At 71.5% G+C, this 57671-nt stretch carries 45 protein-coding genes and 1 pseudogene (1 of these 46 running past the window's edge); 28 read left to right on the top strand and 18 right to left on the bottom strand.

Features of this window, described 5'->3' with window-relative positions; genetic code table 11:
* Window positions 1-680 carry the 5' portion of a UDP-glucose dehydrogenase family protein gene (locus ACFFIA_RS09910; RefSeq protein WP_377248921.1) on the bottom strand. The gene continues 748 nt to the left of window position 1, outside the view, so only the first 680 of its 1428 coding nucleotides appear in the window; it begins with the start codon at window positions 678-680; its stop codon lies off the left edge, out of view.
* A gap of 223 nt (window positions 681-903) precedes the next feature.
* Between ACFFIA_RS09910 and ACFFIA_RS09905 the strand changes: the two genes are divergently transcribed.
* The gene (locus ACFFIA_RS09905; protein ID WP_377248918.1) at window positions 904-2070 is read left to right on the top strand and encodes an acyl-CoA dehydrogenase family protein; all 1167 of its coding nucleotides are present in this window, start codon (window positions 904-906) and stop codon (window positions 2068-2070) included.
* Here the strand turns inward: ACFFIA_RS09905 and ACFFIA_RS09900 are convergent, their stop codons facing one another.
* Entirely contained in the window at window positions 2071-3225 is a 1155-nt protein-coding gene (locus ACFFIA_RS09900; RefSeq protein ID WP_377248915.1) for a hypothetical protein, read from the bottom strand.
* Between the two features lie 60 nt (window positions 3226-3285).
* Window positions 3286-3933 carry a hypothetical protein gene (locus ACFFIA_RS09895; RefSeq protein WP_377248912.1) on the bottom strand — a complete coding sequence of 216 codons (648 nt, stop codon included), beginning with the start codon at window positions 3931-3933 and terminating at the stop codon, window positions 3286-3288.
* A gap of 53 nt (window positions 3934-3986) precedes the next feature.
* Between ACFFIA_RS09895 and ACFFIA_RS09890 the strand changes: the two genes are divergently transcribed.
* Together ACFFIA_RS09890 and ACFFIA_RS09885 are read left to right on the top strand one after the other, a co-directional pair.
* The gene (locus ACFFIA_RS09890; RefSeq protein WP_377248909.1) at window positions 3987-5963 is read left to right on the top strand and encodes an acetoacetate--CoA ligase; all 1977 of its coding nucleotides are present in this window, start codon (window positions 3987-3989) and stop codon (window positions 5961-5963) included.
* Between the two features lie 47 nt (window positions 5964-6010).
* Entirely contained in the window at window positions 6011-6367 is a 357-nt protein-coding gene (locus ACFFIA_RS09885) for a hypothetical protein (RefSeq protein WP_377248906.1), read from the top strand.
* Here the strand turns inward: ACFFIA_RS09885 and ACFFIA_RS09880 are convergent.
* Window positions 6348-7052 (bottom strand): TIGR03089 family protein, encoded by a 705-nt coding sequence (locus ACFFIA_RS09880; protein ID WP_377249706.1) that lies wholly within the window; start codon window positions 7050-7052, stop codon window positions 6348-6350. The two genes, ACFFIA_RS09885 and ACFFIA_RS09880, sit on opposite strands and share 20 nt — an antisense overlap.
* 175 nt (window positions 7053-7227) lie before the next feature.
* On the opposite strand from ACFFIA_RS09880, the gene ACFFIA_RS09875 reads away from it, so the two are divergent.
* Genes ACFFIA_RS09875 through ACFFIA_RS09865 form a run of 3 tightly spaced genes read left to right on the top strand, consistent with a single transcriptional unit; the run spans window position 7228 to window position 10624 of the window.
* On the top strand, window positions 7228-8373 hold the full coding sequence (locus tag ACFFIA_RS09875) for a glycosyltransferase family 4 protein (RefSeq protein ID WP_377248903.1): 1146 nt from the start codon (window positions 7228-7230) through the stop codon (window positions 8371-8373).
* A 37-nt stretch (window positions 8374-8410) separates the two neighbouring features.
* Window positions 8411-9511, top strand: a complete 1101-nt coding sequence (locus ACFFIA_RS09870; protein WP_377248900.1) for a mannose-1-phosphate guanylyltransferase — start codon at window positions 8411-8413, stop codon at window positions 9509-9511.
* A gap of 3 nt (window positions 9512-9514) precedes the next feature.
* Complete coding sequence (locus ACFFIA_RS09865) at window positions 9515-10624, top strand: hypothetical protein (protein ID WP_377248897.1); 1110 nt, start codon at window positions 9515-9517, stop codon at window positions 10622-10624.
* Window positions 10625-10732: 108 nt separating this feature from the next.
* On the opposite strand, the gene ACFFIA_RS09860 is transcribed toward ACFFIA_RS09865, so the two are convergent.
* Together ACFFIA_RS09860 and cofD are read right to left on the bottom strand one after the other, a co-directional pair.
* Entirely contained in the window at window positions 10733-11752 is a 1020-nt protein-coding gene (locus ACFFIA_RS09860; RefSeq protein ID WP_377248894.1) for a coenzyme F420-0:L-glutamate ligase, read from the bottom strand.
* Window positions 11749-12726: a 2-phospho-L-lactate transferase gene (cofD, locus tag ACFFIA_RS09855; protein ID WP_377248891.1), complete on the bottom strand. Its 978-nt coding sequence runs from the start codon at window positions 12724-12726 to the stop codon at window positions 11749-11751. Before cofD ends, ACFFIA_RS09860 begins: the two co-directional genes overlap by 4 nt.
* Window positions 12727-12826: 100 nt before the next feature.
* Here cofD and ACFFIA_RS09850 point away from each other — a divergent pair, with 100 nt between their 5' ends.
* The 3 genes from ACFFIA_RS09850 (at window position 12827) to ACFFIA_RS09840 (ending at window position 16881) form a co-directional block, all read left to right on the top strand.
* Complete coding sequence (locus tag ACFFIA_RS09850; protein ID WP_377248888.1) at window positions 12827-13711, top strand: hypothetical protein; 885 nt, start codon at window positions 12827-12829, stop codon at window positions 13709-13711.
* A 99-nt stretch (window positions 13712-13810) separates the two neighbouring features.
* Window positions 13811-16312: a bifunctional FO biosynthesis protein CofGH gene (locus tag ACFFIA_RS09845; protein ID WP_377248885.1), complete on the top strand. Its 2502-nt coding sequence runs from the start codon at window positions 13811-13813 to the stop codon at window positions 16310-16312.
* 311 nt (window positions 16313-16623) lie between these two features.
* Window positions 16624-16881 (top strand): WhiB family transcriptional regulator, encoded by a 258-nt coding sequence (locus tag ACFFIA_RS09840; RefSeq protein ID WP_173039867.1) that lies wholly within the window; start codon window positions 16624-16626, stop codon window positions 16879-16881.
* Between the two features lie 268 nt (window positions 16882-17149).
* Here the strand turns inward: ACFFIA_RS09840 and ACFFIA_RS09835 are convergent, their stop codons facing one another.
* Complete coding sequence (locus ACFFIA_RS09835) at window positions 17150-17599, bottom strand: metallopeptidase family protein (RefSeq protein WP_173156568.1); 450 nt, start codon at window positions 17597-17599, stop codon at window positions 17150-17152.
* Window positions 17600-17736: 137 nt separating this feature from the next.
* On the opposite strand from ACFFIA_RS09835, the gene ACFFIA_RS09830 reads away from it, so the two are divergent.
* Window positions 17737-18099 carry a DUF3499 domain-containing protein gene (locus tag ACFFIA_RS09830; RefSeq protein ID WP_377248882.1) on the top strand — a complete coding sequence of 121 codons (363 nt, stop codon included), beginning with the start codon at window positions 17737-17739 and terminating at the stop codon, window positions 18097-18099.
* A gap of 555 nt (window positions 18100-18654) precedes the next feature.
* Here ACFFIA_RS09830 and ACFFIA_RS09825 read toward each other — a convergent pair.
* Complete coding sequence (locus ACFFIA_RS09825; RefSeq protein WP_377248879.1) at window positions 18655-19635, bottom strand: FecCD family ABC transporter permease; 981 nt, start codon at window positions 19633-19635, stop codon at window positions 18655-18657.
* A complete protein-coding gene (locus ACFFIA_RS09820; protein ID WP_377248876.1) occupies window positions 19632-20705 on the bottom strand; it encodes a FecCD family ABC transporter permease in 1074 nt (357 codons plus the stop codon). Before ACFFIA_RS09820 ends, ACFFIA_RS09825 begins: the two co-directional genes overlap by 4 nt.
* 54 nt (window positions 20706-20759) lie before the next feature.
* Here ACFFIA_RS09820 and ACFFIA_RS09815 point away from each other — a divergent pair, with 54 nt between their 5' ends.
* Together ACFFIA_RS09815 and ACFFIA_RS09810 are read left to right on the top strand one after the other, a co-directional pair.
* The gene (locus tag ACFFIA_RS09815) at window positions 20760-21749 is read left to right on the top strand and encodes an ABC transporter substrate-binding protein (RefSeq protein WP_377248873.1); all 990 of its coding nucleotides are present in this window, start codon (window positions 20760-20762) and stop codon (window positions 21747-21749) included.
* A 7-nt stretch (window positions 21750-21756) separates the two neighbouring features.
* Window positions 21757-22521 carry a hypothetical protein gene (locus tag ACFFIA_RS09810; protein WP_377248870.1) on the top strand — a complete coding sequence of 255 codons (765 nt, stop codon included), beginning with the start codon at window positions 21757-21759 and terminating at the stop codon, window positions 22519-22521.
* Here the strand turns inward: ACFFIA_RS09810 and ACFFIA_RS09805 are convergent.
* Window positions 22493-23818 carry an NAD(P)/FAD-dependent oxidoreductase gene (locus ACFFIA_RS09805; RefSeq protein ID WP_377248867.1) on the bottom strand — a complete coding sequence of 442 codons (1326 nt, stop codon included), beginning with the start codon at window positions 23816-23818 and terminating at the stop codon, window positions 22493-22495. The genes ACFFIA_RS09810 and ACFFIA_RS09805 overlap by 29 nt on opposite strands.
* The gene (locus tag ACFFIA_RS09800; RefSeq protein ID WP_377248864.1) at window positions 23803-25149 is read right to left on the bottom strand and encodes an aspartate aminotransferase family protein; all 1347 of its coding nucleotides are present in this window, start codon (window positions 25147-25149) and stop codon (window positions 23803-23805) included. The genes ACFFIA_RS09805 and ACFFIA_RS09800 overlap by 16 nt, the downstream gene beginning before the upstream one ends.
* Window positions 25150-25304: 155 nt before the next feature.
* On the opposite strand from ACFFIA_RS09800, the gene ACFFIA_RS09795 reads away from it, so the two are divergent.
* Window positions 25305-25907, top strand: a complete 603-nt coding sequence (locus ACFFIA_RS09795; protein WP_377248861.1) for a class I SAM-dependent methyltransferase — start codon at window positions 25305-25307, stop codon at window positions 25905-25907.
* Between the two features lie 51 nt (window positions 25908-25958).
* On the opposite strand, the gene ACFFIA_RS09790 is transcribed toward ACFFIA_RS09795, so the two are convergent.
* A complete protein-coding gene (locus ACFFIA_RS09790) occupies window positions 25959-26447 on the bottom strand; it encodes an Lrp/AsnC family transcriptional regulator (protein WP_377248858.1) in 489 nt (162 codons plus the stop codon).
* Between the two features lie 190 nt (window positions 26448-26637).
* Between ACFFIA_RS09790 and ACFFIA_RS09785 the strand changes: the two genes are divergently transcribed.
* The 11 genes from ACFFIA_RS09785 to ACFFIA_RS09735 all read left to right on the top strand — a co-directional run bounded on the left by ACFFIA_RS09785 (window position 26638) and on the right by ACFFIA_RS09735 (window position 42889).
* On the top strand, window positions 26638-27819 hold the full coding sequence (locus tag ACFFIA_RS09785) for a polyamine ABC transporter substrate-binding protein (protein ID WP_377248855.1): 1182 nt from the start codon (window positions 26638-26640) through the stop codon (window positions 27817-27819).
* Window positions 27820-28032: 213 nt separating this feature from the next.
* On the top strand, window positions 28033-29160 hold the full coding sequence (locus ACFFIA_RS09780; RefSeq protein WP_377248852.1) for an ABC transporter ATP-binding protein: 1128 nt from the start codon (window positions 28033-28035) through the stop codon (window positions 29158-29160).
* Window positions 29157-30068, top strand: coding sequence for an ABC transporter permease (locus tag ACFFIA_RS09775; RefSeq protein WP_377248849.1), 912 nt, complete (start codon window positions 29157-29159; stop codon window positions 30066-30068). The genes ACFFIA_RS09780 and ACFFIA_RS09775 overlap by 4 nt, the downstream gene beginning before the upstream one ends.
* Window positions 30068-30856 carry an ABC transporter permease gene (locus ACFFIA_RS09770; protein ID WP_377248846.1) on the top strand — a complete coding sequence of 263 codons (789 nt, stop codon included), beginning with the start codon at window positions 30068-30070 and terminating at the stop codon, window positions 30854-30856. Before ACFFIA_RS09775 ends, ACFFIA_RS09770 begins: the two co-directional genes overlap by 1 nt.
* Window positions 30856-32058, top strand: a complete 1203-nt coding sequence (locus ACFFIA_RS09765) for a saccharopine dehydrogenase family protein (protein ID WP_377248843.1) — start codon at window positions 30856-30858, stop codon at window positions 32056-32058. The genes ACFFIA_RS09770 and ACFFIA_RS09765 overlap by 1 nt, the downstream gene beginning before the upstream one ends.
* The gene (speB, locus tag ACFFIA_RS09760; protein WP_377248840.1) at window positions 32055-33062 is read left to right on the top strand and encodes an agmatinase; all 1008 of its coding nucleotides are present in this window, start codon (window positions 32055-32057) and stop codon (window positions 33060-33062) included. Before ACFFIA_RS09765 ends, speB begins: the two co-directional genes overlap by 4 nt.
* Window positions 33063-33161: 99 nt before the next feature.
* Entirely contained in the window at window positions 33162-33752 is a 591-nt protein-coding gene (locus tag ACFFIA_RS09755; protein ID WP_377248837.1) for a hypothetical protein, read from the top strand.
* Between the two features lie 14 nt (window positions 33753-33766).
* Window positions 33767-35836 carry a flotillin family protein gene (locus tag ACFFIA_RS09750; protein ID WP_377248834.1) on the top strand — a complete coding sequence of 690 codons (2070 nt, stop codon included), beginning with the start codon at window positions 33767-33769 and terminating at the stop codon, window positions 35834-35836.
* Window positions 35837-36114: 278 nt separating this feature from the next.
* Window positions 36115-41031: a DNA repair ATPase gene (locus ACFFIA_RS09745; protein ID WP_377248831.1), complete on the top strand. Its 4917-nt coding sequence runs from the start codon at window positions 36115-36117 to the stop codon at window positions 41029-41031.
* A gap of 116 nt (window positions 41032-41147) precedes the next feature.
* Window positions 41148-42314 (top strand): helix-turn-helix domain-containing protein, encoded by a 1167-nt coding sequence (locus tag ACFFIA_RS09740; protein ID WP_377248828.1) that lies wholly within the window; start codon window positions 41148-41150, stop codon window positions 42312-42314.
* A complete protein-coding gene (locus ACFFIA_RS09735; RefSeq protein ID WP_377248825.1) occupies window positions 42311-42889 on the top strand; it encodes a PIN domain-containing protein in 579 nt (192 codons plus the stop codon). Before ACFFIA_RS09740 ends, ACFFIA_RS09735 begins: the two co-directional genes overlap by 4 nt.
* A gap of 31 nt (window positions 42890-42920) precedes the next feature.
* Here ACFFIA_RS09735 and ACFFIA_RS09730 read toward each other — a convergent pair whose 3' ends face one another.
* The 3 genes from ACFFIA_RS09730 to ACFFIA_RS09720 form a co-directional block, all read right to left on the bottom strand.
* Window positions 42921-44393 carry a P-loop NTPase family protein gene (locus tag ACFFIA_RS09730; protein ID WP_377248822.1) on the bottom strand — a complete coding sequence of 491 codons (1473 nt, stop codon included), beginning with the start codon at window positions 44391-44393 and terminating at the stop codon, window positions 42921-42923.
* Window positions 44390-46207: a dynamin family protein gene (locus ACFFIA_RS09725; RefSeq protein WP_377249704.1), complete on the bottom strand. Its 1818-nt coding sequence runs from the start codon at window positions 46205-46207 to the stop codon at window positions 44390-44392. The genes ACFFIA_RS09730 and ACFFIA_RS09725 overlap by 4 nt, the downstream gene beginning before the upstream one ends.
* A gap of 134 nt (window positions 46208-46341) precedes the next feature.
* On the bottom strand, window positions 46342-47241 hold the full coding sequence (locus tag ACFFIA_RS09720) for an IniB N-terminal domain-containing protein (RefSeq protein WP_377248819.1): 900 nt from the start codon (window positions 47239-47241) through the stop codon (window positions 46342-46344).
* 160 nt (window positions 47242-47401) lie between these two features.
* Between ACFFIA_RS09720 and ACFFIA_RS09715 the strand changes: the two genes are divergently transcribed.
* From ACFFIA_RS09715 to ACFFIA_RS09705, 3 genes are read left to right on the top strand one after another with little or no spacing between them, the layout of a single operon-like run.
* Entirely contained in the window at window positions 47402-48661 is a 1260-nt protein-coding gene (locus ACFFIA_RS09715) for an Hsp70 family protein (RefSeq protein WP_377248816.1), read from the top strand.
* The gene (locus ACFFIA_RS09710; RefSeq protein ID WP_377248813.1) at window positions 48658-51201 is read left to right on the top strand and encodes a helix-turn-helix transcriptional regulator; all 2544 of its coding nucleotides are present in this window, start codon (window positions 48658-48660) and stop codon (window positions 51199-51201) included. Before ACFFIA_RS09715 ends, ACFFIA_RS09710 begins: the two co-directional genes overlap by 4 nt.
* 25 nt (window positions 51202-51226) lie before the next feature.
* On the top strand, window positions 51227-51640 hold the full coding sequence (locus ACFFIA_RS09705) for a roadblock/LC7 domain-containing protein (protein ID WP_377248810.1): 414 nt from the start codon (window positions 51227-51229) through the stop codon (window positions 51638-51640).
* Window positions 51641-51778: 138 nt separating this feature from the next.
* On the opposite strand, the gene ACFFIA_RS09700 is transcribed toward ACFFIA_RS09705, so the two are convergent.
* The 3 genes and pseudogenes from ACFFIA_RS09700 to ACFFIA_RS09690 form a co-directional block, all read right to left on the bottom strand.
* Window positions 51779-53053: a type II toxin-antitoxin system HipA family toxin gene (locus ACFFIA_RS09700; RefSeq protein ID WP_377248807.1), complete on the bottom strand. Its 1275-nt coding sequence runs from the start codon at window positions 53051-53053 to the stop codon at window positions 51779-51781.
* Window positions 53054-53121: 68 nt separating this feature from the next.
* Window positions 53122-54403: pseudogene (gene gabT / locus ACFFIA_RS09695) on the bottom strand (4-aminobutyrate--2-oxoglutarate transaminase).
* 2 nt (window positions 54404-54405) lie between these two features.
* Window positions 54406-55839, bottom strand: a complete 1434-nt coding sequence (locus ACFFIA_RS09690; RefSeq protein ID WP_377248804.1) for a gamma-aminobutyraldehyde dehydrogenase — start codon at window positions 55837-55839, stop codon at window positions 54406-54408.
* Between the two features lie 112 nt (window positions 55840-55951).
* On the opposite strand from ACFFIA_RS09690, the gene ACFFIA_RS09685 reads away from it, so the two are divergent.
* Complete coding sequence (locus ACFFIA_RS09685) at window positions 55952-57391, top strand: aldehyde dehydrogenase family protein (protein WP_377248801.1); 1440 nt, start codon at window positions 55952-55954, stop codon at window positions 57389-57391.
* Window positions 57392-57671 lie beyond the last annotated feature (280 nt).

Raw genomic sequence — 57671 nt, 5'->3', positions numbered from 1 at the left:
AGCGGCACCTCGCGGTCTTCGGTGGCGGCGAGGTCGAAGACGCCCTTGTGCGAGGCGTAGAGCATGGCGTTGGCCCACTCGCTCTTCACGCCGATGACGATCCGGTTGGGCCGCAACACGTCTTCGACCGCGAATCCCTCCTGGAGGAACTCGGGGCTCCACGCGACCTCGATGCCCAGGTCGGCCGGGGCGTGCTTGCCCACGAGCTGCTCGACCCACTCGGCCGTGCCCACCGGCACCGTCGACTTGCCCACGATCAGCGCCTTGCGGGTGAGGTGCTGGGCGAGGCCGGTGACGGCCGCCTCCACGTAGACGAGGTCGGCGCCCATCCCGTCGGCCCGCTGCGGAGTGCCCACGCAGATGAAGTGGACGTCGGCGAAGTCGGCCGTCTCTTTGTAATCGGTGGTGAAGCGGAGCCGGCCGGCCGCCAAATTGCGGCGCAGAAGCTCGTCGAGGCCGGGCTCGTGGAACGGCACCGCGCCGCCGGCCAGCTTGGCGATCTTGGCCTCGTCGACATCGAAACCGAGCACTTCGTATCCCAGCTCGGCAAAGCAGATCGCGTAGGTCGCGCCCAGGTAGCCGGTGCCGAGGAACGCCAGCCGAGGCCGGGCCGCGCCGGACGGCGGGGTGACCGCGCCGATCGCAGGGATGGGCTGGGTGCTCGGGTACGGGATCGTCACGCCTGTGTTCTCCGCTCGCACTTGGCGGCGCTTCGCGTCGCGGTTCGGGAGGGCCGCCCACGACGGCACCGATTACGGACTATTTGGGTCTATTGGGCAAACAGCTCGGCCTGCCTGGGTGTGCAGCCGACGATAGTGCGTGAGCCTACGCGGTCGGGAACGGCGCCTGAACGCTGGTCGGTATCCTCACATTCACGCACGAAGATCGCCAAGGGGAGGCGTTATGCCGACAGAATTGTTCGAAGCGTACCGGCTCCCTGAGGAGCACGAGGCCGTTCGCGAAACGGTTCGTGCGGTATGTGAAGCGAAGGTCGCGCCCCACGCCGCCGAGGCGGACGAGACCGGAGAGTTCCCCAAGGCGTCCTACGAGGCCCTGCGCGCGGCCGACTTCCACGCCCCGCACATCCCCGAGGAGTACGGCGGCGCCGGTGCCGACGCCCTCGCCACGGCGATCGTGATCGAGGAGGTCGCGCGGGCGTGCGCCTCCTCGTCGCTCATCCCCGCGGTCAACAAGCTCGGCACCATGCCGCTGCTGCTGGCTGGCTCGGATGAGCTCAAGCGCAAGTTCCTGCCGCCGGTGGCGAGCGGCGAGGCGATGTTCTCGTACTGCCTCTCCGAGCCAGAGGCGGGCAGCGACGCGGCCTCGATGACCACGCGGGCCGTCCGTGACGGCGACCACTGGGTACTCGACGGCGTGAAGCGCTGGATCACCAACGCCGGCGCGTCCCGCTTCTACACCGTGTTCGCGGTCACCGAGCCGGGCGTGGGAGCCAAGGGCATCTCCGCCTTCGTGGTCGACAAGTCCGACCCGGGAGTCAGCTTCGGCGCCCCGGAGAAGAAGCTCGGCATCAAGGGGTCGCCGACCCGCGAGGTCTATCTCGACGGCGTACGCATCCGGGCCGACCGCATGATCGGCGAGCCCGGCACCGGCTTCACCACCGCGATGCGCACGCTCGACCACACGCGCGTGACGATCGCCGCCCAGGCGCTCGGCATCGCGCAGGGCGCGCTCGACGTCGCCGCCCAGTACGTCACCGAGCGCAAGCAGTTCGGCAAGCCGGTCGCCGACTTCCAGGGCGTGCAGTTCATGCTCGCCGACATGGCGATGAAGCTCGAGGCGGCCCGGCAGCTCACGTACGCCGCGGCGGCCCGTTCCGAGCGCGGCGACGCCGACCTCACCTTCTTCGGCGCCGCCGCCAAGTGCTTCGCCTCCGACGCCGCCATGGAGATCACCACCGACGCGGTCCAGCTCCTCGGTGGATACGGCTACACGCGCGACTTCCCGGTCGAGCGCATGATGCGTGACGCCAAGATCACTCAGATCTACGAGGGCACCAACCAGGTCCAGCGCATCGTGATCGCGCGCCAGCTCCTCAAGAACTTCCGCTGATCAGCGGGAGGGCTGGGTCGCCTCCGGGTCGTCGAGGTCGTCGGGGTCGGTGCGGGCGCCCGGCGGCGTGATCGGCGGCGGTGTCGGGGCCGACCAGGCCGGCCGCGGATAGGCGTCGGGCGGCGGCGGACCCTTCAGCAGTTGGGTCGCCTCCGTGTCGCCGCGGTTGATCAGCGTCGTGGTCTGGTCGTCGACCGGCGGCGTGGGAGGCGCCTCGGGCGCGGGCGGGCTCGCCTCGGGCGGTGCGACCGCCGGCGAGGTCGGGATGCGGGTCGTGGCGTCGGTGGGCTCGGGCGCCGGCCGGAGGATCTGCGTGGTCTCCTGCTCGACCGGCGGGGGCGGCGTCTGGGTCGGGATCCGCTGCGTGGGCGTCGCCGGGGCGGGCGCCGGCGGCACAGAGGTAGGCGCGGGCGGCACAGAGGTGGGCGCCGGCGGGACCGGCATGTGCGGGCTCGCCGGGAAGGCCGTCGTCGGCGCGGTGTCCACGGGCTGGGCCGGCACCGGCGGCTGGGGCGCACCGGAGACCGGCGCGCCGGGCACCGGACCAGCCGGCACGGGCGCGCCCGGCATGCCCGGCGCCGGACCGCCGGGCATCGGAGGCGGGGCCAGGTAGCCGGGCGTCGCGGCGAAGGTGGGCGGGCCGGCGTACGGCGGACCGTACGGTGCACCAGGCGGGACGGCGCCCGGAGGCATGCCCCCGCCCGGCATCGGGTACGGCGGCGGGACGGCCGGCCTGGCCGGAGCCGCGTGCGCGTACCGCCGCCACCGCCGCGGGCTCACCAGTGTGGCGAGCAGGGGCACCGCGAGCAGCGCGGCGTATCCGAGCGCGGGGTACACGAGGGCGAAGTCACCGCCGCGCAGGTCGGTGGGCATCACGTCGAAGTACGAGCGCGGGTCGAAGGTCGCCCAGCCGGCGAGCCCCAGGAAGGTCAGCCCGACGAGGGCCGGCCCGATCGGGGAGAGGCGCGCCATGACCAGCACGGCGTACAGCGCGCCGGCGGCGAGGAGGGCGAGCATGCCGAGCACCAGCTCGAGCTCGAACCCGCCGGCGAACCGCACGCGGGCACGGTTGACCTCGGTGATGCCGTAGCCGGTCGAGACCCAGATCAGTGGCGCCAGAAACAGAGACAGCAGGAGTGATCCGGCATGGCGCATGTGCCCTCCCCATCATCGTCCGCAGGGCACGGTACCCCGCGGGGGCAAGCCCCTGAACTGCTACAACTCGCCGTTACCGCGCTTGGCGGCAGACGAGGGCGGTGCCGACCAAGGAGTGTCGCGGGGGCGGCTGGGGACGGTGGGCGTCTCGTCCGGATCGGCCAGCGGCCGCGTGTCGAACGTGAAGGGGGAGGTGGAGAGCGGCGTCGATGGCGTGAGCAGGTCGGGCAGCGTGTCCGGATCGTCCTTCGGCACGTACGGCTCGGGCGCGTAGCCGCTGGCCACCGGCCACCGCCGCCACCGCTGCACGCTGAACGCGGCCACCACGAGCAGCGCGCCGAGCAGCGGCAGCGTGCCGTTGTCGAGCGGTACGAGCAGCGGGATGTCGCGGTCGAGCACCGTCCAGCCCTCCGGTACGGCGTCGCGCACCGCCAGCGGGTTGGCGAAGAGCCCGGCGTACGGGGCGATGAGCAGCAGCCCGGCGAAGAGCGGGCCGAGCGGCGAGAAGCGGAGCGTACCGATCACGCCCAGCAGGATGCCGGCCACCGCCAGGTACGCGGCTGGCTCGATGAGGTCCGCCGTGTGGTACTGGCGGCTCTCCGCCCATCCCGCCACGGTGCCGGCCGACCCGGACTGGCCCATCGAGACGAGCACCCAGGTGAGCGGCGCGGCGACCAAGCCGGCGATCAAACTCCACAGATGTCGCATGCGCGCACCGTACCGGTTTCGCGGCTCCCTCCGCAGGCGGGCAAGATGACTGGATGAGTGCGGGTACAGAGTTGTGGACGCCACCGGTAGACGTACGAGACCGGTCCCGTATCGGGGCCTACCTGCGCTGGCTGCGCGAGCATCGGGAGTTGGACTTCGCCGGATACGCCGACCTGTGGCAGTGGTCGGTCGACGACCTGCCCGGGTTCTGGCGGTCCATTTGGGACTACTTCGACGTGAGGGCGTACGACCAGCCGACCGCGGTGATCGACGATCCCGCGATGCCGGGACCGCGCTGGTTTCCCGGCGCCACGCTCAACTACGCCGAGCATGTGCTCCGCATGCCCGGCCTGGCGCCCGACGACCCGGTGGTGATCGCGTACTCGCAGACCCGCGAGCCGGTCACGCTCACCAAGCGGGAGCTGCGCGAGCAGGTGCGGCGGGCGCGGGCGGAGCTGCGGCGGCTGGGCGTGGGGCGGGGTGACCGGGTCGCGGCGTACGCGCCCAACATCCCCGAGACGTATGTGCTGATGCTCGCCGCCGCCAGCCTCGGCGCGGTCTTCTCCTCCTGCGCGCCCGAGTTCGGCACACGGAGCGTGGTCGACCGGTGGCAGCAGATCGAGCCCACGGTGCTCCTCGCGGTCGACGGCTATCAGTACGGCGACAAGCCCGTCGACCGCCGGGCCGAGGTGGGCGCGATCCAGGAGGCGCTGCCGTCGCTGCGGCACACGATCACGCTGCCCTACCTGTATGCCGATGATTCGGAGTATCCCGGTGATTCGGAGTATGCCGGTGATTCGGAGTACCCCGGTGGTTTCGAGTGGCCGGCGACGGAGGAGGAGCTGACCTTCGAGCCGGTCCCCTTCGACCATCCGCTCTATGTCCTCTACTCCTCTGGCACGACCGGCCTGCCCAAGCCGATCGTGCACGGCCACGGCGGCATCCTGGTCGAGCACCTCAAGATGCTCGCGCTCCACCACGACCTGGGCCCCGGTGACCGTTTCTTCTGGTTCACCACCACCGGCTGGATGATGTGGAACTTCCTCGCCTCCGGCCCGGCCGTGGGCGCCGCGATCGTCCTCTTCGACGGCAACCCCGGGTCGCCCGACCTCGGCGCGCTGTGGCGGCTGGCGCAGGAGGCGGGCGTCACCTACTTCGGCACCAGTGCGCCGTTCATCCTCGCCTGCCGAAAGGCGGGCCTCACCCCGCGGGCCGGCGCCACGCTGCGCGGGGTCGGCTCGACTGGCGCCCCGCTGACGCCGGAGGGCTTCGCCTGGGTCTACGAGGCGGTCAGCCCCACCGTGCAGCTCCAGTCCCTCTCCGGCGGCACCGACGTGTGCACCGGCTTCATCGGTGGCGCCCCGCTCGTCCCGGTGTACGAGGGCGAACTCTCCTGCCGCTGCCTCGGCGCGCGCGTGGAGGCGTACGACGCCGCCGGCAAGCCGGTCATCGGTGAACTCGGCGAACTCGTGATCACCGCGCCGATGCCGAGCATGCCGGTCGGCTTCTGGGGCGACACCGACGGCAGCCGCTACCGCGAGGCGTACTTCGACGTCTACCCCGGCGTCTGGCGGCACGGTGACTGGATCACGATCAGCGAGCGGGGCACCTGCGTGATCACGGGCCGCTCCGACGCCACGCTCAACCGCGGCGGCGTACGGCTGGGCACCGCCGAGTTCTACTCCGTGGTCGAGGGCCTGCCCGAGGTCGTCGACTCGGTGGTCGTCCACCTCGACGGCGAGGGGCAGGGCGAGCTGCTGCTCTTCGTGGTGCTGGCCGGCGACCGCCAGCTCGACGACGAGCTGCGCGCCCGGATCGCCCGCGAGCTGCGTACCGCCCTCTCGCCGCGGCACATCCCCGACGAGATCCACCAGGTGCGGGCCGTGCCGCGCACGCTGAGCGCCAAGAAGCTCGAGGTGCCGGTGAAGCGGATCCTCACCGGTACCCCCATCCAGCAGGTCGCGGCGACCGGTGCGCTGGCCAACCCCGAGTCGCTGGAGGAGTTTCGTCGGTTCGCCCGAAAGAGCTGACCGGACAGCCGACAACGAAGCCGCGCGGCCGCCGCGTCTCACTAGCCATGAACGCGTACCTGCGGCTGACCGTCACCGACACTCTCGGCGTGTGGATCGACGGCAACCACGCGTTCAGCCCGCTCGCCAAGGTCACCCGCACCTGCTGGTGCCGCGTGCCCGCCGACTGGGTCGTCGGCGGCGTGCTCGTGCCCGGCCGGCGGGACCGCCTGGTCGACGCGCTGTACGGCCCGGGCTGGCGCGAGGGCAACGCCGACGGCTCCCGCTTCGTGCTGCTCGAGGTCGACGAGAAGGTGCTCAGCGAGCGTGAGGTGCGGGCCCGGCCGTGGCTGAGCGACCGGGCCGCCTTCTACGTGTGGGCGCCCGACGGCGCGTTGCGCGAGGTCATACCAGCCGAGTTGTGACCTTCTCGGCCGCCGCCCGGTCCTCGGTCCGGGCGGGGTCGAGCGCGCCGCAGAGCACCAGCGTCGCGCCGCCCGCGAAGGGCGCCAGCAGCCAGTCCAGCGGGTCGGGGTGCTTCGCCGCGTCGACCAGCACGCGGTCGCCGGGCTCCAGGCCCAGCTCCGCCGCGCGCTCGGCCGCGCGCCTCACCAGCTCGTCGTCCTTTTTAGGCTCGTACGGGGTGAAGTGGTCGCCGTAGCTCCGGACCTCCGCCACGTAGTCGACGAAACCGGACGGTACTGTCCGCATAGGCAGCGCCATCGGGGCGAGCCCGAGGACGAACCGCTCGCTCGTGCTCCATCCCTCCGCGTCGCTCACCCGATCGGCCGACGCGAAGATGACATCTACAGAAATTTTCTCATTCGTGACCTTGAGGGCGGGCGGGACGATCTTCACATCCGCCGCCCAGCAGCCCAGAAGTACGGCGGCGGTCTGCCAGTGCGGCGGGAGGAGCACGCCGGCCTGGTCGCCTGGACCCAGCCCCAAGCCGTCTACCAGCAGGTTTGCCGTCTTGGCGACCCAGTTGTCGAGTGTGGCGCCGGACAGCTCGGTGCGGTCACCGGTCGCGTCGTCGTACCAGGTGAGCAACGGCTGGGCGGGATCATCGGCGGCGGCGGTGGCGAAGCGTTCGATCACAATGCCGGACAGTACTCACTCCCGACTCACTCACCTCGGGAAAAGTCTTACCGTCGCGTCGCAGACATCGTTGGTCGATCCGCGCGGCGTAGGCTCTACGTAAGTGTTGTTGGACACAGCCGCACCACGGTCCAAACGTAGATAGCCATCCCGACGCTCACCAAGAGCTGCCTCAAGGAGACGCCCAGTGACCCCCGGTAGTCCGCCCCGCGTACTCGTCGACGCCACGAGTGTTCCCGCCGACCGGGGTGGCGTCGGCAGATACGTCGACGGGCTGCTCGGCGCCCTTGGCAAGGTGATCGGTTCCGAGGTCGAGCTGGCGGTCGTCGCGCTGCGCACCGACGTCGAGCGCTACGGGCGGATGCTGCCCGCCGCCGAGGTCGTCCCGGCCCCCGCCGCCGTCGCCCACCGCCCGGCCCGCCTCGCCTGGGAGCAGACCGGTCTGCCGCTGCTCGCCCAGCAGGTCGGCGCCGAGGTGCTGCACTCGCCCTTCTACACCTGTCCGCTGCGGGCCGGCTGCCCGGTGACGGTGACCGTCCACGACGCCACCTTCTTCACCGAGCCGGAGCACTACGACAAGTCCCGCCGCACGTTCTTCCGCAGCGCCATCAAGACCGCCCTCCGCCGGGCCGAGCGGGTGATCGTGCCGAGCAAGGCGACCCGCGACGAGCTGATCCGGCTGCTCGACGCCGACCCGACCCGCATCGACGTGGCCTACCACGGGGTCGACCACGGCGCGTTCCACCCCCCGACCGACGAGGAGAAGGCGCGGGTCCGCGCCCGCCTCGGCCTCGGCGGCAGCGACTACGTGGCGTTCCTCGGCGCCAAGGAGCCCCGGAAGAACGTCCCCAACCTGATCCGCGGCTGGGCCCAGGCGGTGCGCGACCGCACTGACCCGCCGGCGCTGGTGATCGCCGGCGGCCAGGGGCACGACGACGACATCGACCGCGCGGTCGCCGAGGTCCCCGCCCACCTGCGGCTGCTGCGCCCCGGCTACCTGCGCTACGCCGACCTGCCCGGCTTCCTCGGCGGTGCGCTGGTCGCCGCCTACCCGTCCTACGGCGAGGGCTTCGGCCTGCCGATCCTGGAGGCGATGGCCTGCGCCACGCCGGTGCTCACCACGCCGCGGCTCTCGCTGCCCGAGGTCGGTGGCGACGCGGTGGCGTACACGAGCGAGGACCCGGCCCAGATCGCGACCGACCTCGCCGCGCTGCTCGACGACGAGTCGCGGCGGCTGTCGCTGGCCAAGGCCGGTTTCGACCGGGCCAAGGAGTTCACCTGGGAGTCGAGCGCCGAGGTGCACGTGGCCGCGTGGAGCCGCGCCGCGGGCTGACGCGTGACCCGTCACACACGACAGGCATGATTGGTTGATGCTCTTCGCCGTCATTCCGGCGGGCGGTAGCGGTACACGTCTGTGGCCGCTGTCCCGAGCCGGTCACCCTAAGTTTCTGCATCCGCTCACCGGCACCGCCGCCTCACTCTTGCAGGCGACGGTCCAGCGGTTGGCGCCGCTGACGACCCCGGAGCGGACCCTGGTGGTGACCGGCGTGTCCCACGCGACGGCCGTCGCCCGGCAGCTCACGGCCCTACCCGAGGAAAACATCCTGGTGGAGCCCTCGCCGCGCGACTCCTGCGCGGCGATCGCGCTGGCCGCAGCGGTGATCGCGCGGCGCGAGCCGCGGGCGGTGATGGGCTCGTTCGCGGCCGACCACCTGATCGCCGACCCGGACGGCTACGTCGACACCGTGCGCCGCGCGGTCGAGGGCGCCGAGCGGGGCCTGCTGATGACGGTCGGGATCAAGCCGACCCGCCCGGAGACCGGCTACGGCTATCTCCAGTGCGGCGAGGGCGTCGGCGACGGCCCGATCCGCACGGTGGAGGAGTTCAAGGAGAAGCCGGCGTACGACGTGGCGGTCTCCTACCTGGAGTCCGGCCGTTACCTCTGGAACGCCAGCATGTTCGTGTGGCGGGTCGACGTGTTCCTGGCCGAGCTCGCCCGCCAGCAGCCGGAGTTGCACGCCGGGCTCGACCGCATCGCCGAGGTGTGGCAGACGCCGGCCCGCGAGGAGGTGCTCGGCGAGGTCTGGCCGACGCTGCCGAAGATCTCCGTCGACTACGCGGTGATGGAGGGCGCGGCCGTCGCCGGGCTGGTCGGCACCGTACCGGGCGACTTCGGCTGGAACGACGTGGGCGACTTCCACACGCTCGGTGACGTGCTCCCCGCCGACCCGGACGGCAACGTGGTGGTGGGCGCCGAGGCGGCCGAGGAGAAGCCGGGCGTGCTGCTGCGCGACTCGGGCGGCCTGGTGGTCGTACCGCAGTCCGGGCGGCTGGTCGCCGCACTCGGCGTACGCGACCTGATCGTGGTCGACACGCCCGACGCGGTGCTCGTCTGCCCCCGCGACCGCGCCCAGGACGTCAAGAAGCTCGTCGACGACCTCAAGCGGCGTGGCGACGACGGATACGTTTAGTAAATGACCTTGACCTCGGTGGAGCTCGCCGTCGGATGCAACGAGGCCAGCGACCTGCTGCCCGTGCGTTCGCCGGAGGTGCTCGCGGCGCACGGCGCGCGGCGGGCGTACTGGACGGTGCTCGACGAGGGCACGGTCGAGCAGTGCCTGGCGCTGCTGCTGGAACGCCCCGACGGCACCTGGACCGCGCACCACGCCGCGTTCGACGCCGGACCGGAGACCGGGCGCACCGAAGACGGCGAGGCGCTCGCCCGCTTCGGTGACTGGGTCTACGTGCTCGGCTCGCACTTCGGCTCCAAGGGCGGCCCGCTCCGCCCCAAGCGCGCGTTCGTCGCCCGCTTCCGCGAGTCTGACGTGGGCCGCCCCGGCGCCGCGCCGCTGCACATCGTGCGCAACCAGTTCCGGCTGCACCGGCTGGTCAACGACGCGCTGGCGGCGGCGGACATCACGCCGCTGCCGCCGGGCAACCGCGTGCAGGCGCGCTTCATCGTGGAGACGATCAACCGGGGTACGGCTCGGGAGAAGAGCTGGGCTACCCGCCTCGCCCCGGGCGACCTGCCACTCAACGTCGAGGCGGCCGCCTTCACGCCGTCCGGCACGCTGCTGCTCGGGCTCCGCTTCCCGGTGACCGAGAAGGGCGAGCCGGTGCTGGTCGAGGTGGCCGGCGTCGAGGGCATGTTCGACAGCGCTTTCGGGCCCGGCTCCTCGCCTGGCGGGCCCGCCAGGCGAGGAGCCGGGCTGGGGGGAGTTGACGCGCGTACGTGGCCCGAGGTCGTCGGCGCGTACGTCCTGACCGGCGCCACCCCGCCCGGCGCGCTGGTCGGCTTCCGGGCGCTGACGGCGGTGGGCGACGGCACGTACGAGGCGGTGGTCGGCTCGATCGACGCGCTGGGCAAGGGCTCGGTGCTGCTCGACGACCATCCGGAGGGCGGCGACGTGACCAGCCGCCACGTCCGCTTCCGGCTCCCCGAGCCAGCCGGCGGCCGCCGGGTCACGGCCGAGCTGGTCGCCGACCTCGCCCCGTTTCACAACGTCGAGGGGCTCGCGGTCGACGGCGGCCAGCACGTCTACGTCACCGACGAGGACCACCGGGTCGCCGTCTGGCTCGGCTGACCGCCCCCACTTTCCTGCCGGGCGGAGGCCCGCCGAGCCCTGTGCCGGGCGGAGGCCCGCCGAGCGCCGTGCTGGCCGCAGGCCGCCGAGCCCGAGTGGCGTGCCTGGCTAGAGCACCGGCGTGACGGGGACGCTCGGGGCGCCCTCGGCGGCGAGTGCTGCCCGGAGGCGGTGCAGGTCGGTGCCGAAGCGGATGAGCGTCGCAGGGTCGGCGGCTGGGGGCGGGGTCGCTCGTACCCCTTTGTCTGGAATGTGGGTGAAGAGCGTGCCGGGCGCGACCACGCCGGCCACGGCGGCGATGGCCCGCTCCACGGCGGCGGGGTCGGCCGGCTCGCCGGCGGGCGGCGGCTCGGTCGGGAGCAGGGCAGCCTCCAGCAGGCCCGCGGCTCGCGCCTCGGCGGTGCCGAGCGAGAACATGTCGGACGCCCCGTCGCGGACCAGCACCACCGCGCCCGGGCCGTCGGCCAGGTAGGCGCTGGGCGCGGCCGGGCTGAGGTAGCCACGCACCACCGCGACCGGCACCTGGTCGGTCTTGCCCTTGACCAGCTCGCTCGCGGCGGCGAGCTCGTCGATGATCGCCATCTGGGTGATGTGCAACTCGTTGCCGTACGGGTCGGTCTCGCCCCGGTGGTCGCGGGTCGGTGGGATGCCGGCGGCGCCGAGGGCGACGTCGGTGAGGCCGTTGCGCCAGGGGCGGCCCATCGTGTCGGAGACGACCACGGCCACGTCGAGGCCGTGCCGCTCGCGCAGTGCCGCCCGGAGCGCGCGGGCGGAGGCGTCCGGGTCCTTGGGGAGGAGCACGAGCCGGTCGCGCTCCACATTGGAGGCGTCGATGCCGGCGGAGGCCATCACGAAGCCGTGGTGGGTCTGCACGATCCGAGTCTGCCCGCGCGTGGCGACCCGGCGCGCGGTCTCGGCGGCGAGCACCTCGTCGCGGGCGGCGGCCCGCTCGGGGCCGTCGGTCGGTACGTCGACCAGCCGACCCTCCGCTTTGGACACGATCTTGCTGGTGACCACGAGTACGTCGCCGTCGCGCAGCCAGGGAGCCGCGCCCGCGATCAGCGCGGCCAGGTCGTCGCCGGGCGCGACGTCGCCGATGCCGGTGACCGGCAGCACCTCCAGCTTCACGGCTGCCCTCGCTTCGGCGCGGGCGGGCGCGAGGCGGCGAGGTCGAGCTCCATCGCGGCGCCTACCATCGCGGCGGTCGCCCGCTCGTCGGTCATCCACAGTGGAATGGCGCGGACCTCCACGCCCGGCACGTCCGCGCCCTCGTCGGTCGTGTCCACCAACCAGCCGTCGAGCAGGTCGGGGCCGTACAGGCGACCGACTCCGGCGGCCGTGCACTCGGCGCCCACGATCGCGAGGCACTTGTCGGCCATGCCCCGCACCGGCGCGCCACCGATGATGGGCGAGAAGCCGATCACGGGCGCGGAAGCGGCGGCGACCGCCTCGCGCAGCCCCGGTACGGCGAGGATCGGCGCGATGCTCACCACCGGGTTGCTCGGCGCGACAAGTACGACGTCGGCGGCGGCGAGCGCGTCGAGCACGCCCGGAGCGGGCTTCGCCGACTCGGCGCCCACGAAGACGAAGCGCTCGGTCGGCAGCTCGCCCCGGTGGCGTACCCACCACTCCTGGAAGTGGATCGCCTTCTGCTCGCCGTCGAGCTGGACCACGGCGTGGGTCTCCAGCCGGTCGTCGCTCGCCGGCAGCAGCCGCACGCCGGGCTGCCAGCGGTCGCAGAGCGCCTCGGTGACCGCGGAGAGCGGGTAGCCGGCCGTCAGCATCGTGCTGCGTACGAGGTGCGTGGCGATGTCCTTGTCGCCGAGGCCGAACCAGGTGGGCTCGGCGCCGTACGCGGCCAGCTCTCCCTTCACCGTCCAGGTCTCGCCGACCCGCCCCCAGCCGCGCTCCGGATCGGCACCGTTACCGAGCGTATACATCACGCTGTCGAGATCGGGGCAAATCCGGAGACCGTGCATCGACGCGTCGTCACCGACGTTGACCACCGCGGTCACCTCGGCGCCCACCTCGCGGGCGTACGCGCGCACGCCGACCAGGAAGCGAGCCCCGCCGATGCCCCCGGCAAGTACCACGATCCGCATGCCACCATCCTCGCGCAGGCCATGGGAGCGCAGCGGGGCTACCCCCGGAGCGCTAGGCTCACGGGCGCAGACCGCTTTGTCCGCCACCCCAGGGGGAGCCTTGACTACCCAACCCGAGGCCACGCCGAGCGAAGGCACGTCGGCCAGCCAGTTCACCAAGCCGCTGCGCGAGCTCGCTGCCCTGGTGCTCCTCGGCGCCACGGCGGTGCTGCTCTTCGTAGCCATCGTCGACCTGATCCCGACCGGTGACTTCGAGACGTTCACCGGCAATGCCGCCAGCAGCTTCGGCGGCTTCGTCAGCCTCGTCACGATCGGCCTGCCGTTCCTCGCGGTGCTGCTGGCCAACCACGTCCAGCCGGCGCTCGGCCGGGCCAAGCTCATCACGCTTGTCGCACTGATCGAGTACGCGGTCGCCGCCTTCTTCGGCGTGATCTTCGGCCTCTTCATCGGCGTCGTGAAGATCGCCGACGACAGCGTCTTCAACGCGCTGAAGGCGTTCCTGAGCCGGATCGCGCTGCTGGCGGTGCTCGCCGTCGCGTTCTACGCGCTGGTCCGGGTCGCCCGCGGCCTCTACTGGGTGCCCAAGCCCAAGCCGCAGCCGGGCATGTACGGCCAGCCCGCCTACGGCCAGCAGCCCGGCTACCCGCAGCAGGGCTACGGGGCGCAGCAGCCTGGCTACCCGCAGCAGGGCTACCCCCAGGCGTACGGGCAGCCGACCGCGGCCTACCCCCAGGCGTACGGCCAGCCGGGCCAGCAGCCGTACGGTGCCGGCCCCCAGGGCGCGCCCACCGCGCCGGTGCCGCCGATGCAGTCGATGCCGCCGCACGCGCCGACCAGCACGCCGCCGAGCCACGACCAGCCGCCGGCCGAGCCGGGCCAGCAGACGCAGCTGATCAACCCGGCCAGCCAGCAGCCCTCGGCCGGCTTCCCGCCGCCTCCGCCGGGCGGGCTGGGCGACGACCCGACGCGCCCGGTCCAGCGGTAGCGACCGGCCGGAGCCGGCGCTACCCCGGGGGAGGTTCCGGATCGTCATGTGGGGAGGGCAACTGCCCTCCCCACGCCATATCGCCGTAGGCTTCGTCAGGTGGCTGATCACAACGAAGCTCGGCCCACCGAGGCGAGCCTGCGGCGCGCGTCGCACCGGGCCGCCGAGGGGCGCGCGCTCGACGTCGACGAGGCGGCCGCGTTGCTCACCGCCCGCGGCGAGTCCCTCGACGAGCTGCTGAGCATCGCCGGCGCCATCCGCGACGCGGGGTTGCGCGACGCCGGCCGGCCGGGCGTGGTCACGTACTCCAAGAACGTCTTCATCCCGCTCACCCGCCTCTGCCGGGACCGGTGCCACTACTGCACCTTCGCCACCGTGCCGCACCGGCTGCCCGCCGCCTTCCTGGAGCGCGACGAGGTGCTGCGGATCGCGCGGGACGGCGCCGCGCAGGGCTGCAAGGAGGCCCTCTTCACGCTCGGCGACCGGCCCGAGGAGCGGTGGCCGGCGGCCCGCGAGTGGCTGCACGAGCGGGGCTACGACTCCACACTGGACTACGTACGGGCCAGCGCCGTGGCGGTGCTGGAGGAGACCGGCCTGCTGCCGCACCTCAACCCCGGCGTGCTCTCCTGGGCCGAGCTCCAGCGCCTCAAGCCGGTCGCGGCGAGCATGGGCATGATGCTGGAGACCACCGCGACCCGGCTGTGGAGCGAGCCCGGCGGCCCGCACTTCGGCTCGCCGGACAAGGAGCCCGCCGTACGCCTGCGCGTGCTGGAGGACGCCGGCCGGGTCGGGGTCCCGTTCACCACCGGCATCCTCATCGGCATCGGCGAGACGCTGGCCGAGCGCGCCGACTCGCTCTTCGCGATCCGCCGGGCCGCCCGGCAGTACGGCCACATCCAGGAAGTCATCGTGCAAAACTTCCGCGCCAAGCCGGACACGGCGATGCGCGGGATGCCCGACGCCGAGCTGCACGACCTGGCCGCCACCGTCGCCGTCGCCCGGATCCTGCTCGGCCCCGGGACCCGCATCCAGGCGCCGCCCAACCTGATCGCCGGCGAGTACGATCTGCTGCTCCGCGCCGGCATCGACGACTGGGGCGGCGTCTCCCCGGTGACGCCCGACCACGTGAGCCCCGAGCGCCCCTGGCCGCAGATCGAGGAGCTGACGCGCCACACGGCCGCCGCCGGATTCACGATGCGCGAGCGCCTGGCCATCTATCCCGAGTACGTGGTACGCGGCGACCCGTGGCTCGACCCGCGCATCCTGCCGCACGTGAGCGCGGTGTCGCTGGAGAGCGGGCTCGCCGACCCGGAGGCGGAGCTGGTCGGCCGCCCGTGGCAGGAGCCGGACGACGCGTTCGTACCGGGCGGCCGGGTCAACCTGCACACCGAGATCGACAGCGAGGGGCGCACGGGCGACCGCCGTGGCGACTTCGACTCCGTGTACGGCGACTGGTCCGAGGTGGCCGCCTCGCTCTCCGGGCCCTCGGTCCTCGCCTCGACGCCCGTAGCGGCGGCGCTGCGGCTGGCCGCCACTGAGCCCGCGGCGCTCCTGGAGCCGCGCCACGAGGGGGCCGCCATGGCGCTCTTCGACGCGGACGGGCCGGCGCTCGACGAGCTCTGCCGCATCGCCGACGACCTGCGCCGGGAGGCGGTCGGCGACGACATCACGTACGTGGTCAACCGCAACATCAACTTCTCCAACGTCTGCTACGTGGGCTGCCGCTTCTGCGCGTTCGCCCAGCGCGAGCGGGACGCCGACGCCTTCCGCCTCTCCGTCGAGCAGGTCGCCGATCGGGCCGAGGAGGCGTGGCGGGCCGGCGCGACCGAGGTGTGCATGCAGGGGGGCATCGACCCCAAGCTGCCGGTCACCGCGTACGCCGACCTGGTGCGCGCGGTCAAGGAGCGCGTGCCACGGATGCATGTGCACGCCTTCTCGCCCATGGAGATCGTCACCGCCGCCAGCAAGGCGGGCCTCTCCATCCGCGACTGGCTGACAATGCTCCGCGAGGCGGGGCTGGACACGATCCCGGGCACCGCGGCGGAGATCCTCGACGACGAGGTGCGCTGGGTCCTCACCAAGGGTAAGCTCCCGGCCGCCACCTGGGTCGAGGTCGTCTCGACCGCGCACGAGCTGGGCATCCGGTCCAGCTCCACGATGATGTACGGCCACGTCGACCACCCCCGCCACTGGCTCGGCCACTTCCGCGTACTGGCCGGCGTGCAGGATCGGACGGGGGGCTTCACCGAGTTCGTGGCGCTGCCGTTCGTACACACCAACGCGCCGATCTACCTCGCCGGCATCGCCCGCCCCGGGCCCACCTGGCGGGAAAATCGCGTGGTGCACGCGATGGCCCGCATCCTGCTGCACGGGCGGATCGCCAATATCCAGTGCTCGTGGGTGAAGCTGGGCGACGAGGGCACTGTCGCGATGCTCCAGGGCGGCTGCAATGATCTCGGCGGCACGTTGATGGAGGAGACCATCTCGCGGATGGCGGGCTCGGCCAACGGCTCCGCGCGCACCGTCGAGCAGCTTCGCTCGATCGCGGCGGCGGCCGGCCGCCCGGCACGAGAGCGCACCACCGCCTACGCGCCACGATAGGGAGTCCGCGAGTCGGATGACTTCTTGCGCCAAGCGTTACCCCGGCGAGGGCTGAATCGATAGGGGCGGTGACGCCAGCACACGCTTACCCGCGAGTCGCGCGCGGCACGCCGATAAAGCAGGCCCTTTTATCAGGTTCGGCTTGACGACGCACGCATTACACGCGTGTAATTTCACTGGGGTTGTTCGAATAGGATCGTCAACTGTTCCCTAGGATCAGTTGAAACTAGACCGTTCGGACATTAAGACACGCCTTCCGCGTGGGGGGTTGCGCCGGCGACGCGGCCGGTGCGCAAGAAGGAGGCAGGCTGATGGACGGCCCACTGGAGGTGGCCGACCTGATCGGAGACGCGCCGGAGTGGCAGGAGCGGGCCCTGTGCTCGCAGACCGACCCGGAGGCGTTCTTTCCGGAGAAGGGCGGATCGACCCGCGAGGCGAAGCGCATCTGCTCGCGTTGTGAGGTCAAGGCCGAGTGCCTGGAGTACGCACTTGGGCACGACGAGCGGTTTGGCATCTGGGGCGGGCTCTCGGAGCGCGAGCGCCGCAAGCTCAAGCGCCGCGTCGCCTGATTTTCGCCCTGCCCGGCCGGGCCAGCGCACCAAGGGGGGAGTGCTGGCCCGACGGGCCGGGATCGGCACGGCTGATCATTGCCGGCCCGCGAGGGACCCGGCGACGACCGGCGGTCGCCGCCCGCCTTGGTCGAAGGCCGGTATCGAGTCCTCGCCGGGCTGCGCCGGGTCCAGGCGGGAGACTGGCGTAGTCGCGGGCCACACCGGTGTGCGACCTCGCGCCCGCCGCCGCCACCAGACACCGGCAAAACTCGTCGATACAGCAGCCCTACGCGAGCTCGTCCGGGTCGACGCCCAGCAGGTTGGCGACCTGCTCGATGATCACGTCGTGCACGAGGTCGGCCAGGTCTTCCCGATCCATGGCCCGAAACTCGAGTGGGCGGCGGTAGAGCACGATCCGGGGCGGCACCTCCTGCCGGCCGGGTCGCCCGGGCAGCAGACGGGCCAGGGGCACCTCGCCGTCTTCGAGCACGTCGGAGTCGTAGACGTTGAGGTCGGGCGGGACATCCTCGACGGCAAACTCGACACCGGCCAGCTCCTTGGCGAAGCGCCGCTCGAGCGCCTCCACCGTGTCGAGCACGAGGTCGTCGAAGATCTCCGCCTTGGTGCGGGCCAGGGGCACCGTGGCCGGCACCAGGCGCCCGCGCAGGCCGCGGCCGTGGCGGTCGCGGTGGGAGCGGCGGCCCGGGCCGGGGCGCCGTGGTTCAGGACTGCTCACGTCAAGAGCGTAGAGGCCCGGAGACGGCGCAACTCACCCCGTGTCCAACCTGCGTCTTCATATCGTGATCACCGGTGGTCGGCGTGTCGCGGTCGCATCCGGACCGGTTAAGCGGGTAGGGGAGATAACGTGCCGCCGTGAGGTCACCACGGCGTTGCTCCCGAAACGGCTGCCCGCGTCAGGCCGTCGCCACGTTGACCTATGTCTACAACGACTCCACCGCGGTCGTCGGGCCCCTCGCGGCCTTCGCCGAGCCGCACACGTACGACCTCTGTGAGCCGCACGCCCGCAGCCTGACCGCCCCCCGTGGCTGGGAGCTCGTGCGGCACGACGGCGAGTTCGCGCCTCCGCCCCCCACGACGGACGACCTCGTCGCGCTCGCCGAGGCCGTCCGCGAGGCCGCCCGGCCCACCCCCCGGCTGGACGACTTCCCGGAGCAGCCGTCGGGACACCAGACCGGCCGCCGCGGCCACCTGCGAGTGATCCCGCCCAGCCACTGACCGTCCCAGAGCCGCCGGGGCGGCTGCCAAGATCTCGACAATTTCCCTGACTTTGCTGCCTCCCGCTGCGGACGAGGCAGCAAAGTCCCTGATTTTGCTGTTACGCGCCGCCGGTCATGCCCTCCCCTCGACTGCGAAAAGACGATCAGGGCTACCGCGACGTCCGTCGCGCTCCAGACCGCCGCTCCCGCAGCCTCACCCTCCGCGGCTTCACGGTCTCTGCCTTCGGCAGAGGCACTCGGGCTCCGTGACGGGGCAGCGGGCGGGGCGCGGCCGGGTCTCGGTGATCGGCGTGTATCCGCGCGATTGCACCGACGCACCATGGCCGTGAGCCTCGCCGCGCCCGTCGGCCATAAGGGGTCAAGAAATCGCCACGGACGCGTGTCGTCCGTCCGTTTCTCGGTGCGGCGGGCGAGGGGTGGGGTGGTTGTGTACCGCGGCGGGTGCGGCTGCGGGAGCAGCGGGCTTGGCGCGCGGCGGACATCGCGGTAGCCCAGGTCTGTCCCTCGAAATGATCGTCTCGATCAACGAGCAAGAAGGCGCGGGCGGGGCGGGCTATGCGGCGGAGCGGCGCCAGCCGAGCAGCCAGATCAGGTACACACCGCCCAGTGCGGCCGTCACCACGCCGACCGGGAGCTGGATCCCCGCGAGCGCCCGCTGCGCCAGCAGGTCGCTGGTGATCAGCAGCGCGGCGCCCATCGCGGCCGACGGCAGTGCGTTGGGCCCGGTGGCCCGGGTCAGCCGCCGGGCGAGCTGCGGCGCGGCGAGCGCGACGAAGGCGATCGGTCCGGCGCAGGCGGTGCCGACCGCGGCCAGCCCCACCGCCGTGGCGATCAGCGCGAGGCGTACCCGCTCGACCGAGACGCCCAGCGAGCGGGCGGTCTCGTCGCCCATCTCGAGTACGAGCGTGCGCCGGTGCAGCACGAGCACGATCGGCAGCAGCACCACCAGCGCGACCCCGGCCACGGCGGCGTGCGCCCAGCTCCGGGCGTTGAGGCTGCCCATGATCCAGAGTGTGGCGCGCTGGGCGTCGAAGAGGTTCGCCTGCACGAGCAGGTACGTGGTGACCGCGGTGAGCATCGCCTGCACGGCCACGCCGATGATCACCAGCCGGTACCCCTGCGAGCCGCGCTTGTACGCCAGCAGGTACACCGCCGCCGCCGCGGCCGCGCCGCCGAGCACCGCGCCGGAGGCGATCGAGGCCAGCCCGCCGCCGATCACGATGATCATGATGAGTGCGCCCACGCTCGCCCCGGCGGTGAAGCCGATGACGTCCGGGCTGCCCAGCGGGTTGCGCGTAAGGCTCTGGAAGATCGCCCCGCTCGCACCGAACGCCGCACCCACCGCCAGCGCGGTCAGGACCCGGGGCAGCCGCAGGTCGATCACGATGTACTCGGTCGCGGGGTTGCCCTGCCCCACCAGCGTGCGCAACACATTGGCGGGGGAGATGGGGTAGTCGCCGGTGCCCAACGCGAAGACGCCAACCGCGGCGCAGACGCCGAGCAGCGCGAGCCCGATCCAGATCGGCCGCTTCACAGCCGAGGCAGCTTTCCGCGGCGGCGGACCAGCGCGATCAGCAGGGGCGCCCCGACCACGGCGGTGACCACGCCGACGCCGACCTCGCTGGGGCGGGCCAGCACGCGACCCACCACGTCCGCGCCGAGCAGCAGGATCGGTGCGAGCACCAGGGAGTACGGCACGAGCCACCGGTAGTCGGGTCCGGTGATCATGCGGGCGGCGTACGGCACCATCAGCCCGACGAACGCGATCGGCCCGGCCGCCGCCGTCGCCGCGCCGCAGAGCAGCGTGACCGCGACCGCGCCGAGCGCCCGCGTGCGTCCACGGTGGACGCCCAGCGCCTGCCCCGCCTCCTCGCCGAGCGCGAGCGCGTTGAGCGAGGGGGTCAGCGCCAGCCCGATCAGGACGCCGGCCGCCACGAACGGGAGCACGCCCACGATCACGCCCGGGTCGGCACTGGCCAGCGAGCCGACCATCCAGTTGCGCCAGCGGTCGAAGGTGCCCGTGTCGGTGAGCATGATGGCCCGCCCGATCGCGTGCAGCACGTACGTGAACGCGATCCCGGTGAGCACCAGCCGCACCGGGCTGGCTCCCTCGCGCCCGCGCGCACCGACCGCGTAGACCAGCGTCGCGCTGACCGCCGCGCCGGCGAAGGCGAACCAGACGTATGCCCACGGGCTGGTCAGCCCCAGGATGCCGATCGCCACCAGCACGCCGACTCCGGCGCCCTCGTTGATGCCGAGGATGCCCGGGTCGGCGAGCGGGTTGCGGGTGAGTGCCTGGATCAGCGCGCCGGCCAGCCCCAGCGAGGCGCCGACGACGAGCCCGAGCAGCGTGCGCGGGACTCGCAGGTCGCGGATGACCACGTGGTCGTCGACGGTCGGGTCGTAGTGCCGCAACGCGTCGAAGACCGTGCCGATCGGGATCGACTTCGAACCGACCGCGACCGAGAGCAGCGCGACCGCCACCAGGACGGCGCCAGCGGCGAGCAGTCCCCAGGCGAGCGTGGGTCGCGACCGTACGCTAGCCGCCGGCGCACCGGTCGCGGGCGGCGCTGCGGTCGCCGTCACAGGATCCCTCCTCGACATCCGAGTGGGAGTTAGCTTAGCCTCCCCTTAGCCAATTGGAAGAGGTGGCGGCAGGTGAGTGGACTCAGTCGGCGGCGGTTGCTGATCGGCGGTGGTGCGGCGCTGTTCGTGCTGGCCGGTTGTGGTGGCGAAGACGGCGGTGACACGCCTGCGGGCGGCAGCGGCGGCCCCTGGGAGTTCACCGACGACCGTGGGCAGAAGGTGACCCGTGACAGCCGCCCCACCAAGGTCGTGGCGCAGCTCTCCGCCGCCGCGACGCTCTGGGACTTCGGCATCCGGCCGGTCGGTGTCTGGGGCGAGGCGAAGGGCAACGACGTGCTCAAGGGCAACGTCGACGCCAACGCGGTGACCTGGATCGGCCAGACCTGGGGCGAGTTCAACATCGAGAAGCTCGCGTCGCTCACGCCCGACCTGCTGGTCGCGCCCATGCAATCCAAGGGCCAGTTGTGGTACGTGCCGGACGAGGCGGTCAGCAAGATCGAGCCGCTCTGCCCCAGCGTCGGCATCAACCAGTTCGAGGTGCCGGTCGACAAGGTGATCGACCGCTTCGCCGAGCTGGCCGCCGCGCTCGGCGCGGATCTCCAGGCGCCCGACATCACCGCCGCGAAGAGCGAGTTCGAGGCGGCCGGTGTGGCGCTCGACGAGACGGTGAAGGCCAAGCCCGGCCTGCGGGTCGCCTTCGTCAGCGGCACCAAGGAAAACCTCTACATCGGCAACGCGAGGATCTTCTCCGACCTGGCCTACCTGCAAAACCTCGGCGTCACCTTCGTCGAGCCCAAGGTGCCGGAAAACGAGCCGCACTGGGAGGTGCTCTCCTGGGAGCAGGCCGGCAAGTACCCGGTGGACGTGCTGCTCTTCGACTCGCGCAACGCGTCGTTCTTCACCACCGACCTGGCGCGCTATCCCACGGTGGCCAACCTGCCCGTCGTCAAGGCCGGCCAGGCGGTCGCGTGGAACCCCGAGACGCCCTCCACCTGGGGCGCGTTCGGGGCCGCGATCCGTGACCTCACCGCCAAGCTGAACGCCGCCAAGACCCTCTCCTGAGCCAGTCATGCCGCCGGTCGACGCACTCCTTCAGCGCTACAACGCCGCGGGCAGCTACCCGGAGGCCAGCGCCGACCGCTCCGGCGCGGGCTGGTACACGCTGCGGGAGCTGGAGGCGGACGGCGCGGTACTGACCCGGCAGATGCGGGCGTTCGCGGCGTCGTCGGGCTGCCCGCCGGAGACCGCGGCCGCGCACATGGCGGGATGGGTGACCGGCTCGTTCATCCGGCTGCTGGTGTACGCCTACCGCGAGGAGCGGCGGCTGCCTCGGCTCACGGTCGACGGCACCGCGCTCCGCGCGGACGAGGGCGGCTGGTTCAACGCCGTGGCGGTGGGGCCGTCGGCGCTCACCGTGTTGCCCGACGATCCGTTGGCCGGTGCGCCCGGCACCGCAATCGCGTCCACATTGGAAGGTGAGCTGGCGGCCAGCATCCTGGCACTCTCCACACCGGTCATCGAGGCGCTGCGGGGCGTCTCCCGGCTCGGCCGCCGTACGGCGTGGGCGCTGGTCGCCGACACCGTGATGAGCGCGTTCGCCGGTGAGCTGCCGCCCGGCCCGGCGCACACCGCCTCGGTCGAGGCGGACCGCGTGCTCGCCTGCGCCGGCCCGCTGGCGGTGCGGCGGCGCTGGATCGGCTCGGTGCCGCTCGCCGCCGCGTGCTGCCTGGCCTACAAGCGGCCCGGTCTGGAGCGCTGCGAGCGGGTCTGCCCGAAGCTCGACGACGAGACCCGGCAGGGCCAGATCACCACCTGGCTGCGTCAGCCCACGTGACGAGCTTGCGCACGGTGTTGATGCCCATCCAGCGCAGCGGCTCCGGTGGCCACTGTGGAGACTCGTGGCCGACCCAGGGGAGCTCGGTCAGCTCGCTCTCCACGCCGAGGACCAGGTCGGCCAGCGTGCGCCCGGCGAGGTTGGTCGTGCCCACGCCGTCGCCGACGTAGCCACCGGCCCAGGCCAGCCCGGTCTCCCGGTCGAGCCCCACCGAGGCGGACCAGTCGCTGGCGATCCCGACCGCACCGCCCCAGTTGTGCGTGATCGGTACGCCGGCGAGTGCGGGAAAGAGGTCCACAAGCGCCCGGCGCAGCGCGGCGAAGACGCGTGGCTCACGGTCGTACTCGGGGCTGGTGCGGGAGCCGAAGTGGTACGGCGCGCCCCGCCCGCCGAACGCCAGCCGCCCGTCCGCCGTCCGCTGGCCGTAGATGATGAGCCGGCGGAAGTCGGCGAACGTCTCCCGCTCGGCCAGCCCCGCGCTCGCCCAGAAGTCGTCCGGCAGTGGCGGGGTCGAGATCATCAGTGAGTACACCGGTGCGATCGCCCGGCGGACACCGGGCAGCGCGGGCGTGTACGCCTCGGTGGCGCGTACGACGACCGGGGCGCGCACCGTGCCCACGGTCGTGTCCGCCGCGCCCCTGCGCAGGCCGGTGACCCGTGTGCGCTCGTAGATGGTGACGCCCCGCCGCTCCACCGCCCGGGCCAGCCCGCGCACCAGGCGGGCCGGATGGATCGCCGCGCAGTGCGGCGTGTATGTGCCGCCGAGCACCTTCGTGGCGCCGCAGCGCTTCGTCGCCTCGTCGGCGTCGAGCAGCCGCATGTCCTCCTCGCCGAAGCCGTACTCCCGGGCCTCCTCGACAGCCGCCTGTGCCCGGCGCAGCTGTGCCGGCGTACGCGCCACGACGACCGTGCCGCCCTTGCGCCAGTGGCAGTCGATCTCCTCGGCAGCGGCGACCCGACCCACCTCGTCCACTGTGGAGTTCATGGCGCGCTGCATCGCGACCACGCCCTCCCGGCCGTGGCGGTGGGCGAGCAGCCGTACGGGCGTGGGGAAGAGCGCCGAGCACCAGCCGCCGTTGCGTCCCGACGCGCCGTAGCCGGCGAACTCCTTCTCCAGCACCACGATCCGCAGCGAGGGCGCGGCGACGGCGAGGTAGTACGCCGTCCACATCCCGGTGTAGCCGGCGCCGACGATCGCGACGTCGGCGACGAGCGAGCCGCCCAGCGCCGGGCGCGGCGCCAGGTCGTCGTCCACAGTGGACATCCAGAGGCTGTCCGCCTTCAGAGACGTTGCCATGCCTCGACCAGGACGGCGCGGAGGATCTGCTCCATCTCGTCGAACTGCTCCTGCCCGGCGATCAGCGGCGGCGCGAGCTGCACCACCGGGTCGCCGCGGTCGTCCGCCCGGCAGTAGAGCCCGGCCTGGAAGAGCGCGGTGGAGAGGAAGCCGCGCAGCAGCCGCTCGGACTCGTCGTCGTCGAACGTGGCCTTGGTCGCCTTGTCCTTGACCAGCTCGATGCCGTAGAAGTAACCGTCGCCGCGCACCTCGCCGACGATCGGCAGGTCGTTGAGCTTCTCCAGCGTGGCGCGGAAGGCGGCCTCGTTGGCGCGCACGTGCCCGGTGAGATCCTCGCGGGCGAAGATGTCGAGGTTGGCCAGGGCGACCGCGCAGGAGACCGGATGCCCGCCGAAGGTCACGCCGTGGGCGAACATGCCGGTCTCGCCGAGGAAGGGCGCCATCAGGCGGTCGGAGGCGATCATCGCGCCGAGCGGCGAGTAGCCGGAGGTGAGGCCCTTGGCGGTGGTGATGATGTCGGGCTGGTAGCCGTACCGCACCGCGCCGAAGTACTCGCCGAGCCGGCCCCAGGCGCAGATCACCTCGTCCGACACGAGCAGTACGTCGTACTCGTCGCAGATCTCCCGCACGCGCTCGAAGTAGCCGGGCGGCGGCGGGAAGCAGCCGCCGGAGTTCTGCACCGGCTCCAGGAAGACCGCGGCGACCGTGTCCGGCCCCTCCCGCTCGATGGCGCGGGCGATCTCGTCGGCCGCCCACCGGCCGAACGCCTCGATGTCGTCGCCGTGCTCCGGGGCGCGGTAGAAGTTGGTGTTGGGCACCTTGATGCCGCCGGGCACCAGCGGCTCGAAGTCGCTCTTGATGCCGGGCAGTCCCGTGATCGACAAGGCTCCCATCGACGTGCCGTGGTACGCGATGAAGCGGCTGACCACCTTGTGCTTCGTGGGCTTGCCGATCCGCTTGTAGTACGCGCGGGCCAGCTTCCACGCGGCCTCGACCGCCTCGGCGCCACCGGTCGTGAAGAAGACCCGGTTGAGGTCGCCCGGCGTGAGCGCGGCGATCCGCTCGGCCAGCTCGACGGCGGTCGGATGGGCGTACGACCACAGCGGGAAGAACGCCAGCTCGGCCGCCTGCTTGGCGGAGGCCTCGGCCAGCTCGGTGCGCCCGTGACCGGCGTTCACGACGAAGAGGCCGGCGAGCCCGTCGAGGTAGCGGCGCCCCTGCGCGTCCCACACGTAGGCGCCCTCGCCGCGCACGATCGTGGGCACCTCCCCCTCCCGATAGCTCGCCATGCGGGTGAAGTGCATCCAGAGGTGATCGGTCGCGTTGCCCATGCCACGATTACCGCATAGCTCAGCCGTGCCATGCAAGCGAATCCGTCACGCGATAAACCAGACGCAACGGATTTCGTAGGTCCTCCTCCAAGTGGCCGATGCCCCGACCGTACGGAGGAGGGACCTCTGCCACCGTGGTCACGAGGATTCAAGGCGTGACCGACGACGCGATGCGTTTCATCCGCGAGTTCGCCCGCGCTCCCCTCTCCGTAGGTGCGATCGCCCCGAGCTCAGCCGTCCTGGCCCGGCAGATCTGCGCGACCGTCCCGGAGAGCGGCGACCCGGTGGTGGTCGAGCTCGGACCCGGCACCGGGGCGTTCACCGACGTCATCCAGCGCCGGCTGAGCGGGCGGGGACACCACCTCGCGATCGAGCTCAACGCGACCTTCGCCGGCCGGCTCGCGGACCGGTACCCCGGTCTCGACGTCGCGGTCACCGACGCCGCGCACCTGGGCGACCTGCTCGGCGAGCGCGGCCTCGGCCACGCGGACGTGATCGTGAGTGGGCTGCCGTGGGCGGCCTTCTCGGCCGGCCGGCAGGGGAGCGTGCTGGACGCGGTGCGGCGCGCGCTCGCGCCGGGCGGGGCGTTCACCACCTTCGCGTACATCCACGCCATCTGGGCGCCCCCGGCCCGGCGGCTCCGGTCGGCGCTGCACACCACCTTCGAGGAGGTGGTCGTCGGTCGTACGGTGTGGCGCAATCTGCCGCCCGCGCTGGTCTACCACGCCCGCCGGCCACGCGCGATCAACGCCGGCTAGCCGGCCGAGCCGCACCGCCGCGTGCGACGAGACCCACCTGGGGTGCGTGCTTTACGCCGTACCCCAGGTGTATGTCTGTTTCCGGAGCTTGAGATAGACGAAGGCTTCGGTGGCGATGACGCCCTCCACCTGGCGCAGCCGGCTGATGATCTCCAGTAGGTGGTCGTCGTTGCGGCAGACCACCTCGGTGATCAGGTCGAACGACCCGGCAGTGATCACCACGTAGTCGAGTTCGTCGAGCTCGGCCAGGCGGTCGGCGATCGCCTCCAGGTCGCCGGTGGTGCGCAGGCCGATCATGGCTTGCCTCGGGAAGCCAAGCTGGAGCGGGTCGGTGACCGCGACGATCTGCATCACGCCCGCGTCGAGGAGGCGCTGCACGCGCTGCCGCACCGCTGCCTCGGAGAGCCCGACCGCCTTGCCGATGGTGGCGTACGGACGCCGTCCGTCTTCCTGCAATTGCTCGATGATCTGCTTGCCGACGTCATCGAGCAGAGCATGGGCCGCGCCGTCGCCGACCCCCTGCCGCGGCGGCTTCGCCATCCATCGCCTCCTGTCAGAGCACTGTTACGTTCGCATTTCGTTGCGAATTGGCACTTCTACAACGGAATCCCTTGTGACCTGGCATTACATCATGCCAGGATCAGGCGTCGGATCGTACGAACCATTCTCACGAACCACTCTGGAGCCGTACATGCGCCCCTATAGCTCCCTTTCAGCCGAGGCCAGGGCCGTGTTGTCGGCCACGAGCTTGTCCCGCCGCCGCCTCGTGCGCGGCGCCCTGGCCTCCGGCGCGCTGGTGACCACCGGTGGTCTGCTCTCCGCCTGTGGCACCGAGGGCACCGCGCAGTCCGAAGACAGCTGCGTCAGCGAGGACGCTTCGAGCACCGACAAGAAGGTGGCCTTCTCCAACTGGCCACAATATATGGACGTCGATGAAAACGACGAGTCCAAGCGCCCCACGCTCCTGGCCTTCCAGGAGGGCAGCGGCATCCAGGTCACCTACACCGAAGACGTCAACGACAACGACGAGTTCTTCGGCAAGGTGCAAAACCAGCTCGCCGACTGCCAGCCCACCGACCGCGATCTCTTCGTGCTCACCGACTGGATGGCGGCCCGCATGATCCGCCTCGGTTGGCTCCAGAAGCTCAACAAGTCCAACCTCCCCAACGTCCAGACCAACCTGCTCCGCTCGCTGCGAGCCCGCCCGTTCGACAAGAACGACGAGTACGCGGTGCCGTGGCAGTCGGGCCTGACCGGCATCGCCTACAACGGCGACGTGACCGGCGAGGTGCGCACCATCGACGAGCTGCTGACCCGCCCCGACCTCAAGGGCAAGGTCACCTGCCTCACCGAGATGCGCGACACGATGGGGCTGATGCTGCTCGCCAATGGGCACGACCCGAGCAACTTCACCGAGGCGCAGTTTGACGACGCGCTGGAGAAGCTCAAGCGGGCGCGCTCGTCCGGGCAGATCCGCCGGTTTACCGGTAACGACTACTCGACCGAGCTGGCCAGCGGCGGCATCGCCGCCTGCATCGCGTGGTCCGGCGACGTGATCCAGTTGACCGGCGAAAATGACAAGATCAAATTTGTGGTGCCGGACTCGGGCATCATGCTCTGGTCCGACAACATGCTGGTGCCCAACAAATCGGCGCACAAGGCCAACGCCGAAAAGCTCATCGACTACTACTACGACCCGGCGGTGGCCGCCGAGCTCGCGGCGTATGTCAACTACATCTGCCCCGTGCAGGGCGCCCAGGAGAAAATCACCGAGATCGACCCGGATCTGGCGACAAACCCGCTGATCTTCCCGGACGACGCCACGCTCGGCAAGGCGAAGGTGTTCATGGCGCTCGACGAGGCGCAGGAGCGGTCGTACTCGACAAAGTTCCAGCAGGCAATCGGAGCGTGACGGTGGCCGGAAACGCGAGCCGACAGCGAGTGAGCATCGCAGGGAGCGCTAGCGACCAAGCCGGGGTCCCCGCGTAAATGTGGAGCGAAGCGGAGCGTTTTCGTGGGGTGGCAGCAGCGGAGCGAGTGCGGAGGCGAGCCAGGTGAGCACAGCGAGCCGACAGCGAGTGAGCATCGCAGGGAGCGCTAGCGACCGAGGAGCGGAGCGAGTGCGGTGAGCACGGGCGATCTGGAGCTGGTCAACCTGGTCAAGCGGTTCGGGATCTTCACCGCCGTCGACGACCTGACACTGACCATCCCGCAGGGCGGCTTCTTCGCGCTGCTCGGCGCCTCTGGCTGCGGCAAGACCACCACGCTGCGGATGGTGGCCGGGCTGGAGGAGCCGACCAGCGGCAAGGTGCTGCTCGGCGGGCGAGACATCAGCCGCCTGCGGCCGTACAAGCGCCCGGTCAACACCGTGTTCCAGAGCTACGCGCTCTTCCCGCACCTCGACGTCTTCGAAAACGTCGCGTTCGGGCTGCGCCGCCGGGGCGTGCGCGACATCAAGGCACAGGTGGAGCAGATGCTCGCGCTGGTGCAGTTGGAGGGATACGGCCGGCGCCGCCCGGCCCAGCTCTCCGGCGGCCAGCAGCAGCGGGTCGCGCTCGCCCGGGCGCTCATCAACCACCCCCAGGTGCTGCTGCTCGACGAGCCGCTCGGCGCGCTCGACCTCAAGCTGCGGCGGCAGATGCAGATCGAGCTCAAGCGCATCCAGACCGAGGTGGGGCTCACCTTCGTGCACGTCACGCACGACCAGGAGGAGGCCATGACCATGGCCGACACGGTCGCGGTGATGAACGCGGGGCGGATCGAGCAGCTCGGTGCGCCGGTGGAGATCTACGAGTTCCCGTCCACGCCGTTCGTCGCCAACTTCCTCGGGCAGTCCAACCTGCTCGCCGGGGAGGTCGCCGGTCGCTCCGGCGACGAGGTGCTGGTCTCGGCATACGGTTCGCGCTTCTCACTGCCCGCGGATCGCTGCCGGACCGTCGCGGGCGAGGTCTATCTGGGGGTACGACCCGAGAAGCTCCACCTCGCGCCCGACGCCGACTCGGTGCCGGCGGGCCACCAGTGGCTGACCGGTGTCGTCTCGGATTCCTCCTATGTCGGCGTCAGCACGCAGTACCTCGTGCGCACCCCGTGGGGCACCGAGGTCTCCGCGTTCGCCTCCAACACGGGCGTGCTCGCGCAGGTGCCGGTCGGCTCGGAGGTGGTGGCGCACTGGCGGCCGGAGCACGCGTTCCTGCTCGGTCGCGAGGCAGGTGCCGGCGACGCGACCCAGCCGCTGCTGGAGCCGGTCTCGTGAGCGTTGTCGGGCACCTCGGCTCGGCCGTAGGTCCACATGAGACTCCGCCGCCGCCCCCGCGCAAGGGGCGGCGGCTCCTGCCGTACCTGCTGCTGCTCCCCGGCGGGCTGTGGCTGACCATCTTCTTCGCGGTGCCGGCGGTGCAGCTCGCCGCCACCAGCCTGTACGACCCCAACGGGTCGCTTCAGGAGGGCTACGCGATGACGTGGGCCTTCGGCAACTACGCCGACGCGCTCTCCGCGTACTGGCCGCACTTCGTGCGCTCGCTCGTCTACGCGGGCATCGCCACGCTGCTCTGCCTGCTGCTCGGCTACCCCCTGGCGTACGCGATCGCGCAGAAGGCGACCCGCTTCAAGAACCTCATGCTGGTCTGCGTCATCGCCCCGTTCTTCACCAGCTTCCTGGTGCGCACGCTGGCCTGGAAGGCGATCCTCGCGGACAACGGCTGGGTCGTCGGCGTGCTGCGCGACATCGGCCTGCTCGGCCCCGACGGGCGGCTGCTGGCCACCTCGACGGCGGTGGTGCTCGGGCTCACCTACAACTTCCTGCCGTTCATGGTGCTGCCGCTCTACGCGAGCCTCGACCGCCTCGACGGCCGGATGCTGGAGGCGGCCAGCGACCTGTACGCCAGCCCGATCCGCGCGTTCGCCAAGGTGACGCTGCCGCTGTCGATGCCCGGCGTGGTGGCCGGCACGCTGCTCACGTTCATCCCCGCGACCGGCGACTACATCAACGCCGAGCTGCTCGGCACGCCCAACGAGTACATGATCGGCAATGTCATCGACTCCGCCTTCCTGGTGCGGCTCGACTACCCGCAAGCGGCGTCGCTGTCGTTCATCCTGATGGCCGCGATCCTCGCGATCGTCTTCGTGTACGTGAAGCGGGCCGGAACGGACGAGGTGCTCTGATGAAGCTGGGGCGCTGGATCGCCGACCACTGGGTGATGGCCGCCGGGCTGCTCGTGCTGGGCTACCTCTTCCTGCCCATCGCGGTGGTGATCGGCCTCTCGTTCAACCGGCCGTCGAGCCGCCTGTCGTACGACTTCAACGAGTTCACATTGGACAACTGGACCAGCCCTTGCGGTCCGGGCGACATGTGTGACGCGGTCGTACGCAGTGTGCAGATCGGCTTCGTCGCCACCGTCGCGGCCACGCTGCTCGGCACGCTGATGGCGTTCGCCCTCGTGCGGCACCGCTTCCGCGGCCGGAGCGCGACCAACCTGCTCATCTTCCTGCCGATGGCGACGCCCGAGGTGGTGATGGGCTCTTCGCTGCTCGCGCTCTTCGTCGCCGGCGGCGTGCAGCTCGGCTTCTGGACGGTGGTCATCGCGCACGTGATGTTCTGCGTCTCGTTCGTCGTCGTCACGGTGAAGGCGCGGCTGTCCGGATTGGACAACCGGCTGGAGGAGGCGGCGATGGACCTGTACGCCAGCGAGTTTCAGACCTTCCGCAAGGTGACGCTCCCGCTCGTCTTCCCGGGCATCGTGGCGGCGGCGCTGCTCGCGTTCTCGCTGTCGTTCGACGACTTCATCATCACCAACTTCAACTCCGGCACGACGGTGACGTTCCCCATGTACGTCTGGGGCTCGGCCCAGCGCGGCATCCCACCGCAGGTCAACGTCATCGGCACGGCCATGTTCGTCATCGCGCTGCTGCTGGTGCTCAGCACCTCGCTGCGGCGCAGGAGGGTGCGCTGATGCGGGTCCTGCTCGTCGGCGCCGGCGGGGTGGGCTCCGCGGCCGTGCCGATCGCCGCGCGCCGCTCGTTCTTCGAGGCGATGGTGGTGGCCGACTACGACCCGGCGCGCGCCGCCCGCGCGGTGTCCACCATGGATGGTCGCTTCACCGCGGCCCGGGTCGACGCCTCCTCGGCCGAGGAGGTGGCCGCGCTCTGCCGCGAGCACCGGATCACACACGTGCTCAACGCGGTCGACCCGCGGTTCGTCATGCCCATCTTCGAGGGGGCGTACGCCGCCGGCGCCGACTACCTGGACATGGCGATGTCGCTCTCCAAGCCGCATCCCGAGCGTCCGCACGAGGAGCCCGGCGTCAAGCTCGGCGACGACCAGTTCGCCCAGGCCGGGCGGTGGGCGGAGGCGGGGCGGTTGGCACTGGTCGGCATGGGGGTCGAGCCGGGCCTCTCCGACGTCTTCGCCCGGTACGCCGCCGACGAGCTCTTCGGCGACATCGACGAGATCGGGGTGCGCGACGGCGCCAACCTGGTCGTCGACGGATACGACTTCGCCCCCTCGTTCTCCATCTGGACCACCATCGAGGAGTGCCTCAACCCGCCGGTGATCTGGGAGCGGGGGCGCGGCTGGCGCACCACCGAGCCGTTCTCCGAGCCGGAGGTCTTCGACTTCCCCGAGGGCATCGGCCCGGTCGAGTGCGTCAACGTGGAGCACGAGGAGGTGCTGCTGATCCCGCGCTGGGTCGACGCCGAGCGGGTCACCTTCAAGTACGGGCTGGGCAGCGAGTTCATCGAGGTGCTCCGTACCCTCCACAAGCTCGGCCTGGACCGCACCGAGCCGGTGCGCGTGGGCGGCGTGTCGGTGGCACCGCGAGACGTGGTCGCCGCCTGCCTGCCCGACCCGGCGACGCTCGGCGACCGGATGCGCGGCAAGACCTGCGCCGGCACGTGGGTGCGCGGCACCGGCAAGTCGGGCGGGCCACGCGAGGTGTACCTCTACCACGTGGTCGACAACGAGTGGTCGATGCGCGAGTACGGGCACCAGGCGGTCGTGTGGCAGACCGCGGTCAACCCCGTGGTCGCGCTCGAACTGCTCGCCACCGGCACCTGGTCCGGCACCGGCGTGCTGGGTCCGGAGGCGTTCCCGGCGCGGCCGTTCCTCGATCTGCTGAACGACTACGGCTCGCCATGGGGGATGGAGGAGCGATGACCCGGTACGGCCCGATGTTCGGTCCGGACGTGACGTTTCTCGGCGTCGAGCGGTGCGATCTCGGCGAGCCGGCCACGTTCGCGGACGCTGACGTGGTGATTCTCGGCGCGCCCTTCGACGGCGGCACCACCAACCGTCCGGGTACCCGTTTCGGACCGTCCGCCATGCGCCAGGCGTGCTATCTCGAACACGACGGCAGCCGCCCCTCGCTCGCCCTGCGCGTCGACGGGCTGCGCGACCTGAAGGTGTACGACGCCGGCGACGTCGAGATGTTCAGCGGCGACATCGAGCGTGCGCTCGGCGCGCTGGAGGAGGCGGTCGCCACGGTCGCCACCGCCGGCGCGATCCCGCTGGTCCTCGGTGGCGACCACTCCATCACGCTGCCCGACGCGAAGGGCGTGGCGCGGCACCTCGGCCAGGGGCGCGTGTCGCTGGTGCACTTCGACGCGCACGCCGACACGGGCGAGATCGAGTTCGGCTCGCTGTACGGCCACGGCCTCCCGATGCGCCGCCTCATCGAGTCCGGCGCCGTACGCGGCGACCGGTTCCTCCAAATCGGACTGCGAGGCTACTGGCCCGGCCCGGCGGTGCTGGACTGGATGGCCGAGCGGCGCATGCGCTCGTACGAGATGAGCGAGATCGTGGCCCGCGGCCTCGACGAGTGCCTGTCCGAGGCGTTTGTGACCGCGGTCGACGAGTGCGAGGGCGTCTTCCTGTCGGTGGACATCGACGTGGTCGACCCCGGGATGGCGCCCGGCACCGGCACTCCCGAGCCGGGCGGGCTGACCGCGCGCCAGCTGCTCGACGCGGTGCGCCGCTGCTGCCTGGAGCTGCCCATCGCGGGCATCGACGTGGTCGAGGTCTCCCCGCCGTACGACCACGCCGACGTGACGGCGTATCTGGGCAACCGGGTCGTGCTGGAGGCCCTGTCGGCGATCGCCCGCCGGCGCCAGGGACCGCCGTGGGACCCCCGCCAGCCCTTGCTCGACGGCCGCGGCGCCTGACGCCGGACCTTGCCCGGGTCCCCACCGGGGCGCACGGGCCTTGACCTGGCATGTCATGATCCTGTCTACGGCTGACATGTGGGGGGTGGACGCGGCTCGATGGGTGAGTTTCTGGACGCGGCGCTCGGTTTCCCGGCCGTCATCTTCACTTTCCTCCTGGTAGTCGTCATCGGCTACTGGTTGCTCGTGCTGCTCGGCGCGCTTGACATCGAGGCGCTTGACTTCGACGCGGATGGTGACGTGCTGGGCGGCGTGGGCTTCGCCGGCGTGCCCGTCGCGGTCACCGCCTCGCTCCTCATCGCGGTCGCCTGGTTCGTCAGCCTCGCCGGCACGGTGCTTCTCGGCGACGTACTGCTGCTCGCGATCCTCGCGCTCGTCGTGGCGCTCGTCGCCGCGTGGTTTGTCACCTGGCTGCTCGTGCGCCCGTTGCGGCGGCTGTTTCCGCAGGGGCCGGAGGCGTCGCGCGCCGACTTCGTCGGCTCGGTGTGCGTCATCCGGACGGGCCGGGTCAGCCAGACGTTCGGCCAGGCAGAGGTCACCGCCGCGGACGGCTCGTCGGCCATCATCCAGGTGCGGCAGACCGGTGCCGACGATTTCAAGTCCGGCACGACCGCACTGATCTATGACTACGACGCGGACGGGGAGTTCTTCTGGGTCACTCCCGTCCCCCATCCTGAACCGCTCGGATAAAGAGGGACCGCCTCATGGACGTCATCACCACCGGCTTCGGCGTGCTCGTCGCCGTCGTACTTCTCGTCGTCATCGTGTTGCTGTTCATGGTGAGCCGGCTGTTCCGCAAGGTGGAGCAGGGCAAGGCGCTCATCATCTCGAAGATCCGAAAGGTCGACGTCACGTTCACCGGCGCGGTCGTGCTGCCGGTGTTCAACAAGGCCGAGACCATGGACATCTCGGTCAAGACGATCGACATCGAGCGGACCGGCCACGAGGGGCTCATCTGCCGCGACAACATCCGGGCGGACATCCGCATCACGTTCTTCGTACGGGTCAACAAGACCGTCGAAGACGTCATCAAGGTGGCGCAGGCGATCGGCACCGCGCGGGCCAGTGACCAGGAGACGCTCCAGGAGCTGTTCAACGCGAAGTTCTCCGAGGCGCTCAAGACGGTCGGCAAGCAGCTCGACTTCGTCGACCTGTACACGAAGCGCGACGAGTTCCGCGACCAGATCATCGCGGTGATCGGCACCGACCTCAACGGCTACAGCCTCGAAGACGCGGCGATCGACTTCCTCGAGCAGACGCCGATGGCGCGGCTCGACCCGGCCAACATCCTCGACGCGCAGGGCATCCGGAAGATCACCGAGCTGACCGCGATCGAGCACGTGCGGACCAACGAGTTCCAGAAGACCGAGCAGAAGGAGATCACCCGCCAGAACGTCGACGCCCGCCAGACCATCCTGGAGCTGGAGCGGCAGCAGGCCGAGGCGGAGATCAAGCAGCGCCGCGAGATCGAGACCATGCGGGCCCGCGAGGAAGCGGAGATCTCCCGGGTACGGGCGGAGGAGCGGCAGAAGGCCGAAGGCGCCAACATCCGGGCCGAGGAGCAGCTCGGCGTCCAGCAGGAGAACAAGGCGCGCGAGATCGCGGTCGCGGAGAAGAACCGCGAGCGGGTCATCGCGATCGAGACCGAGCGGATCGAGAAGGACCGCATGCTGGAGGTCATCGCCCGGCAGCGCGAGACCGAGCTGACCACGATCGCCAAGGACAAAGAGGTCGAGGGGGAGAAGCGGGCGATCGCCGAGGTGGTCCGGGAGCGGATCGCGGTGGAGAAGACCGTCGCCGAGCAGGAGGAGAACATCAAGCGCCTCCGCGTGGTCGAGGAGGCCGAGCGGGTCCGCCAGGCGACCGTCATCCAGGCCGAGGCCGAGGCGCAGGAGGCGCTGGTCAAGGACATCAAGGCGGCCGAGGCGGCGGAGCAGGCGGCCAAGCACAAGGCGCGCGAGGCGCTGGTGCTGGCCGAGGCGCGGCAGCAGGCGGCGGAGCTGGACACGCGGGCGAAGATCCGGCTGGCCGAGGGCGCTCAGGCCGAGGCGGCCGCGGTCGGGCTGGCCGACGTGCAGGTGCGCGAGCGGGACGCGGTGGCCATCGAGAAGGTGGGGCGCGCCGAGGCGACCGTGGAGCGGGAGAAGGCGCTCGCCGCGGCCGAGGGCACGGAGAAGGTCGGCAAGGCGGAGGCCACCGTCGAGCGGGAGAAGGCCCTCGCGATGGCCGACGCGGTGCGCGAGAAGCTCAAGGGCGAGGCCGAAGGTCTCACCGAGAAGGCGGCCGCGATGGCCGCGCTCGACGAGGCGACCCGCGACCACGAGGAGTACCGGCTGCGCCTGGAGGCGGAGAAGGAGATCCGCCTCGCCGGCCTGGACGTGCAGCGGCAGATCGCCGAGTCGCAGGCGAGTGTCGTGTCGAAGGGCCTGGAGAAGGCGAATATCGACATCGTCGGCGGCGACAGCATCTTCTTCGACCGGCTGATGAGTTCGATCGCCGCGGGCAAGGCGGTCGACGGCTTTGTCGGGCACTCCGATGTGGCGCAGACGCTCGCCAAGCCGTGGCTCGACGGTTCGTCCGACTTCACCAAGGACCTGGCCGAGCTGCTCAAGTCGCTCAACACGGGCGACGTGCAGAACCTGACGCTGTCCGCCTTCCTGCTCCAGCAGATCAAGGCCGGAAACGCCGACGCCGACAAGTTGAAGGAGCTGCTCCAGGCCGCGAAGCGCCTCGGCCTGGCCGACGCCCCGCTCGCCGAGCTGAACGCCAAGTGAGCGCCGCGCGAGCGAACCCGGGGGCAGAGTGAGCGAGCGAGTTGGCGCGGCGGCGTCTGGACGGAGGTACCGCGCCGACGGAGTCGGGGTTTCGGGGTGCCGGAGGAAGACGTCGCCTTTGGCGTCGCATGAGCGAGCGAACCAGGTGGCAGAGTGAGCGAGCGAGTTGGCGCGGCGGCGTCTGGACGGAGGTACCGCGCCGACGGAGTCGGGGTTTCGGGGTGCCGGAGGAAGACGTCGCCTTTGGCGCCGCATGAGCGAGCGAACCAGGTGGGGCAGTGACGTCGCAGGTAGCGGAGAAGACGGAAGCCGCGCCCGCGCTGGACGTCGGTACGTACGAGGTCCTGCGGACGCGGCTGGCCGAGCGGTCGGCCGAGCTGGCCCGCCGGGCGGAGGCGCTCAACGCGCGCCGCCTGGAGGTCTTCGGCAGCGCCGAGATGCGGCTGGTCGGCACCGAGCGGATCCGCACCGAAAACAACTGCGTGCCGCGCGACATCGTGTCGATCGGCGGGCTGATGCTCTTCGGCTACAACGTCTTCATCGGGCTGAAGCCGGAGACCACGGTCGACGACGTCTTCGCGGTGCACGCGTTCAGCCGCGATGGCGAGGCGTTCCGCTTCGAGCCGGCGGCCGAGGTGCCGTGGCTGCGCGACCCCCAGTTCCTGCGCGACTTCGGCGAGCTGTACCGGTACTACCGGGAGACCCGGCTGCTCCAGTTGCGCCGGCTCGACGGGCGGCTGCTCGCCGTCTTCCAGACCGGGCCAAACGTCGAGGACCTCCGGGTCCTGCGGTGGCAGGTGGGCACCGACGGCTCGGTGTCCTACATAGACCAGCGGGGCGAGCGCGACCATACGTTCCCATCGCCGCACGACTTCGAGTGGGTCGAGACCACGCGGGAAAACCACGTACTCGGCCGCCATCCGCACATCTCCATCGGCGACGAGGTGTTCGTGGAGACGGTGGGCGGCAACCTCACCGTCAAGGTGGAAAACAACACCGAGACCGGCGAGGGCATCTACGCCGAGCCGGTCGACGAGCCGTTGCAGAGCCTCGCCGACGCCGACATCCACTACGCCCGAGTCGGTCCGCTGATTCTGCTGCGCGTGCGGCCGTACAAGGAGACCGTTTGGCGCTACCTGGTCTTCAACACGCGCACGAAGACTGTGGTGCGGCTCGACGGCATCGGCCAGGCGTGCCAGCGGCTGCCGGAAGACCACGGCATCATATTCCCGGGCGGCTACTACCTCGCGACGGGCGCCAACAAGACGTTCGACACCGACGTGGCGAGCCTGGAGTTCGACCGGGTCATCCGCTCGACCAACGGCGAAGACGTGCTCTACGTCTTCTACGCGCGGGCCGAGGGGCGCACGCTCCTGTTGCCGTACAACGTGATCCGCAAAGAGGTCGCCACACCGATCCCGTGCCACGGCTACTCGCTCTTCGATGACGGCACGCTCGTGGTGTTTCGGGCCACCTCGGAAGAGCCGACCCGTGTGCATCCGATGCAGGTGTGGCAGACGCCGTACCTGTCCGACACGTACGCGGCCGCGCAGCCGGTCGGCACCGGGCCGCTGGAGCGGATAGGCAACGCCGACCTCGTCCGGGGCATCTCCGACTGCCTCTCGGTGGGGCGGATGGCCGAGGAGATGACCCCGTCCACCGGCGTCTTCGAAGGGCTGATCGCCACCTGCTCCCGCATCTTCGACCACTACCACTGGCTTGGCGATCCGGAGCTGGGCGACCTGCGTAGCCCGCTCGCCGAGGTGCGGGCGACCGCCGAGCAGGTGCTCGACGAGTTCGAGAAGGTGCAGGCGCTCACCACGCAGGCGACCACCGCGCTCGAAGAGGCGGCGAGCCGGATCCAGTCGCTGGTCCGGCGCACGCGTGGTGAGGCTCCACAGTCGACGGACGGCTGGGTCGCCCAGCTCGCCGACCTTCGCTCCGCGCAGGGACACCTGGTGACGCTCCGCGAGCTGCGCTATGTGGACACCGCCCGGATCGACGAGCTTTCCCGCGTACTCGACGAGGAGCTGGCCTCCGCGGCAAAGCGCGCGGTGTCGTTCCTCCAGCGGGACGACGCGTTCACCGGCTATCACGCGGAGATCGACCGCTTGGTGGCCGACGCCGAGGAGATCGCGACGGTGGCGGCGGCCGAGCCGCTCGGTGAGCGACTGGCCGCGCAGGCCGAGGGGATGCAGGTCATCACCGAGGTGGTCGGTTCGTTGGACATCGCCGACGCGACCGTGCGTACCGCCATCCTGGAGCGGATCGGCGAGGTGCTCGGCGGCGTCAACCGGGCGCGGGCCACTTTGGAGGGTCGGCGCAAGGAGCTGCTGGCGACCGAGGGGCGGGCCGAGTTCGCGGCCGAGTTCGCGCTGCTCGGTCAGGCGATCACCGGTGCCCTCGCGGTGTCCGACACGCCCGAGCGCTGCGACGAGCAGCTCGGCCGGCTGCTGCTCCAGCTGGAAAACCTGGAGTCGCGGTTCGGCGAGTTCGACGACTTCCTGGCCGACCTGGGCGCCAAGCGCACCGACGTGTACGAGGTCTTCTCCGCGCGCAAGCAGGCGCTGCTCGACGAGCGGGCGCGCCGCTCCGACCGGCTCGTCGAGTCGGCCGACCGCATCCTCGCCAGCGTGCAGCGGCGGATCGTCACGCTGAAGACGATCGACGAGGTCAACACGTACTTCGCCGGCGACCCGATGGTGGCCAAGCTCCGCTCGGTGGCGCAGGAGTTGCGCGACCTCGGCGACCCGGTACGCGCCGAGGAGCTGGACGGCCGCATCAAGGCGGCCCGCCAGGAGGCCGGACGGAGCCTGCGCGACCGGCTCGACCTGTACAGCGACGGCGGCGAGACGATCGCGCTCGGCCGGCACCGCTTCGCGGTCAACACGCAGGCGATCGACCTCACGCTCGTGCCGCACGACGGGCGGATGGCGGTGGCGGTCACCGGCACCGACTACCGGGCGGCGGTGCGCGACGAGGCGTTCGAGGCGACCCGCCCGTTCTGGGAGCAGCACCTGGTATCCGAGACGCCGGAGGTGTACCGGGCCGAGTTCCTCGCCGTGTCCGTCCTCCTCGACGGCGACCTGGACGCGCTGCACGAGGCCGCCGTCACCGAGGGCGGGCTGCGCGACCTCGTCCGGCGCACGGCCGAGGCCCGCTACGACGAGGGGTACGAGCGCGGCGTGCACGACCAGGACGCGGCCGCCATCCTCGACGCGTTGCTCCGCCTGCACGCGGGGGCAGGGCTGCTACGCTACCCGCCGGCCGCCCGGGCCGCCGCGCAGCTCTTCTGGGCGTATGGCACCGACGAGGCGGCCCGCGCCGGATGGTCCACAAGGGTCGGTTCGCTCGCGCGGGCCCGCGCGGCGTTCGGGCCGAGCCCGGCGGTCGACGAGCTTCAAGCCGAGCTTTCCGCCGCGGTGCGCGACTTCCTGGTCGAGCGGCGCCTTCCGCTCGACGGGCACCTCGCCGGCGAGTACCTCTTCGAGGAACTGGCGAGCGCGCCGGCCGGATTCGTCACCAGCGCCGGCGCGCGCGACCTGCTCGACCGCTTCCACCGTGCGCTCGGCGGCGAGAAGGCGAAGTCCGACCGGGAGTTCGAGGAAGACCTGCGGTCGCTCGGCGACGACCTGGCCGCGCGGCACCAGCTCGTGTCGGCGTGGCTCACCGCGTTCGCCGGCCAGGCCCCGCCGGCCGACCTGCCCGAGGCGATCGCCGTCCTGCTGTGCGGCGCCGACCTGCCCCGCCACGACTCCTCGGCGGTGCTTTCGGCCACAGTGGAGGGTCTGCTCGGCACGCATCCGCGGATCGCCAGCCGCCACCTGGAGCTGCGGCTCGACGAGGTGCTGACCCGGGTCCGGCGGTTCCGCGACGAGCGCGTGCCGGCGTTCCGGGCGTACCAGCGGCGGCGCAACGAGCTGATCGCCCGCGAGCGTACCCGCCTGCGCCTCGCCGAGCACCAGCCGAAGGTGATGAGCGCGTTCGTCCGCAACCGCCTGCTGGACGAGGTCTACCTGCCGCTGATCGGCGACAACCTGGCCCGCCAGCTCGGTGCCGTGGGCGACGCCAAGCGCACCGACCAGATGGGCCTGCTGCTGCTCATCTCGCCGCCCGGCTACGGCAAGACCACGCTGATGGAGTACGTCGCCAGCCGCCTCGGCCTCGTCTTCGTCAAGGTCAACGGTCCGGCGCTGGGGCACGCGGTCACCTCCGTCGACCCGGCCGAGGCGCCCAACGCCACCGCGCGGCAGGAGGTGGAGAAGATTTCGTTCGCCCTGGAGATGGGCAACAACGTGCTCCTCTACCTCGACGACATCCAGCACACCTCGCCGGAGCTGTTGCAGAAGTTCATCTCGCTCTGTGACGCGCAGCGCCGGATGGAGGGCGTGTGGGAGGGGCGGACCCGCACGTACGACCTGCGCGGCAAGCGCTTCGCGGTGTGCATGGCGGGCAACCCGTACACCGAGTCGGGGCAGCGCTTCCGGATCCCGGACATGCTCGCCAACCGCGCCGACGTGTGGAACCTCGGCGACGTGCTCTCCGGCAAGGAGCAGCTCTTCGCGCTCAGCTACGTCGAAAACTCGCTCACCGCCAACCAGGTGCTCGCCCCGCTCTCCACAAGGGAGCGTGGTGACCTGGAGCTGCTCGTGCGGCTCGCCAGGGGCGACGAGTCGGTGCGCCCGGACCAGCTCGCCCATCCGTACTCGGCGGTCGAGCTGGAGCAGATCCTCGCGGTGCTCCGCAAGCTGCTGCGCGTGCAGGAGATCGTGCTCACCAACAACAAGGCGTACATCGCCTCGGCCGCCCAGTCCGACGCGTCCCGCACCGAGCCGCCGTACCAGCTCCAGGGCTCGTACCGGAACATGAACAAGCTGGCCGAGCGGATCGTTCCGGTGATGAACGCCGACGAGCTCGAAGCCGTCATCGACGACCATTACCTCGGTGAGGCGCAGACGCTGGCCGCCAACGCGGAGGCCAACCTGCTCAAGCTCGCCGAGTTGCGCGGCCGGCTCAGCCCCGAGCAGGCGGCGCGGTGGGGCGAGGTGAAGGCCGGCTACCTGAAGGCCAAGGCACTCGGCGGCGCCGAGGACGACCCGATGAGCCGCGCGGTGGGCGCCGTGGGCCTGCTCGCCGACCGCGTCGGTGCGGTCGAGACCGCCATCGAACGCGCCGCGGACCGCCTCCGGCCGTGAGGGTCTCGGATTCCGTCTGAGCTTGCCGAAGGCGACCAGCGGTTCGTTGCGACCAGGCTGGCACCGTGCTGATGTGCCAGTTGCCATAATAGAAACTCCGTGGCAGCATTGGTTGCATGAGCGAAAAGTCCGTCGGTGAGCGCATCGCTGCCCTCCGCGCGGTCCGCGGGCTCACCGGGGAGCAGCTTGGTCGCGCCCTCGGCCTGACGAAGTCACAGGTGTCCAAGGTTGAAAACGGCACCCGAAAGCTCGACGTCAGCGAGGTCGCGCAGGTCGCCGACGTGCTCGGCGTCACGCTGGCCGAGGTTCTCGGTGTCCAGCGGAAAGGCAGCCTGGCGCTCGCTGCTCGTGTTATGGCCGCGCCGGGGAAGGACGAGACCACCGCCGCCCGTCGTCGCGTGCGCCAGGTCCTCGAAGTCGAGGCCGCCCTAGGCGACTCCGTCGGCCTACTGTCAGCCCGCCCGTCGAGTGCCGGCGCCGCAGTCCTGGAGCGGGCTCGCGTCGACGGGCTCGCCGACGCGGTTACGGCGGCGAGCGGCATCCGCCTGGCGCACACCGTCCGGGAGGAGTTGGGCCTGGGGCGTGCCCCGATCGGTGATCTGCCCGCTCTCGTCGAGCGCCATTTCGGCCTTGGCGCTGTCACCTGGCCTATCGGCAAGTCGGTCAGCGGCCTCTGTGCACACGGGACGGATGTCGCCTTGATGCTGGTGAGTTCGTCATTCCCGGTCGGGCACCAGCGATTCACAGCAGCGCACGAGCTGGCCCACCATCTGCTGACCGATCCGCGCGAGGTGATCATCGAGGGCGATCTCTTCGCGATCAGGACCCCGCCAGAGCAGCGTGCGAACGCCTTCGCCGCGTCGCTCCTGATGCCGGCGGATGGGCTGCGCGAGGTCGTCAGCGACCGTCCCGTCGACGAGGTCGTGCTGGCCGAGCTCATGCGCGAGTTCGGCGTCAGCTACACCGCGCTGCTCTACCGCCTTGCTGACAGCGCTGTCCGCCTCATGAGCACCAGAATCCGCGATGAATGGCTGCAGTGTGCTCCCAGCAGCGTGCTCCGCGCCGCCGGCGACCCGGCGCCTGGCGACCTCACCCGGCCAGACGAGGCCCGTCGAGTGCCGCCGAGGCTGCTCTCCGCCGCTCAGCAGGGATATCAGAGCGGTCGCGTTGGGCTCGGTCTCCTCGCCGCTCTGCTCGACGAGGACGCCGACGCGTTGTATGCGCGCCTCGCTGCGGAGGGCACCGTGCCACCAGCGGTGCACGATGACATGGCCGACCTGTGACGCCCACGGCACCCGCGCTGCTGCTCGACACATGCTCAATCATCAACCTGTCGTACTGTTCGCCAGTCGCGACGTTGTTCAAGAGCCGCTACGTGGGGCGCGCTGGATGGACACGCGCGGTGCGGGCGGAGCTGACCCGGCAGCGGTCACGAAAGCCGCCGCACCCCCAGGCAGGCCGGGCCAGCAACTGGGCCGCCAGCTGGCTGCCGCCGCCGATCGAGATCGTCGACCTGGCCGATCAGATCGCTATCGCGGTGATCCAGACGCAGGTCTCACTCGGCAGTGAGGACGACAGTCTCGATCACCTTGGTGAGGCGTCGAGCATCCACCTGCTGGCCACCGCTGGCACGGGGCGCCTGATCAGCGACGACCACGGTGCCCGCGCGGTCGCCCGCAATCAGTACCAGGTGCGTGCCTCGTCCACGGTCGGAGTCCTCAGCGAACTGCTGGCACGCGGTCAGGTCTCGCCCCAGACCGTGGATCTGTATCTGGATACCCTCCGCATCCAGGAGCGCATGCGGGTCGCCCTCACTTCCCGAGACCTGCTCCGCCGCGAACTCGGCCCATGGGAATGACGCGGTGCGTCCACGGCCCGAGGCCGGGCGGCTAGGACAAGGCGTGAAGGATTCCCTCGCAGCTGCGTACGACGACGGCGGCCGCGCGGCGTTGTTCGAGGCTCAGTAGCGGGTCTTCGGACTGCTCCTGCCACCGCCGCAGCGCCTCGGTGGCCAGCTCCCACAGCTGACCCGGGTTGGTGCGCCGGTCGACGCCGAGCCGGGCGGCGGTGGAGGTGCCGCCCTCGCCGACGAGGCGGCGCGCCTCGGCCTCCAGGTCGGTGCCGAACTTCACGCGGTGACCCTGGAGCGCGGCGACCAGGCGCAGCTCGCGGAAGTCGTGCGCGTTGGTGAGCGTGTGCTCCAGGTCGGCCAGGAGCTTGTCGCTGCCCGGGCGGGGCTCGTCGCGCAGGACGGACTCCAGCGCGGCGAGTGCGGAGCGGGCCTTCAGCGCGTCGGCCCGGTCGACGAAGCAGCGGCCGACCGCCTCGCGTAACTCGCTCAGGCCGCTGCGCCGCACCAGCTCCGCCGCCAGACCAGCCCGCGTGTCGGTGCCGCTGCCGGTGCGGATCAGCGTCGTGGCGAGCCGTACGCCGAAGATGCCCAGCCGGTCGAGCAGATCCTCGCGGGTCTGCGCATCGACGGGCGCGGGGAAGTCTTCGCCCACGAAGCGGTCGGTGGTCAGCAGGTACGGCTCCAGCTCCGGCCGGGACGTGCGGGCCATTGTGGACAGCGCGGCGAAGTTGTCGTCGCTCAGTACGCGGCCGGCGAGCGCGACCAGCCCGCCGAGCGCCACCACGGCGAGGCAGAGGGAGCCGACGTGGTGGTCGCGGTGGTGCTTGCGGGCGAGCTGCTTCGCGGCGAGCAGCGCGTCGATCCGCCCGCCGCCGATCTCGTCGGCCCGGGAGAGTACGAGGATCACGTTGACCGGGGCGGCCCGCGCCACCGTGCCGTCCTGCGCCGACTCCAGCCACTCCAGATCGGTGCCGCGGCCGTCCCGGGTCAGGTAGAGCACGGCGTCGGCGTCGCGCAATACCTTGTCGCCAGAGGCCGAACGGGTTGAGCCGCCCTGCGAAGCTCGTGGATCGAAGTTGTGCGCGGGCAGCGCTGGAGTGTCCACAATGGTGGCGTTGCGCAGGGCACGGCTGGGCCAGGTGACCACCAGGTCGTTCACCGGGGCCGGCCGCCACCGCCGGATGTCCACGCGCAGCCCGTTGGCCGTGCGGGCGACCGGCAGCTCCACGCCGGCCGGATAGGCGGTGGCGTGCGGCTCGGGGCCGTCCTGGTACCAGGTGAAGACCTGCTCGGCGTCGGGCGCCTCGATGGGCGCGACCTCCTCACCCACGATGGCGTTGACCAAAGTGGACTTGCCGGCCTGCCAGGGGCCGGCGACGGCGATCCGCAACGGCTCGTCGAAGCGGCTCAGGTGGTGCCGGAGCTGGTCGGCCGCGGGCGGGCTGTCGTGGTAGAGGTCGAGCGCCTCGTGCATGAGGCGCCAGACCGACTCCTCCAGTGCCGAGGTCACCCCACCGGCTCCAGGCGGCGCTGCTCGGCGGCCGGTGCGCCGCCCAGCGCGGTCAGGGTCTGCGCCCGCTCGTACAGCGTGGCGAGCCGCCGCATCTGTAGCTTCACCTCGCGGCGGCGCTGCTCGCGCTCCATCGCGTCGGCGTCGGCCGCCTGCTTGGCCGTGCGCAGTGAGTGGACGATCGCCTCCTGTAACTGCTCGGTCAGCCCGGTGAAGTGGTCGCGCAGTGCCCGCTGTACCCACCGTGCGGTGTCTTTGCACTCCTTGTTGAGCCGCAGGAAGAAATCGTCGACGTGCCGCTGCGAGGCGGCCTTGGCCACGGCCTGGCGGCGCTTGAGCATCGACTTGCCCTCGTCGCGGATGGTCTTGCCGCCGAAGAGCGCGCCGGCGCCGATCGAGACCGGATTGATCAACGGCATGCCGGCGAGCGTGGTGGCGAGGCCGAACATGAGCAGGCCGCCGTACGAGCCGCGGAGGCCGCTGAAGATCTTCTGCACCGGCGTGAACTTCTCCACGCTCGGCCGCTCGATCTCCTCCAACTGCTCGGCCAGCCGGTCGGGGATGCCCGCGCGCCACTCGGGGAGGATGTCGGCGCCGTACCGCACGAAGTGGTCGGCCACGCGCCCGGTGACCCAGTCGCACCGCTGCACCAGCCAGGCGAAGTTTGCCTCGGCCGCCTCGGCGAGGCTCTGCTCCATCCACGCCTGGTAGTCGTCCCAGGTCTTGAGCGGGTCGGCGGTCTCGAACGCCTCGTCGACCTTGCGCATGATCTGCCGGGTGCGGTCGCGCAGGTCGTACTCGATGTCGGACATCAGATCCGTCATCTCGTCGGCGAGCGTGTTCTGCCAGCGGGTCGAGCAGCGGCGCAGCTCGTCGAGGCCGCGCTGTGCCTCGTACAGCCGGTGCAGCGAGCCGGAGTCCTCTGTGGACAGCTCGGCGCGCAGGGGAGCGGCGAGCTGCTCGACGACCGTGCTCGTCATCAGCCCCACCGCGGCGGGCGCGAGCACCTCGCCCTTCGCGCCCTGCTCGCGCTTGAGCCGGGCGAGAAGGTCGGGGAAGCCGGACTCCGCGTTGACCGCCTTGTCGTTGGTGCGCGCGGCCTGGAGCCGCAGCGTCGCCGACACCGGCACGAGCGTCGCCGGAACCCCGGCAGTGGCGAGGTGTTGCCGGTTGCGCTCGGCCACCGCGCGCCAGTGTGGGGCGATGTCAATCTTGGTGAGCGCGACGACGACCCGCGGGTGCGACTGGATGACGTGCAGCAGCAGGTTGACCTCGGAGACCGAGAGCTCGCGCGTGGCGTCGGTGACCATCACGACGAGGTCGGCCCGGGGGAGCGCCGCGACACCACCGCCGGTGGTGGGATCGTCGCCATCCGCACCGGGCGTGTCGATGAGGACGATGCCGCTCGCCAACAGTCCACGAGGGACACCGATCTCGGCGTGCACGTCGCTCGGCCCCGGGCGCCGGCCGGGACTCGTCGCGCTGATGCGGCCGGCGATGTCCGCGACGGCCATCGGGACCCGATCGTCCGCGTCGCCGTCGCGCACGAGTGCGGCGGAAGGCGCGGCCGCATGCCGCACGACCGTGGGGATCGCGGTGGTCAGGCCGTCGCCGACGGGGCAGACCGGCGCGTTGATGAGCGCGTTGACGAGTTGACTCTTGCCCTGCTTGGGCTCGCCGACGACGAGCACGCGCAGGGTCGGGTCAAGCAGTTGCTCGCGCTTTTGCAGGAGCCGCCGGACCAGGTCGGTGCGGCTGTGCGCCGCGCATACCCGAGCCGTCTCGTCGAGTACGTCGAGCCAGATCGGTGCCATCACCGGACCAAGTCTGCTGATTTCCACGCATATATCAAGAGGGATGGGAGACCGGGCCCGAGTCCGGTCTCCCATCCCAGGGACCGCCGTAACGCTGCGAAAACCAGTCGTGACGCCAGGTTTTGCGGACGGGATCAGAACAGGATGTCGGTGACGCCGAGGAGGCCACCGTTGGTGTGCGCGTCGGCGCTCGCCGAGCCGTGCACGCCCGCGACGCTCGCCGAGCCGTGTGCGCTGGCCTCGGTGCCGCCGAGCAGGCCGCCCACGCCGACACCGTCCAGCGTGCTGTCGACCGTGCTGGTGGCGCCGTTGAGCAGCGAGTCGCCGCCCAGCGTGTCGTCCAGCCCGGGCAGCTCGACCGGGGGCACGCCCACGCCGGCGGTCACCGAGCCGACCAGACCGGTCACGCTGTCGAGCTGCGCGTCCACCGTGTCGAGGGCGCCGCCGGTGGTACCGAGGACATCGTCCACCGGCGCACCGGGGACCAGGCCGGTGGCCGTACCCAGCGTGCTGTCGACCGCACCGGTCGCGTCCGCGCTGACCGGACCGACCACATCGGAGTCGAGCGTGCCGGCCACGTCGTGTACGCCGGACAGGTCGACCGCCGCGCCCGAGGTGCTGGCCGTCGCGCCAAGGCCGGGCAGCACGCCCGACGTACCAAGGCTGATGCCGCCCGTGTCGACGGTGATCGCGCCCACCGCGGCGATGTTGACGTTGGCGTCGGCGGTGGGGGCCGGTACGCCGAGCGACAGCTGGTTGGTGACCGACTGGAGTTGGCCGATCACGTTGGTGGTGTCGCCCTCCAGCCCGATCTGGTTCAGCCCGAGGTCGCCGGCGGGCACCAGACCGGTGAGGCCCTGCACCGGCGCGTAGTCCACGACCAGGGGGACCACGTCCTGCACGTCCGCGGCGGTGATGTCACCGAGCCCGGCGGCGTTGAGCGTGCCCTCGGGGTCCAGCTCGAACGCCGAGCGCGCCTCTGGGTTGGTGAGCAGGTTCAGTACGAAGTCGTGCAGTGTCTGGGTCGATTCCATGCCGCAGAACGTATGAGCGGGGCGATCCCCCGGGCATCGGGGACCGCGCCGGGTTTCCGGGTTAGGGGATTAGGGGGTCCGAAGCGGCGGAATTAGTGGGTCAGGAGTACGAACATCTCTGGTACGAACGTATGGGTCCGCTGGGAGGAGATGTGCTCGGATGCCGTACGTGCTGGGGATCGACATCGGTGGGACCACCACCACCGCCGCTGTCTCGCGGCTGGGTAACGCGGGATGGCAGGCGCCTGAGGCCGTACGCCTCGGGGTGAGGTCCACCGCCGTGTCGTCGGTCCTGCACGTGTCGGGTGACGGTGCGCTCACCGTGGGCGAGCCGATGCAGCTCGACGCTGGCCGGGTCGCCCGTGGTTTCGTCCGGCGCATCGGCGATGACGTGCCGCTGATCGTCGGTGGCGAGCCCTGCACTCCGCAGGCGCTCACCGCCGTGCTCGCCATGTGGGCGGTGGAGCGAGTGTTGGCTCACGAGGGGGAGCCGGCCGAGCAGGTGGTGGTCAGCCACCCCGCCGCATGGGGCACGTATCGCCGGGAGCTGCTGCACCGGGCGTTGTGGGAGATCGGCCTGGCCGACGCCACACTGCTGCCGGAGCCGGTGGTCGCTGCTGAGAGTCACGCCGCACGCGGCTGGAGGGGTCGCACCTTCGGCGTGTACTCCCTGGGCGGCAGCGACTACGAGGCGTCGGTCGTGCGGTGGGCGGGCGGCACCGGGTTCCAACTCCTCGGCAGTGCGGGCGCGATCGAGCCGTTCGGCGGCGCGGATGTCGACGAGGCACTCGTCGGCCACGTGCGGTCACGGCTCGACCGGGACCTGCGGGATGTGTTCGCGAACGGCCCGCAGGCCCGGATCGCGCTCTTCGGCCTGCGCCGCGAGTGCCGGCGGGTGAAGGAGGAGCTGACCAGCGCCACCGAAGCCGAGGTGGTGCTCAGCACGTCACACGGCGACGTGCGCGTGCCGGTCGCCCGGGGCGAGCTCGAAGAGCTGGTCCGGCCGGCACTTGAGCTGAGCGTCGAGACGCTGGCGCGGGTGGTGCGCTCCTGCGGCCTGCGGCGGCGCGAGCTGGACGGCGTACTCCTGGTGGGTGGCACGGCGCGGATGCCGCTCGTCGCGGAGCTGCTCCGCGCCGCACTGCCCGTACCGGTCGCTGTGGAGGCCGAGCCGCAGGGCACGGCCGCCGCGGGCGCGGCGCTGGCCGCGGTGCAGATCGTCTCCCCGGCGGCCGCGCGCCGGCAGGATCCAATGTGGAATCCGGAGCGGGGGGCCATCGAGGCGTCGAACCATGAGCCGCCGCCGTTCGTGCAAGAGGACGTGGACGCTGGTCCCCCGCCTCGTCCGCCGGTCGAGATCACGCCGTTGCGGCTCCGCCCCGCACAGCGCCTCTTCGGCCTGGTAGGAGGCCAAGCTTGAGCGCACCCCACGGCGTCGCCCCGCCGCGCGTACTGGTCCCGCGGCTCGTCCTCGACGCGCCCACGGCGGCGTTGCTCGCGACGGCCAGCGCCGCGCCGCACGCACCGTCGCGGGTGGCCATCCAAGCCCCCGGAGGGTACGGAAAGAGCCTGCTGCTGAGCGAGCTTGCCCGGATCTATCGGCGGGCGGACGTGGCGGTGGTCGACGTGTGGCAGACCGAGTCACTGCCAGACGGTCCGTTCGTACTGATTCTGGATGACGCACACCGGCTCGGCGACGAGCGGCTGCGGGAGGTACGCGCGCTCGTCGAGGCGCGCCGCCCGGGGCTCGTGCTCGCCTACCGGCCGTGGCCCCGCCCGCCCGCGCTGGTCGAGCTGTTGGAACTGCTGCGGCTGGACGGGCCGCCGCTGGAGCTGAGCCCGTTCACGGTCGAGCGCGTGGCCGAGCACCTCGGCGTCGAGCCCACCGCGCCGGCCGCACGACAGGTGTACGCCCAGACCGGTGGCGTACCCCGGCTTGTCGACCGGCTGGCGGCGGTGGCCGAGCCGCCGGATGGTGCCCTGCCGCCGCAGGCGCTGGTGTCGTTCCGCACCGACCTGGACGACCTCGACGCCGACCTCCGCGCGCTGCTGCTGGCCAGCGCCACCGGCGCGGACCTCCCCGCCGACCTGCTCGGCGCGCTGCTCGACCGCGCGCCGGAGTCGGTCGACGAACTGCTCGAAGCGGCGCGGGCCACCGGGCTGATGGCGCCGGACGGGCGGCTGGTGCCGGCCGCCCGCCGCGCGGTGGCCTCGCTCAGCCCGCCCGCCCAGCGCACCGCCGTGTGGCAGCGGCTCGCCGAATTGCAGCTCGCCCGCGGCGGCCCCGTACTCCCGTTGGTGCGTGCCCTGCGCGAAGCCGGGGTGAGCGGCGGCGGCCTGGCGGCGATGTTCGAGGCCGCGGCCGAGGAGGCGCTGGTCGACGAGCCGGCGCTGGCCGCGGAGCTGTTCGGGGTCGCGGCGTCCGCTGGGCGGCCGACCGACGCGAGGCGTGCCCTGGCCGCGGCGCTCTCCGGCGACCTCGACGCCGGCCTCCGCCTCGCCGACCGGTTGGTCGCCGGCGACAGCTCGCCCGACCGCGCGGTGGGGGCGGCGGTGTCCGGTTCCGCGCTCGCGCACCGCGGGCAGCTCGGCCGCAGCGCGGAGCTGTACCGGTGGTCGGGCACGACGTCGTCTGTGTCGTTCGCCACGATCGGCTTCATCGGCACCGGTCAGCTCGGCCGCGCCGACGACCTGGTCGCCCCGGACGGCCCGCCCACTCTGCTCACCGGCGCCGCGGCGCTGATGGCGACCGGCGTCCGGCAGACGCTGATCGGCTCGGGCGCCGCCGCGCTGTCCACATTGGTGCAAGCGTCCGCGCTCCTGGAACCGGCCGGCCGCGCGGTGTTGCTGCCGGACAGCCCGGCCGCGCTCGCCGCGCTCGTGGCGCTTCACTGCGGCGAGTTGGACACCGGCGAATCCGTGCTCGACCGCGCCATCGGGGCTGAGATGGGCGCCACACTGATGTCCCGCCGGCACCGCCTGCTCCAGGGCTGGATCGAGATGGTGCGCGGGCGTACGGCCGTGGCGGCTGAGCACCGAGCCGCTGTCGAAACCGGCCCGCTGGAGCCGCGCGACCTGCTCTTCGCCACCGCGCTGGAGGCCGGCGTCGCCCGCCGCAACAGTGACCTCGCCGCCCTCCACCGCGGCTGGACGCAGGCCCGCGAGGCGGTGATGCGGCATCCGGTCGACCTGTACTCGTTGCTGCCCCTCGGTGAGCTGGCCGTCGCCGCAGCCCGTCTGGGGGAGCAGGCGCGCATCTCCACGTACTTGGCCGAGGCGTGGCGCCTCCTCGACCGCCTCGGCCGCCCACCACTGTGGACGGCGCCACTCCACTGGTACGGGCTGCACGCGGCGATCATCGCCGAGGAACCGGCAACTGCCGATGAACACGCCGCCGCATTGGTGGCAACCGCCCAGCACAGCCGGTACGGTGCGGTGGTGGCGGCAGCCGCGGAAAGTTGGTTGGAGACTCTGCGTGGGGCGGTCGATCCGGCCAAAGTGGAGGCTGCCGCCAGGGGGTTGCACGGTGCGGGGCTGTGGTGGGACGGGGCACGGCTGGCGGGGCAGGCGGCGATTCGCACGTCGGATCGCAAGGCCATGACCGCGTTGCTGGAGTGCGCCCGGCTGCTCCAGGGCTCCACGCGCGGGGGCGGTTCGCCAGCGTCGGCGCACTCTGCCGTGGCGCAGGTCACAGAGACCTTCGCAGCGCCCGCGGAAAGCGTGCTCAGCGAGCGTGAACAGGAGGTGGCGGATCTGGTACTCGACGGACTCACGTATCGACAGATCGGCGACCGCCTCTTCATATCGGCCAAGACGGTCGAGCACCACGTGGCGCGCATGCGCCAGCGGCTTGGTTGCGCCAACCGTGGCGACCTGCTTGCCAAGCTCCGTGCCATGACCGCGGACCGGCCGGGCGCAGCGTCGCGTCGGGCACCGTGGCCGCGACGCCCGATGGACTGAAGACTTCGACGAGGGGGAAGACGACGTGGCGCACCCGGCGGTTACGAGCGATGACCTGGCATGGCTTCTGGATGACGTCGTCGATCGCGTCCCCGGCGCGGAGCACGCCGTAGCGATCTCCCCGGATGGACTCCTCCTGGCCGCCTCCCGGCACGCCGGCCCGATGGCCGCCGACCAGCTGTCCACTGTGGCCGCTGGTCTCTACGCGCTGGCGGTGGCGGCCGGACGGCACACCGAGAGCGGCGGCGTGCGCCAAATCACCATCGAGATGCGCTCCAAGTTCCTCTTCGTGACCGCGACCGCCGGCGGCGCCATCCTGGCGGTGGTCTTCGGGGCCGACTCCGACGTCGACGCGATCGCCTACGAGATGGCGCTCTTCGCCGGCCGCGCCGACCACCACCTGCCCGCGTTCACCGCGTTGGCCGCGCCGGTCTCCTGAGGCCGCGCGCTCCGTGACTCCACGACTCCAGGTCAGACCTGGCGGGGTCGCCGGGAGGCCGCAGCGGTCCGGATGTCGGCCTCGTGGCCGCGTGCCCGGCCTTGTGGACAGATCCGCAAACGCCGACCTCGAAACTCTCTAGCCGGTGAGCGCGGCCCGGCATCGGTGGGCGTGTACGGCGATCCGCTCGGCCAGGCGCGCCGGTAGCTCACTGTCCAGGCTGGCCACCGCGGCTGCGGCGGCCGCGAAGGCGCCGGGCGCGCCGGCGGCCAGCGCGTCGACCCGCGCCACCGTCGCGTCGGGGTCGAGCCCGTTGTCCGTGGCGAGCCGGCGCCAGTGCCGGGCCCGGATGGCCGCGATGCGGTACTCCCCGCCGACGCGCATCGCCATCCGCAGCTTCGGGGGGTACATGTCGTCGTAGGGGAGCGCGCTGGCGAGGTCGTAGAGCGGGGCGAGGCGCACCTGACGGCCGGAGAGCAGCAGCGAGTAGTTCTTGGCGTGCGCGTCCGTGCCGGCGGCGATCCAGTTGAACGCCAGCGCGTCGACGAACCGTCGTACCTCCTCGTCCGCCCGCTTCGCATCGGGAATCTCCGCCCGGAGCAATGCGATCACCTGCTCCGCGCTCGGGCCACCTTCACTCTGATACTTGATCACTGGCGGGATGCCGAGCGCCTGGCACAGGTCCTCCTGGTGCGCGCGGGCGATGCCGCCGCCCTCCTGCCGGATCCGGTCGTACCGGTCGATGACCACGACCCGCTCGCCCGCGAACGTGGCGACGCGGGAGGTCGCGGCGCCAAGCCCGAGCCGGCGGGCGGCGTCGAGGCAGAGGTGCTCGTTGAGGTCGTGGTCGTCGAGGCCGGAGACGGCCGGCTTGAGGATGTGCGTGGTCGGCACGGCGCCCCACGGGTCACCCCACCGACCGGTGACCGGATCGTGGTGCAGGGCCATCTTCGACTGCGCGCCGCCGAGGCTGAAGTGGCCGGTGGTGGCGACGTGCCAGGCCGCCGGATCCCGCCGCAGGACGCGGATCCGGTCGGCGATCTCGTCCTCGCCGGCCCACGTGACACCACCGTCGCGGGCGAGTTGCGCGCCGACCCGTTCATGTGCGACGAACTGCACGGCCCCGGCGCAGTCCTCGCCGACGTGCTGGAGCAGGGCAAACGGGTTGCGTGCGGAAGCGTGGTGCCGACGGGCCCAGCGCTCCAGGACCTTCTCGTTGTCCGGGAGCAGGCCAAGGAGAAAGGGCCGGATGGAATCGTCGTGCGCCTGCTGCGTGAGTGGCATCGATACGGAGAGTGGAGTGGAGGCTGCCGACACGCGCCACTCGTCGTCGTAGACGAAGGTCAGTTCGCCGTTTCGGTCCTGTCGCACGGCGCCGGCGACATGACCGTTCATCAGGACGACGAGTGCCATGGGCCGCATCATGCCCCGGCACCGGCGCTGGTGGAGGGGGCGCCAACCAGGTGGTTGGCCTGACCAAGTCAGCGCGTCGTGTCGAAGGCGTTTTCGAGGATCTCCAGGCCCCGCTCAAGGGTCCGGTCGTCGATCACCAGCGGCGGGAGGAAGCGCAGCACGTTGCCGTACGTGCCGCAGGTGAGCGTCAGCAGCCCGGACCGGTGGCAGGCCGCCGAGACCGCGCCCGCCGTCGCCGCGTCCGGGGTGAGTGTGCCGGGCTCGACGATCTCCACCGCGAGCATGGCGCCGCGGCCGCGTACGTCGCCGATCCGCGGGTCGCGCCCGGCCAGCGCGCGCAGCCGGGGCACCATCACCGACTCGATGCGCCGCGCCGCCGCGCACAGGTCGAGCTCGCGCATGGTCTCGATCGCGGCGAGGGCGGCGGCGCAGGCGAGCGGGTTGCCGCCGTATGTGCCGCCGAGCCCGCCGGCGTGCACCGCGTCCATGATCTCCACGCGCCCGGTCACGCCGGCCAGTGGCAGCCCGCCGGCGATGCCCTTGGCGGTCGTGACGAGGTCGGGCTCGATGCCCTCGCGCTCACAGGCGAACCACGACCCGGTGCGGCAGAAGCCGGTCTGGATCTCGTCGGCCACGAAGATCGCGCCGGCCTCGCGGGACCACGCGGCGAGGGCCGGCAGGAAGCCGTCCGCGGGCACGACGAAGCCGCCCTCGCCCCTGGATCGGCTCCACGATGACCCCGGCGACGTTGGCCGCACCGACCTGCTTGTCCACCTGGTCGAGCGCGCGGGCCGCGGCCTCCGCGCCGCTCAGGCCGCCATCCCGGAACGGGTACGACACCGGTAGGCGGTAGACCTCCCCGGCGAACGGGCCGAAGCGGTGCTTGTACGGCATGTTCTTCGCCGTCATCGCCATCGTGAGGTTGGTGCGCCCGTGGTAGGCGTGGTCGAACACCACCACGGCCGGCCGCCCGGTCGCGTGCCGGGCGATCTTCACGGCGTTTTCCACCGCCTCGGCGCCCGAGTTGAAGAGGGCCGAACGCTTCTCGAAGGTGCCCGGCGTGAGCGCGTTGAGTGTCTCGCAGACGGCCACGTACGACTCGTACGGCGCGACCATGAAGCAGGTGTGCGTGAAGCGGGCCACCTGCTCGCGCACCGCCGCGACGACGCGGGGCGAGGCGTTGCCGACGGAGGTGACCGCGATGCCGGAGGCGAAGTCGATCCACTCGCGACCGTCCACATCGGTCAGCGTGCCGCCGGCAGCGTGATCCACATAGGACGTGACGACGCTGCCGACGCCGCGGGCCACCGCCGCCGTACGCCGCTTGTGTAGCTCCTCGGAAGTGGTCACCACTAGCCCCAGTTGTGCATGACGTGCTTGATCCGCGTGTAGTCGTCCAGGCTGTACACGGAAAGGTCCTTGCCGTGCCCGGAGTGCTTGAAACCGCCGTGCGGCATCTCGGAGACGAACGGGATGTGCGTGTTGACCCACACGCAGCCGAAGTCGAGCCGGCGGGTCATCCGCATCGCCCGGCCGTGATCCTTGGTCCACACGGAGGCGGAGAGGCCGTACTCGACGCCGTTGGCCCACCGCACCGCCTCCTCCTCGTCGGAGAAGCGCTGCACGGTGATGACCGGCCCGAAGACCTCGTCCTGGATGATCTCGTCCTGCTGCTGGACGCCGGAGACGACTGTCGGGGAGTAGAAGAAGCCGCGCTCGCCGACCCGCGAGCCGCCGATGCCGACCGAGGCGTGGTCGGGCAGCCGGTCGACGAAGCCGCTCACGCGGGCGAGCTGGTTGGCGTTGTTGAGCGGGCCGTAGAGCACGTCCTCCTCGTCCGGCCCGCCGGTCTTGGTCTCCCGTGCCTGCTCCACGAGCGCGGCGACGAAGTCGTCGTAGACGCCGGGGCCGGCGAGCACGCGAGTGGCGGCGGTGCAGTCCTGGCCGGCGTTGAAGTAGCCGCCGACCGCGATCGCCTCGGCCGCGGCGGCCAGGTCGGCGTCGTCGAAGACCACGACCGGCGCCTTGCCGCCCAGCTCGAGGTGGGTCCGCTTGAGGTCGGGGGCGGCCGCCGCGGCGACCTCCTTGCCGGCCCGCGTGGAGCCGGTGATCGACACGAGCTGCGGGGTGGGGTGGGCGACCAGCGTGCGGCCGGTGTCGCGGTCACCGCAGACCACGTTGAAGACGCCCGCCGGCAGGAACTCCGACGCGATCTCGGCGAGCAGCAGCGTGGATACCGGCGTGGTGTCGGAGGGCTTGAGCACGACGGTGTTGCCGGCCGCCAGCGCTGGCGCGATCTTCCAGATCGCCATCATCAGCGGGTAGTTCCACGGGGTCACCTGCGCGCAGACGCCGATCGGCTCGCGCCGCACGTACGAGGTGTGCCCCGCCATGTACTCGCCGGCCGCGCGCCCCTCCAGGATCCGCGCCGCGCCGGCGAAGAAGCGCAGCTCGTCGACGCAGGGCGGCAGCTCCTCCTCGGCGGTGAGCTGGCGTGGCTTGCCGGTGTTGCGCACCTCGGCGTCGACCAGCTCGGCCGCCCGCGACTCGACCGCGTCGGCGAACTTGAGCAGCGCCTTCTGCCGCTCGGCCGGCGTCGCGTCGCGCCACGACTCGAAGGCGGTGGCGGCGGCGCCCATCGCCAGGTCGACATCGCGCGCCGAGGAGACCGGCGCCTGGGCGAAGACCTCGCCCGTGCAGGGATCGACCAGGTCGCTGTATCCGCCGTCGGCCGGATCGACGTACTCCCCGTTGACGAAGTTGCGCAGCACTTGCTTATCAGTCATCGAGGTCTCCCGGTTGGCGGCGGTTATCGCATCCCACCGCCATCTTCGCGACTGAATTCGCGGCAGACAAGGTACTCGGCGACTGTTTTCGTTATAGGTTTAGAGTTTGACCATGGAGATCACGCCGTTCTTCGTGGCCGGCCAGAAGTGCACCAGTGACGACGTTCTCGACGTTCACAACCCCTATGACGGTCGCGCGGTCGGGCGTACCGCGAATGCCACTCCCGAGCAGGTCGAGCGGGCGGTGGCGGCCGCCGCCGAGGTGGCCGCCGAGGCCGCGGCCCTCCCGGCCGCCGCACGCGCGGCCGCGCTCGACCACGTCTCCCGCCAGCTCGCCGAGCGGGCCGACGAGGTGGCTCGGCTGATCAGCGCCGAGAACGGCAAGCCGCTCAAGTGGGCCAGGGTCGAGGTCGGCCGCGGCGTCTCCACGTTTCGCTGGGCCGCGGAGGAGGCGCGCCGCTTCTCCGGCGAGCTCCAGCGGCTCGACACCGACCCGGCGGCGGCCGGGCGGATCGCGTTGGTCCGCCGCTTCGCGCGGGGGCCGGTGCTCGGCATCAGCCCGTTCAACTTCCCGCTGAACCTGGTGGCGCACAAGGTGGCGCCGGCCATCGCGGTCGGCGCGCCGATCATCCTCAAGCCGGCGCCGGCCACACCGCTGACCGCGCTGCTGCTCGGCTCGCTGCTGGCCGAGACCGACCTGCCGGCGGGCATGTTTTCGGTGCTGCCGGTGCCGAACGACCGGGCCGGTGAGCTGGTCGAGGACCCGCGGCTGCCGGTGGTGTCGTTCACCGGGTCGGGCCCGGTCGGCTACGCGATCCGCGACAAGGTGCCGCACAAGCACGCGACGCTGGAGTTGGGCGGCAACGCGGCGGCACTGGTCTGCGGCGACTGGTCGTCGATCGAGGACCTGGACTGGGCGGCGCAGCGGATCGCGCTCTTCGCCAACTACCAGGCCGGGCAGAGCTGCATTGCCGTGCAGCGGGTCTTCGTGCACGAGTACCTGGAAGACGCGTTCGTGCCCCGGCTCGTCGCGGCCGTGGAGGCGCTGAAGACCGGCGACCCGTCCGACGAGACGGTCGACGTGGGTCCGATGATCAACGAGGACGCCGCCAAGCGGGTCGAGGCATGGGTCGACGAGGCCGTGGCCGGCGGCGCGACCCTGGTGGCCGGCGGCCCGCGGCAGGGCGCGACCTACCCGCCGACGGTGCTGACCGGCGTACCGGCCGGCGCCAAGGTGCTCACCGAGGAGGTCTTCGGCCCGGTGCTCGCGGTGGCCCGGGTCGAAGACGACGCCGCCGGCCTCGCCGCGATCAACGACTCCGCGTTCGGCCTCCAGGCGGGCGTGTTCACGCACAACCTTCAGACCGCGTTCACCGCCCACCGCGCGCTGGAGGTGGGCGGCGTGATCATCGGCGACGTCCCGTCGTTCCGCGCCGACCAGATGCCGTACGGCGGCCTGAAGGGCAGTGGCGTCGGCCGCGAGGGCCTGCGCAGCGCGATGGACGACTACACCGAGCCGCGCGTCATGGTGCTCACCGGCGTAGACCTCTGACCCGAGGCCGCCAGCGCGCTGTGATCATGGACTCGGCAGCGGTGACCATGGCCTCTGCCGCAGATTTTGCCCGGAATGTCGCTGCGTGTCCCATGATCATCGTGCGAGAGGGTGGGGCGGTGGATCGGGCCCGGCGGGCCAGCCGGTCGCGAACCGCGGAGGGTGAGGCCGCGGGAGCGGCGGTCTGGAGCACGACGGACGTCGCGGTAGCTCTCCAAGGAATGGATCTAGTCCCTGTCGCCTCTGGCGGGCGGCCCGTTCCGGGCTGAAAATCGGTGTT

It is taken from the genome of Phytohabitans kaempferiae, from assembly GCF_042433955.1.
Lineage (GTDB): Bacteria > Actinomycetota > Actinomycetes > Mycobacteriales > Micromonosporaceae > Phytohabitans > Phytohabitans kaempferiae.
This window is presented reverse-complemented; position numbering and strand designations above follow the sequence as displayed.

Coding starts and splice junctions, on each gene's coding strand:
- cofD (WP_377248891.1), bottom strand. CDS start 12,726: ATGCGGATCGTGGTACTTGCCGGGGGCATCGGCGGGGCTCGCTTCCTG.
- ACFFIA_RS09870 (WP_377248900.1), top strand. CDS start 8,411: ATGCTCTTCGCCGTCATTCCGGCGGGCGGTAGCGGTACACGTCTGTGG.
- ACFFIA_RS09885 (WP_377248906.1), top strand. CDS start 6,011: ATGAACGCGTACCTGCGGCTGACCGTCACCGACACTCTCGGCGTGTGG.
- ACFFIA_RS09725 (WP_377249704.1), bottom strand. CDS start 46,207: ATGGCACCGATCTGGCTCGACGTACTCGACGAGACGGCTCGGGTATGC.
- ACFFIA_RS09900 (WP_377248915.1), bottom strand. CDS start 3,225: ATGCGCCATGCCGGATCACTCCTGCTGTCTCTGTTTCTGGCGCCACTG.
- ACFFIA_RS09905 (WP_377248918.1), top strand. CDS start 904: ATGCCGACAGAATTGTTCGAAGCGTACCGGCTCCCTGAGGAGCACGAG.
- ACFFIA_RS09685 (WP_377248801.1), top strand. CDS start 55,952: ATGGAGATCACGCCGTTCTTCGTGGCCGGCCAGAAGTGCACCAGTGAC.
- ACFFIA_RS09715 (WP_377248816.1), top strand. CDS start 47,402: ATGCCGTACGTGCTGGGGATCGACATCGGTGGGACCACCACCACCGCC.
- ACFFIA_RS09755 (WP_377248837.1), top strand. CDS start 33,162: ATGGGTGAGTTTCTGGACGCGGCGCTCGGTTTCCCGGCCGTCATCTTC.
- ACFFIA_RS09720 (WP_377248819.1), bottom strand. CDS start 47,241: ATGGAATCGACCCAGACACTGCACGACTTCGTACTGAACCTGCTCACC.
- ACFFIA_RS09740 (WP_377248828.1), top strand. CDS start 41,148: ATGAGCGAAAAGTCCGTCGGTGAGCGCATCGCTGCCCTCCGCGCGGTC.
- ACFFIA_RS09810 (WP_377248870.1), top strand. CDS start 21,757: ATGCCGCCGGTCGACGCACTCCTTCAGCGCTACAACGCCGCGGGCAGC.
- ACFFIA_RS09820 (WP_377248876.1), bottom strand. CDS start 20,705: ATGTCGAGGAGGGATCCTGTGACGGCGACCGCAGCGCCGCCCGCGACC.
- ACFFIA_RS09840 (WP_173039867.1), top strand. CDS start 16,624: ATGGACGGCCCACTGGAGGTGGCCGACCTGATCGGAGACGCGCCGGAG.
- ACFFIA_RS09790 (WP_377248858.1), bottom strand. CDS start 26,447: ATGGCGAAGCCGCCGCGGCAGGGGGTCGGCGACGGCGCGGCCCATGCT.
- ACFFIA_RS09890 (WP_377248909.1), top strand. CDS start 3,987: ATGAGTGCGGGTACAGAGTTGTGGACGCCACCGGTAGACGTACGAGAC.
- ACFFIA_RS09700 (WP_377248807.1), bottom strand. CDS start 53,053: ATGGCACTCGTCGTCCTGATGAACGGTCATGTCGCCGGCGCCGTGCGA.
- ACFFIA_RS09895 (WP_377248912.1), bottom strand. CDS start 3,933: ATGCGACATCTGTGGAGTTTGATCGCCGGCTTGGTCGCCGCGCCGCTC.
- ACFFIA_RS09765 (WP_377248843.1), top strand. CDS start 30,856: ATGCGGGTCCTGCTCGTCGGCGCCGGCGGGGTGGGCTCCGCGGCCGTG.
- speB (WP_377248840.1), top strand. CDS start 32,055: ATGACCCGGTACGGCCCGATGTTCGGTCCGGACGTGACGTTTCTCGGC.
- ACFFIA_RS09800 (WP_377248864.1), bottom strand. CDS start 25,149: ATGGGCAACGCGACCGATCACCTCTGGATGCACTTCACCCGCATGGCG.
- ACFFIA_RS09750 (WP_377248834.1), top strand. CDS start 33,767: ATGGACGTCATCACCACCGGCTTCGGCGTGCTCGTCGCCGTCGTACTT.
- ACFFIA_RS09805 (WP_377248867.1), bottom strand. CDS start 23,818: ATGGCAACGTCTCTGAAGGCGGACAGCCTCTGGATGTCCACTGTGGAC.
- ACFFIA_RS09865 (WP_377248897.1), top strand. CDS start 9,515: ATGACCTTGACCTCGGTGGAGCTCGCCGTCGGATGCAACGAGGCCAGC.
- ACFFIA_RS09770 (WP_377248846.1), top strand. CDS start 30,068: ATGAAGCTGGGGCGCTGGATCGCCGACCACTGGGTGATGGCCGCCGGG.
- ACFFIA_RS09690 (WP_377248804.1), bottom strand. CDS start 55,839: ATGACTGATAAGCAAGTGCTGCGCAACTTCGTCAACGGGGAGTACGTC.